Source organism: Paenarthrobacter sp. 2TAF44, assembly GCF_052114885.1.
Classification (GTDB): Bacteria; Actinomycetota; Actinomycetes; order Actinomycetales; family Micrococcaceae; genus Arthrobacter.
On the sequence record NZ_JBFRFP010000023.1, the window covers coordinates 1 to 57,123 of the forward strand.

Below are 57,123 nucleotides of genomic sequence, written 5' to 3' on the forward strand. Positions count from 1 at the left end.
CAGCCCTGCCCTCATCGCCGAGGAACGGGACCACCGCGACAACACCTCAAAGTCGCCATCACGAATATCCAAAGCAGGAGCGGGAGGATGAGCCATGCCCAATTCTCCCAAACACCAACCATAAAACTACTTTAGACACGCGGCACTAGCGGCGGTTTTCGACCGTCCTGCCAGTCCATTGCGAAATGAGGTGGTTATGTTGACCAAGCTGTGGAGCCGGGCGTGGTGGCACGGACCCTGTTAGACGCAAGGGGGACGCCAGGGTAGCGAATCCGTCTTCCTCCAGAGCCACCAGACCGCGTTCCTGTGCGTGCTCATTGGTAAGGGCATCCCTAACGGAACGCACCTGCGCAACGGGAACCTGATGGTGCTCCAACAGGGCCACGGCTTTCTCTGTTGCCATGGCGCCAAGGGCATCTTCCAACTCAATGCGGAACTCGGCTGAATGTCTGTTCCTCGCGGTCTGCTGGCTGAATCTCGTATCGGACAGCCACCTGTTTCGATCGAGAGCCACCGCTAACCTGGGAAACAGTCGGTCGCCTGCAATGGCTATGGCGATTGAGCCGTCCATCGTCTTATAGGTGCTGAATGGCGTGGACATGGCGTGGTCGTTGCCGCAGGCTGTAGGTTCTTCTCCGTGCAGGGCGCGCATGCCTACTGATTCCAAAATGGAAACCAGGCTGTCCAGCATTGCCAAGTCGATGTGTTGGCCTTTTCCGGTGGTATGGCGTTCCTGAAGAGCGGCCAGTGCGGCAGTAGCCCCATAAATTCCAGGAATGAGGTCACCGAGGCTGACTCCTACTCGCGTCGGCTCGCCGTCAGGCCAGCCGGTGACCGACATGAGACCGCTCATGGCCTGGGCGATCAAGTCATAAGCGGGGGCGTTGCGAAGCTTGCTGGTTTGCCCGAATCCACTGATGCTCACCACGATGAGACGCGGATTGATCTGCCGTAGTTTTTCTGCACTGATGCCGAGGCGTTCCATGACTCCGGGACGGAAGTTCTCAACCAGGATGTCCGCTGTTTTGGCAAGGTCGACGAGAGTGCTGGAATCTTCGTCGTCCTTCAAGTTAAGGGTGATGCCGTATTTGCTTCGGTTGAACAGCCGGTAATAGCCCGATTGACCGTTGACACTTGGGCCGAAGTGGCGCGAGTCGTCTCCCTCGGGACTCTCAACCTTGATGACCTCGGCGCCGAGGTCGGCAAGGATCATTGCACAGAAGGGGCCAGCGAGAACGCGGGAAAGATCCAGGACCCGGATACCGTGGAGTGCGCCTTGAGATCGCGAAGCTGTGGCATCTTCCGGCTGTCCATCGTGCACGGGCAGAAGGCCGGAAGAGACTCTTTGCGTGATGGTCATTTGTGTTCCTTACATTGGCAGGTCTTCTTGGTTGCATCTCAACAGGACGCCCTTTTGGAATGAAGTGAAGGGCCTCCAAGTTGTCCGACATACCGGACGATACGAGGAGTATGCTTCGGACATGAACGGAGCTTTGCCGAGATCGAAAGCGCCCGCTGCCGCGCAGGTACTTGCCGTGCTGAGGTACGTTGCCGGTCAAGCGGGACCAGTGAGCGCTTCAGCAATTGCGAGGGACGTAGGGCTGCCTCGGTCCACTACTTATCAACTGATCTCTGCGTTGATTGATGATGGATTCCTGCTGCATCTTCCCGAGGAGAGAAAATATGCGCTTGGAGTTACGGCCCACGAGCTGGGGACCGGCTATTCGCGTCAGGCTCCTCTTCAGCGCATAGCGCGCTTTCCATTGGAGCGGCTGGTCGCCCGAACGAGGCGGACAGCACACCTCGCGGTGATGCATGGGAGGGACGTCGTTTATGTCATTGAGGAACGTGCTCCCCGGCAGCGTCCCCTGGTGACGGATACCGGGGTAAGGCTGCCCGCTCATTTGACCGCGAGCGGAAGGGCAATGATGTCGCAGATGGACCGTGCCCAAGTCTCGGCGCTCTTTCCTGGCCCGGAAGCCTTTTCGGCCCGGAACAGCAATGGTCCTCAATCAGTGCCCGCACTGGAGGATCTCTTGGCAAGAGCGCGTACCCTCGGTTACGCCTGGGAGCAGGACGAGATTACTGAGGGCTTTTCCTCCGTGGCCGTTGCTGTACTGGATAGGCAACGATATCCCGTAGCAAGCGTGACGTTGACTGTTTCTAACCGGGCATTCCTACCGAGCGAGAGGCGTCTTAGAAACGACGACGAGTCGGCTGAGGAGAGGGCATTAAGGATCGAAGACGTTGCCCGGACCTGGATCCCAGAGGTTAATCGGTGTGCCCGGGAGATCTCACGGAGGCTTGGAACCCACAACTGACGAAAACGAGCAGCTGGGCGCCTTGAGGGGCGCCCAACTGCTCGTTTTGCATCTCCTCGCCGCGCTTTGTTGGGCGAGCTGACGCTTTAGTGGTTTAGGGCTGTGCCCACTCCGGCAGGGACAGCATCGACGGGATAGATCATTTCGCTCGGGGCGGTCGAATTCCGCTTAGCCAAGGGGAAATACAGGGCTGCTGTCACAACCAGTCCGACCAACCAGGAGATGTCGGCTCCGCCCAGCAGCTCAGTCATCGGACCGGTGTACAGGGCTTGGGCCAGGAATGGTATCTGGACGAGAATACCCGCAGCGTAGGACAGCAACGCAGTCTTGTTCCACCGCCCGTACCGTCCGTTCAAGTCGTAGAGTGCCGGGATATCCACCTTTTCCTTGGAAACCAGGTAGTAATCAACAAGATTGATGGAACTCCACGGGATGAAGACCATCAGCAAGAGCAGCACGAAGTTCTTGAAGTTTGCTATGAAATCCGGTGAGGCGACAACAGCAATGACTACGGACAATCCAATGAAGCCCACCACGTACGCGAAGCGGGTCCACGTTGCCACCTTGGTCTTCCTGGTAAACGCTGTAACGGACGTGAGCATCGTCATGTATCCGCCGTAGGCGTTGAGAGTGTTGACTGTCAGTTTGCCGATGACGATGACCAAGTAAATTACGAGTGCTATGGCACCTCCACCGCTGAGCCCTCCAAGGAATGCAACCTGTCCGTCCAGGAACCTCGAACCCTTCGGCAAGGCAAGGGAGGCGAAGAGCGCGCCGAGAGTCATGGACCATTGAGAGCCGATAACCGTGCCCAGGTAGCAAGCCCAGAAGGTCTGGCGTACCGGCGTTTTCGATGGGAGATAGCGGGAGTAATCGGCAACGTAAGGGCCGTATGTCAACTGCCACCCAGCGCTGAGGGAAACGGCCAACAGGAATGTGGGGAACTGGAACTCAGCGGATCCGAGGAGCGCACCCACATCATGGCTGGTAAACAAACGAATGCCCAAATACCCAAAGCCCAGGACGCCGGCAACCGTCGCGATGCGCCCCATGAGGTGGATGTACCGGTAACCCAATGTTGCTACATGGATTGTTAGGGCCCCGAAAATCACCATACCCACAGCGGGTGTGCCCGTCTGCAGGATCTGATCCACTGCCTGGCCGGCAAGCACAGTTCCAGTGGCGGCAAAGCCGAGATACATGATGACAACCAAAATCAGGGGAATTACTGCACCCAGGATGCCGAACTGTGCTCGGCTGGAAATCATCTGTGGCAGTCCCAGACGCGGTCCTTGGGCGGCGTGCAGCGCCATCACTGCAGCACCCAGAAGATTGCCGATTAAGAGGCCGATAATGGCCCATAGCGCGTCTGCTCCGAAAAGTACCGCCAAGGCGCCATCAACGATCGCAGTGATCTGCATGTTGGCCCCAAACCACAAAGTAAATTGCTGGGCTGGTGAACCATGGCGTTCGTTTTCGGGAACGAAGTCGATGGAACGCCGCTCGACCCGTGTCCCGCCTGCCCCAGTATTTGTTGCTGTCTGCATGGTGTTCCTTAATTATTTGAACGGAGAGTCCAGGTCCCCCTACCTGCGATCCATCTGAGCACGATCGGTGTTTTACATCACGAAAAACAAGTCACGTTCCGTCCGGTATTTCGGACGATGTCTCGAAAACTGTGACCTGAGCCATTTCGCGGTCCTCCGACGTATACCTTCAGAAAAGACTGCCGAACGCTGAAGCTTCCCGAGACGCTCCCTTCTGGCCGTTCATTGAAACCACCTTCCCGTACACGCCTTCAATGGAGGACCGCATGACTACACAATCTGTTGCCAAGGTAGATCTCCCCTATTCCGATGGGGACTTCTTCCACTTTGAATCGATGCTTCCCGCCAACGAATCTTGCCGTCTGGATGAGATAAGGAGCTGGCTTGAGGCGGAGGTCCGCCCAGTAGCAGCTGACCACTGGAACCGTAGCGAGTTTCCCCAACACCTGATTCCCAAGGTTGCGGAACTCGACATCATCAGTCCTGTCCGCCGACAGGGGCATTCCCACCTTTTTGCCGGCATGTTGACGGCGGCAATCCACAGGGTTGACGCGTCCTTCGGGACATTCTTCAGTGGCCACGACGGCTTGTTCACGGGTTCCATTGAGCTGCTGGGTTCCGAGGAGCAGAAGGCTGACTGGCTACCGGATTTCTACTCCCTCAAAAAGACTGGCGTCTTTGCCATTACTGAACCGTTGGCTGGTTCCGATGTTGCCGGAGGGACTCGGACCACGGCGCGTCGGGATGGGGACAACTGGATCCTCAACGGCGAAAAGCGATGGATCGGCAATTCGACGTTTTCGGACTATGTGATTGTCTGGGCCAAGGACACCCATGATGAGCAAGTTAAGGGCTTCCTCGTAGACACGTCAACGCCAGGGTTCAAGGCGACGCTTATTCCGAACCGAATAGCATTGCGCGCGGTGCAGAACGCCGACATCGTTCTGGAAGACGTGATCGTCTCCAACGGTATGAAGCTCGCGGGAGCGAACAGCTTCCGTGACACCAACAAGGTCCTGAAGAGCACACGTGCCACTGTCGGTTGGCAAGCCGTGGGACTTCAAATGGCCGCCTTTGATGTGGCACGCAAATATGCAGTAGAACGCCACCAATTCGGCAAGCCCATCGCGAGCTTTCAGCTGATCCAAGAACAACTTGTCACCATGCTGTCCAACGCCCAAAGTTCCATGGGCATGATGGTCAGGCTGGCCCAGCTCGAGGACGAAGGCAGGTCCAAGAACGAGCATTCGGCGATGGCAAAGGCATTCGTCACAAAACGGATGCGCGAGTCGGTCGCCATCGGCCGCAGTGTCCTCGGTGGCAACGGGGTGGCCGTTGACTACGAGATGGCAAAGATCTTCTGCGATGCGGAGGCCATCTATACATACGAAGGGACGTATGAAATCAACACCTTGGTGGCCGGCCGGGCGATCACGGGACTTGCGGCGTTCGTTTAGCACCCCCTGCCATCCCAAAGCGATGAGTGCTTCATCATCCCTTCCATCGTCCGGTACTTCGGACAGGATGCTCGCTTTTTCCTCCCTCAACCTAGGAAAATCCGGCCTACTTAGATCAGTAGCTCGTGGGCATAAAGAGACTCAGATATGAAGCTCCCTGTGCTTGGAGACAAACCATGGATCAAACGTTCCATGGATATTTCACGAAGGAGTCATCATGGCACCCGCCGATTTCACTACTGGTGCCCGTCCGGTTAAGGCCGCGCGGGGTACTGAGCTTACTGCCAAGTCGTGGCAGACCGAGGCGCCGTTGCGTATGTTGATGAACAACCTGGATCCGGAGGTTGCTGAGCGTCCGGATGATTTGGTGGTTTACGGTGGCACGGGCCGTGCTGTGCGGTCCTGGGCTGCGTTTGATGCGATCACCCGGACCCTGGAGACCATGGAGAAGGACGAGACCCTGCTGGTGCAGTCCGGGAAGCCGGTGGGTGTGTTCCGCACCCACGAGTGGGCTCCGCGCGTCCTGTTGGCCAACTCCAACTTGGTGGGCGACTGGGCGACGTGGCCGGAGTTCCGCCGTCTGGAGGCCGAGGGCCTGATGATGTACGGGCAGATGACGGCCGGGTCCTGGATTTACATCGGCACGCAGGGCATCCTGCAGGGCACGTATGAAACGTTCGCCGCGGTGGGCAATAAGCTCGCGGCGGAGGGCCGCCACCCGGCACCGGCTGCGGAAGACTCCACCGAGGGACCTCTGGCGGGGACCCTGACGTTGACTGGTGGGTGTGGTGGGATGGGGGGTGCCCAGCCGCTGGCCGTGACCCTGAATGATGGTGCGTGCTTGATCGTGGACGTGGACGAGACCCGTCTGCGCCGCCGCGCCGGGAAGCGGTACCTGGATGAGGTCGAAACGGATCTGGATGCTGCGATCGCGAAGGTCCAGGCCGCCAAGGCCGAGCGCCGTGGCTGGTCGGTGGGGTATGTGGGCAACGCCGCCGAGGTGTTCCCTGAACTGCTGCGCCGTCACAAGGCCGGGGAAGTGACCTTTGATGTGGTCACCGACCAGACCAGTGCCCATGACCCGTTGTCGTACTTGCCGGAGGGCATTACCGTGGCGGAGTGGCACACGGAGGCTGCCGCGGATCCGGAAGGGTTCACGAAGAAGGCCCAGGCGTCCATGGCCCGGCAGGTGCAGGCGATGGTGGAGTTCCAGGACGCCGGGGCCGAGGTCTTTGATTACGGGAACTCGATCCGTGATGAGGCACGCAAGGGCGGGTATGACCGGGCGTTTGAGTTCCCCGGCTTCGTCCCGGCGTATATCCGTCCGTTGTTCTGCGAGGGCCTGGGCCCGTTCCGCTGGGTTGCCCTGTCGGGGGATCCGGAAGACATCGCCGTGACGGACAAGGCCATCAAGGAGCTCTTCCCGGAGAACACGCACCTGCACAAGTGGCTTGACGCTGCGGCGGACCGGGTGGAATTCGAGGGCCTGCCGGCACGTATTTGCTGGCTCGGGTACGGTGAACGCGCCAAGGCCGGGTTGTTGTTCAACCAGCTGGTGAAGGAGGGCAAGGTCAAGGCCCCGATCGTGATCGGCCGTGACCACCTGGACTCCGGTTCCGTGGCGTCCCCGTACCGGGAGACTGAGGCCATGGCCGACGGGTCCGACGCGATTGCTGACTGGCCGTTGCTGAACGCCCTGCTGAACACCTCCTCGGGCGCTACGTGGGTCTCGATCCATCACGGCGGCGGTGTCGGGATTGGCCGGTCGCTGCACGCCGGGCAGGTTTCCGTCGCCGACGGAACCGACCTCGCTGCGGAGAAACTCGAACGGCTCCTGACCAACGACCCCGGCATGGGCGTCATCCGCCACGTCGACGCCGGCTACGACCGCGCCGTCGAAGTCGCCAACGAACGCGGCGTCCGCATCCCCATGAACGAAAGCAAGTAGGCAAGAACCACAAAAGGAATGGCAGGTGGTCCACGGACTACCTGCCATTCCCCTGTCGAACGACTGAACCGTCTAAAAGTCCAGCAGTTCCTCAGGACTTAGTGGGCCGGGACAGATTCCTTGGCTGCTGCCTTCGGGTCCATGAGCTTCTTGTTAGGCAACGCAAAGCTGATGAGGAAGGCGACGAGCATCAGACCAGCCGCCGTGAGCATCACAGTGTCAATTGACTGCGCGAAACCCTCAGTGATGGGCCGAGTGAGAGTGCTGTTGGCTGCGTGAAGCCAGCTGGTGTCGTTCAGGGAATCGTTGTTGGCGCCATTCTTGAAGAAATCGAAGAGCTTGGCATTCGCGGGATCTGCCGCCACGGCCGGATCCTTCATCACCGCTTGGTAGTCCGGGCTGGAAGCAGCGGTCTTCATGCCATCGGCGATCTTGTCCGCGGCCAGGCTGAACAGCATGGAGATGAACACAGCCGTGCCCACGGCTCCACCCATGGAGCGGAAGAATGCCGCCGTGGAGGTTCCGACGCCCATGTCCTTCGGGGGCACCGATACCTGCATGGCGAGTGTCAGCGGCTGCATGCAGAAGCCCAGGCCGACACCGAAGAACACGGCAATGAGTCCGGGAACCCAGAGACCCGTGTCCACGCCGAGCACCAGGCCCATGACGAGTGCGGCTCCAGTCAGGGTTGCCGTACCCAGGATGGGGAAGATCCGGTAAACGCCCGACGACGAGATGGTGCGCCCGGCGCTGATCGAACCGAAGAGGATGCCCACGGTGAACGTGATCATCATGAGGCCCGCTTCGGTGGGGGTGAGGCCCTTCACCAGCTGCAAGTACATGGGCAGCATGGCGATGGCGCCGAACATGCCGATGCCGATGATGAAGTTCAGCAGGGATGACAAACCGAAGGTTGCGTTCTTAAACAGACGCAAGGGGATCAGCGCATAGTCCCCGGCGCGCATCTCTGCGAACAAGAAGGCCACGATGCCAACGACGCCAAGGCCGTAGCAGAGCCAGGATGAACCCGATGCCCAGCCCCAGGACCGGCCCTGCTCTGCGACAAGAAGGAGCGGAACGATTGCCAGGGTGATGGCTGCCGCGCCCCAATAGTCGATCTTTTGTTTCACGTGCCGTGCAGGCAGGTGAAGGAACATGAAGACCACGGTGAGTGCGGCCAGGCCAATGGGAAGGTTGATGAAGAATACCCAGCGCCAGCCGTCAAAGCCCAGGATGGTCGATGTTCCCGCAAAAGCTCCGCCGATGACGGGGCCAAGGACGGAGGAGATGCCGAATACGGACATGAAGTAGCCCTGGTACTTGGCCCTGTCCTTCAAAGCAACGATGTCGCCGATGATGGTCAGTGCCAGCGCCAAAAGGCCACCTGCGCCAAGGCCCTGAACGCCACGGGCGATCGCAAGCTCCGTCATGGAATGGACAGACCCGGCATAGAGGGATCCGGCCAGGAAGATCAGGATGGCCGCCAAGTACAGCGGACGGCGCCCGAAGATGTCGCTGAGCTTGCCGTAGAGAGGCGTGCTCACAGTAGAAGTGATGAGATACGCGGTAGTGGCCCATGCCTGGAGTGACAAGCCGTCGAGGTCATTGGCGATGGTGTAGATGGACGTCGACACAATGGTCTGGTCCAGTGAGGACAGGAACATGCCGAGCATGAGTCCCACCATGACGGTGAGCGTCTGACGATGCGTCAGGACCTCGCCGGCGGCCCGGACGGGCGCAGATTTGGACATATCTTCTCCAGAGGTGGCAGAAAAGTGGATTCTAAGCAGGATAGTTGCTTCCAGTAACTATCCTAATGCCTGTTTGATTCCCGGAAGAAGAATGTTTCTTGAACAACCTTCGTAAGTCGGCCAGTCTCCGGGGTCAGCGCTCCACGAGAATGCCATCCGGATCGCTGTAGATCATTACACCGGGTTGGATCCTCACGCGGTCAATCACCAGCTGGACATCAACCTCACCTACACCCGTCTTTGCGCTCTTCTTCGGGTTGCTGCCCAGCGCCTTGATGCCCAGGGGCAGGCGCGCAAGGGCTTCTCGATCCCGGACGGCTCCGTTAATAATCACGCCAGCCCAGCCATTGGCCACAGCACTTTCAGCGATCATGTCTCCCATGAGGGCAGTCCTCAATGATCCCTGACCATCAACCACCAGAACGGCTCCTTCGCCGGGCGTCCCAAGGACTGTCTTAACCAGGGCGTTGTCCTCGAAGCACCTGATGGTACGTACCTGTCCGCTGAAGTGCGTGTGACCGCCCAGGTTCTGGAACTGGACTGCAACCGATTCCAATTCCTCGCCTCGATCGTCATAGAGATCAGCCGTATTAATCTGCTCGCTCATGTCCTTCTCCTCCATACGTTTGAGGCCACACTAACGCGTGCGCCACGTGAGGGGCACGGGCACGTCGTGGACTATGTGGATAACTGAGGTGAACTTCGGTTCCATGCCCTTCACCCGCGCTAATCTGAATCCAGACGTTCAATCTAGGGGGAACCTGCCATGAGCCTGTCCGACCTGCCCGGTCCTGTACCGGACCCCGCCATAGTCCGGGGCGGCACGGCCACAGCTCTCGCCGAACCAGTGGACCGGGTCCGCACCCTGTGGATTACTGGCGTCGTGCTCATCAACGTGGGCATCAATGCGGCATTCTTCGGCCCCATCCAGGTACTCCTTGGGCAGCAGGCGGCGCACTTTGACGAAGCCCAAAAAGAAGCGATCCTCGCTCTGGTCACGGGCTGCGGCGCGGCCGTCTCTTTGGTGGCCAACCCCTTGTTCGGCGCTTTCAGTGACAGGACTGTGTCCCGCTTCGGACGCCGCGTTCCGTGGGTCCTCGTGGGAGCGATCCTAGGGGCGGTGGCACTCGTAGGACTGGCGGGAGCGCCGAACGTCGCAGTCATGACAGCGCTGTGGTGCTTGGTGCAGGCCGGGTGCAACGGCGCTTACGCTGCCATCACGGCGGCGATTCCAGACCGCGTTCCGGTGCCCCAACGCGGCACTGTTGGTGGTTTGGCAGCCATGGGACAAACAGTTGGCATCCTGGCAGGCGCGGTGATTGCCGCCGTCGTGGCTGGAAACTTTGCCGCAGGCTACTTGGTGTGTGCAGCGGCGCTGCTGGCCGGCGTCGTGCTTTATCTGTTCAAGAATGACGACCAGCCGCTTCCAGCACAGGCGCGTCCACCGTTCAGTCTTTTGCGTTTTTTCCAAGGCTTCTGGGTCTCCCCGAAACGCTACCCAGATTTCGCCTGGGCATGGCTCACGCGCTTGCTGGTGAATATTGGCAACCACATGGTCACGCTCTATCTGCTGTTCTTCCTCAGCGATGCCGTGCACGTGAAGGAAACCGAGGGCATCGAACCTGCATTCGGAGTGCTTATCCTGACCGGTCTGTATGCGGTCATGGTGATTATCACCAGCGTGATCGGCGGAACATTGAGCGACCGGATGGGCAAGCGGAAGCCTTTGGTCATCGCGTCGTCCGTGATCATCGCTATAGCGTCATTGATCCTCGGGTTTGCGCCGACGTGGGCCGGCGCCATTACGGGCGCCATTGTCCTGGGCATCGGTTTTGGCGCCTATCTGGCCGTGGACTTCGCCCTGATCACCCAGGTCCTGCCGACTGCATTGGACCGTGGCCGGGACCTGGGTGTGATCAATGTGGCGAACTCGCTGCCGCAGGTGGTTGCCCCGCTGATTGCTTTCCCGTTTGTCACGTACTGGGGCGGCTACGTCTCGCTGTACGTAGCCGCCGCAGTCATCGGATTGCTGGGCGCCGTGTTCGTGGTGAAGATTAAGAGCGTTGTCTAGAAGACGGCGGTGAAGTTGCCCCAGCCCCAACCGACGACGGAGGACCCACTCCATCCACCCGCGCCGTTTCCGTAGTACATGTGCATTCGACCGGAATAGTCGATCCCATAAACATCCTGATGACCGTCTGCGTTGAAATCGCCGGCCGCTCCAACTCTGGCCATCACCTGCCACCCAACCCCTATGACCTGGCGTTGATCGATGGTGGAGCCGTCGACTTGGTAGCTATAGAGCAGCCCGGAGGGAGTTCGGCCCATCAAGTCCTCGACGCCGTCGCCGTTGAAGTCGCCGGCTGGGAAGACCGTGTTGAACATGTTCCAACCAGTTCCGATCGGGTATCCACCGTAGGTCAGGCCACCACCGCTGTAGCTGGCGAATTGCCACAAGGTTCCGTTGGCGTCGCGGCCGTAAATGGCGCTATGGCCACCGTCGATGTTCGTACTGGTTGCTGAAAAGATGGTGTTGAAGACATTCCAGCCTGTGCCGATTTGCCGCGGTTGGAGCCATCCGCCTTGGCCGTCTCCCGGATAGAGGAAGAGGCGGCCCTCGGTATCCCGGGCCACGACATCGTTCTTGGCATCGCGGTCAAGATCGCCTGTCTTGAAGATGGACGTCATCCCAGACCATCCCTGCCCGACAGCGCGGGGCGCCTGCCACCCGCCCTGTGTTGACGTGGGATACATGCTAAGGATGCCGGACCGGTCGCGGGCCAGGAAATCCGTTGTTCCATCGCCATCGAATCCACTGGACCAGTGGGAATCCTTGATATTTTCCTTCCATTCGCTGGTCACAACCCGCAAAGTGTCCCAGCCGGACGAAACGGTGACCTCAGCCGCGACAAAGTGCTCGGAGTAGGCATGAGCCTGGTCCTGCGGAGTCGGACGATAGGTCGCACCGCTCGGTCGCTCCGCATAGGGAGGTCCGACCCAGCGGTACTTGACAATTGGGCTTGCCCCGGGCGGAATGGATACCTCGGAAAGGCTGAAGTCAGTTCGCAGAATGGAGCCAACAGCTCCTTCACCCAATACCTTGGGGCGACGAGGCTGAATAACGGGGCCTGCCGATTTCGAGACGACCATCGTGGGCAGAAATCCAGGTGAATAGACCTTCGCTCTGAAGGAAACCATCGAGCCTACGGCAAAAGAGGACAGGTAATAGTCATAGGACTTGTACTCGAGGTCCACCCCGTCAAGCATCCACTGGTAGTCAGCATGGGATACTCCGCCTTTCCACGTTCCAAGGTTGGCTTTCGCCCAAATCCCGGTTTCAGGCGGCCCCTCAATGTAGGCAGGCGTCAGGTTAACGTTTGGCTGAAGTTTTATAGCCGGGTTACTGACGCTGAACGTAGCCTGCGGAAAGTCATCCGTCACAGACGAAGCCCCGCTGTATTTTCGGGGGTCTATTGTCGCGGATGAACCGTCAGCAAAGCGAACGCTGGCCTGTCTGAGTGTGTATTTTCCGGTTGCCTCGCTTGCCTGCACGGTGCGAACTGCTGTCCCGTTAAGTTGTGGCTGGGCATCAGGAGAGAGTTTCCAGAACATGAAGCTCTCCGTTGCCCCGGATTCATCCAGCATTACAAAATCCACCGAGGTTGCAGGTCGTGCAACCGTGAAGTTCAATCGGAGCTCACCACCCACGGGAACGGTTGCCGTGCTTGCTGCGCTGATGCTCAAGAACGCCGGATCCGGCGGCCATACGTAGGACTTCACGGCTGACGAACGAGCGCCTGTTGGCGCTGCCTCAGCAGTTGGGGTGTGCAGAAGAAGACTCGCCAGCATGACCGTTGACACTAGTGCCAGGATACGCAGATGGCGGCCTGAGAATCGGGTCGAACAATTCGTCATGTCCAAGTCTCCTAAAGAGAAGCTGCTGCCAAAGGGCGGAAGAATGCGAGCCTAGAAAACAGCGGTGAAGTTGCCCCAGCCCCAGCCGACTACAGGGGAACCCTTCCACCGATAGCCGTAGATGCCGGAGTGGCGTATGCCCGAGGTATCGCCCAGATACATTGTCAGGCGGCCCACGCTGTCGATTCCGTAGACATCGGAGTCTCCGTCCCCGTTGAAGTCACCGGCTACGCCGATGCGTGCCACTGATTCCCAGCCCCACCCGATGGAGCCAGCAAAACCACCAGGCAGGCCATATTCTTCAAACCACCCGTTTCGTTGTGTGGTTCGCACTTCCAGGTTTCCCCAGAAAGGGCGGGTGAGAACAACAAGGTCCGAAGTGCCAAGGAAATGTCCGGCACCGACGACATAGTAGCTTTCCCACCCCGGCCCAATCTTGTATGGGGAGAGCCATCCACCCCGACCGTTCCCCGGATAGAGGAAAAGATTGCCCGAGTTGTCTTTCGCCAGGATGTCGTTTGTGCCGTCTCCGTTGAAGTCGCCGGGCGCCACAAGGTCCTTGAATCCCTGCCACCCCTGGCCGACCTGGAAAGCCTTCTTCCACCCTCCAGAACCATTTCCTTGGTAGAGGAAGAGCCGTCCCTGGGCGTCCCGGGCCATGACGTCGACCGTGCCATCGCCGTCGAAATCACCGGGAGAGACCAACAGGTCGAAGTTGTTCCAACCCCAACCGATCACTTGGGTTGCCTGCCAATTGCCGTGTCCGTCCGTGGGGTAGAGCAACAAACGGCCGGAGGAGTCACGGGCGAAGATATCAAGTGTGCCGTCCCCCCTGAATCCGCGGGCGCGCACCGCTGCTGCAACCCGCAACGGGTTGGCTGCTTGGACCGTGAGCTGTGAGTCGGCGTCGTAGACGACGGTAACGTTCGCAGCTATTACGCGTCCCAAGTCAGCTGATGTTGCGCGATACGTTAGGCCACTTGCGCCCGGAATCTCCACTCCGTCCCTGGTCCAGGAGTAAGAAACGGACGGAGCTCCTCCCTCAGGTGAAACATGGGCAAACGTCTGCGAGATGTCCACCTTCAGCAAACCGCCGACGGTTGGATCGCCGCCCAGTTGGGGTGTGCCGTTGATATATACCAAGCGGGAAGGCACTCCACGCGCCGGTACGGAACCATGTGCAGGCAGGGCCGGAGCCACAAGAAGACCCGCCACCAGGGACGCGGTCAGGATTGACAGTAAACGGCGCAGCCGTGGCGCGACGCTGGGCGAAGGAGTACAGGGCTCCAAGAAATCCTCCAAGAGATGGGTTGGTGAGATCCAACCGGCGGTAGTAAGGGTCATGCAGTGCTAAAGAAGGGACCCCGCCCAATCAATCCGGTCGGGGCCCCTTCCAACGAGATAAAGCCCTAGAAGACAGCGTTGAAGCCGCCCCAGCCCCAGCCAACTACAGCGGAGCCCTTCCAGCCGCCTGAGCCGTTGCCGTAGTACATGCGCATCTGACCCGAAGTGTCGATGCCCCAGACGTCGTTGGCGCCATCGCCGTCGAAGTCCCCAGCGCCGCCGAGCTTCGTGATGGCGTTCCAGCCCTGGCCGATCACACGGCTGGTGGTCCAGCCGCCATGGCCATTGCCACCGTAGAAGACCAGGTTTCCGGCGCCGTCGCGGGCCAGCACATCAGGCTTGTGGTCGCCGTCGAAATCACCCGGGGAGAACACCGAAGTCATGCCGCCCCATCCCCAGCCAATCGTCGAAGCAGCCAGGAATCCGCCTTGGCCGTTGCCCGGGTACAGCACGAGCTCACCGGAAGACTTGCGGGCAAGGAGGTCGTTGTTGCCGTCTCCACTAAAGTCGCCCGCCGCGAAGATGGTGCTGAAGATTCCCCAGCCCCAACCGATCTGTTGTCTCGGGTACCAACCGCCGTGCCAGCCGGCTGGATAGAGGAAGAGCGAGCCGGCGCTGTCACGGGCGATCACGTCATTCTCGCCGTCGTTGTTGAAGTCGCCGGCAGCGAACATCGTGTTGAAGATATTCCACCCCGAGCCGACTTCATATGCCTGCTGCCACGTGCCATTTCCACCGGTGGGGAACAAGCCGAGGCGGCCCCAGGAGTCCCGGACGAACAGGCTCATCGTGTACGAATCCCAATACTCGGCGCGGTAGAAGCCAGACGTGTGGGGACGATCGATGTCTACGGGAGTCACGTAGTTGAAGTCCAAGGCATCCAAGGCCACAGCCGCAGTTCCGGAGGCGGGGAGGTTGCCGGGGTTGTGGATCAAGGAACCGTCGCGCCAGTAGCCAACTTCCTGACCAGCGGCGGTTTGAATCTGCATGTACTGGGCAAGGTAGGTTCCCGGCGGGGTCCCCTGTGCAAAGAAGACGTCGAACGAGTACGTCGAATCAGCGGAGCTGTAAGAGCCTTGCGTCATCGTCGTGTGGAGCTTACCCGTTGCTGTATTTCGGAACAGGACGTACACGTCGGTAATCGGACCGGATGCCTGGAAGGTAACGTGTGAAGTTGCCTGCCCGCCAGCGCTGATCGCGTCTGGCGTCGTGGAGACCGCTACAGGTACCGGTGCGAACGTGTCATCGGCATGGGCTGCGGGTGCCAAACCCAGCCCGCCGACCAAAATAACGCTGCCCATAAATGCGGCCAGCCAGCTGCGCACGCGGCGCAGAGGAGTGCTCCCCATGGTTCCCCCAAATCAGGCCGGTCGCAGATGGCCGGCGCGTGTAAGTGACTTGAGAGTACATGGAGACACCGACAGTCTGGGAATTTGCTGGCAAAAATACAAGCAAAAGACAAGTCAAGCCGAAAACGCAACCAATATCGGCTTAGAAAACCGCCGTGAACCCGCCCCAGCCCCAGCCAACAACGCCGGCGCCTTTCCATCCTCCGATGCCGCTGCCGTAGTACATGTTCAGTTGGCCTGCGGCGTCGATTGCCCAGACATCGTTGAAGCCGTCGCCGTTGAAGTCGCCAGCTCCACCAATGCGGGACATGACGTTCCAGCCTGTGCCTATGGAGCGGGCAGTCGTCCATCCGCCGTTGCCGTTGCCGCCGTAGAGCCGCAGGTTTCCGGCGCTGTCGCGGCCCAGGACATCGGGGTTGCCGTCGCCGTCGAAGTCGCCGGGCGAGAAGACCTGGCTGAGGGCGTCCCACCCTTGGCCCACGGCGCCGGGGGCTTTGAAGCCGCCCGTCCCGTTGCCTGGGTAGAGCACCAAGGCGCCTAGCGGCGTGCGGGCGAGGACATCGTTGTTGCCATCGCCCGAGAAGTCGCCTGCGGCGATGATCGAATCGAAGACGTCCCAGCCCCAGCCGATCTGCTTGCGCGGAAGCCAGCCGCCAGCCCCATTGCCGGGGTACAGGAACAGGGCCCCGTCGTGGTCCCTGGCGATGACGTCATTGAAACCGTCTCCGTCAAAGTCGCCCGCGTTGAAGACGATATCGAACACGCCCCAACCAAAGCCGATAGTCCGGGGAGTTTGCCAGTGGCCAGCGCCGTCAGTGGGGTACAGGAGCAGGTTCGCCGCAGCATTCCGCGCGAACAGGTCCATGGAGGCCCCGGCGTCGAAACCTGCCGTGTGCGGCTTGTTCCGGACCACGGTGCGGCCGAAAACCGTAAACGGGCGGGTGGCCGCCACTGGATTACCCGCCTGGACTACTGCCCGGAAACCAACGACGGCGCCACGATCCGCTGCCTGTAGCGTGTAAGTCTTCGTCGTCGCACCGCTGATCAACGTACCGTTGCGCACCCATTCATACCTGACGCTGACGGGCCCGCCGGCTGTCCCACTGGAAACACTGCCTTCGTTGAAGACGCCCGTGAGCTTCTCGCCCACGATCAGCTTGCCTTGGAGTGCAGGAGCGGTTGCTGTGATGGGTGACGTGGGAGTCAGTGGGAGCGAGGATGCCGACACAGCCCGGTAGCCTGCCCGCGTGGCCGTGACCCGTACTGACAGCGTCTGATCCAGGTCTGCTTCTGCGATGCGGTAAGTGTTGAGCGTGGCTCCAGGGATCGGCTGGCCGTTGCGCAGCCACTGGTAGGCGAAGCCGGTGGGCGTTTGGGTCCAAGAGCCGTTGTCCGTGGTCAGCACTTGGTCGTAGCGCGCCACTCCTGTGATGGTTGGCGGCTTGGTATTTGGATTGTCCACCAGCGGGAAGTTGGGATTGTTGACGGCGAAGTCGACGCCGTCCAAGGCCCCCGGCCGTTGGGTTGGTGCTTCCAGCCCCTGCGAGAGGAAGAGGATGTTGCCGTCGCGGCCGTAGCGGACAACCCCATGGCCCAAGGGGAGCATGATGTTGACGCTGAGGAGTTTGTAGCGCCCGGTTCGCTGGAAGGCGCTCCCGTCCACGGGCACTTTGGCTTGCGCGCTGTAGGGCCCGGACAGCTGGCTGGTAGGTCCGTAGAGGGTGGCCTGCTCCAAGGTGTCCTCATTGACGTAGGTGAAACCTACTTCCTTCGCGGGACCGCTCAGGGTGAAGGACAAAGAGATAACACTCCCGGGACCCACCGTGGCTGGCGAAGTACGGGTGACCACTGTGGGAAGAGGCACGTTTGGTCCCGCAGCCGTAGCGCTGGGAGGCGGGACTGCAATTGCCAGCGCAGAGCACAGGAGGATGGCTAGAAGGATGTGAAAACCCGTCCGTACTGAATGCACAAAAGCTGAATGCACAAAAGCCCCTGGCCGCACAGATGAAAAAGTCGTCATGGTATCCCCCAATCCCTAGAACAAGGCGTTAAACCCGCCCCAACCCCAGCCAATGGTTTGGGCGCCGTTCCAGCCGCCGTCGCCGTCGCCGTAGTAGGCCAGCAGCTGGCCGGATCCGTCCACTGCATAGACGTCTACATTGCCGTTACCGTCGATGTCACCGGCGGCGCCAATGGCCGCCATGCCGTTCCAACCTTGCCCGATCACGGCCATGCCTGCCCAACCGCCAGCTCCGTTGCCCTTGTACAGGCGCAGGGCACCTGAGGTGTCGCGAGCCAGGATGTCCACGTTGTGGTCGCCGTCAAAGTCGCCGGGCGTGACGATCTTGTTGACCACGTTCCAGCCGCTGCCAACAAGAGATCGGCTGAGCCAGCCGCCGTCGCCGTTTCCGGGGTAGAGGTAGAGCAGGCCGCCGGAGTCGCGGGCGAGGATGTCGTTGTTGCCGTCCCCATTGAAGTCGCCAGGGGAGACTATCGAGTTAAAGCCATTCCATCCCGAGCCTATTTGGCGGCCTGCGGAGAACCGGCCATCTCCGGTTCCTGCGTAGAGGAAGAGGTTCCCGGCCGAGTCCTTGGCGAGAATGTCGTTGTTGCCGTCCCCAGTGAAGTCGCCGGGGGAGAGGACGGTCCCGAAACCATTCCAGCCCGGACCCACGGTTCGGGCGGATTCCCAGGCGCCGCCAACGCGGGGATACAGCATGAGGGTGCCGTCTGCGCGGCGGGCAAGCAATTCGAAGGTGCCACGCCCGGTAAAGCCGTTGGCCCGGTTGGAGGCGGAGATCTCTACAGTCTCGGCGCTGCCAACTTCCATGGGGTCACAAGGATAGTTCGAGGCGACGTAAGCGGCGATGGTCTTGCCGCGGTCCTCTTCGGTGAGCCTGTAGTTCCACCACTCCGTGTGGTCGTCAGCGTGCTCGCCGTCACGGGTCCAGTAGATGTGGTAGTCGGGGCCGGCGGCCGCGCCGCAGCCCCGGTAGGAAGCAGGATCGATCTCCACGCTGAGCGTGGAGCCAACAAACGGCGCACCGTGAACCACGGGATCTGTGGGGTCCATGGTTGCCATGGCAGGTGCCGGGGCGAAAGCGACGGCGGCAATAAGCGCGGCCGCAATCCCGGCTACCGCTCGGCGCACGCCTGATGCACGGCATGATAGAGCGTTCATTGTGTCCTCCCCAGACTTATGCGGCTAATCTTACCGCGGCTGGGACTCAGCTAGAAGATTGCTGTGAAGCCGCCCCAGCCGTTACCCACCACTTGGGATGTACGCCATCCGGTCCGGCCATCGCTGTAATAGATCACCAGTCGGCCCTGCTGGTCCACGCCGTAAACGTCCGGGAAGCCATCCTTGTCGAAATCACCGGCGGCGCCAGCGGCTTTGAGGACGTTCCAGCCGACGCCAACCAGCCACGACCGCGTCCAGCCACCCGCCCCATTGCCGCCGTAGAAATACAGGTAGCCACTGCGGTCGCGCGCCAACACGTCCACCTTGCCGTCGCCGTTAAAATCGCCAGGCGTCAGCAGGGTGTCCATCACCTGCCAGCCCTGCCCGACGGCGGTCCTCGCCAGCCAGCCTCCGGAACCATTGCCCGGGTACAAATAGAGGGCGCCGCCGGGTTCCCTGGCCAGGATGTCGTTGTTGCCGTCCCCATTGAAGTCGCCGGGACTGACGATTGAGTCGAAAATGTTCCAGCCCTTGCCGATGGTCTGGGCCGGCTTCCAACCCCCGGTTCCGTCACCGGCATAGAGATAAAGAGTGCCTGCTGAATCCCGTGCGATCACGTCGCCCTTGCCGTCACCGTTGAAGTCTCCGGGGGAAAGGACAAGGTTGAAGACGTTCCACCCCCAGCCCACGGTGCGGGCGGCATCCCACGCGGCGCCCGTCCTCCCGTACAGCATCAACGAGCCGTCGCTTCCACGCGTCAGGAGTTCGAAGCTGCGGCCCGTGAATCCGTTGGCCCGGTTGGGTGCAGCGACGGGTCCGGTCTCGTCGCTGTGGAGGGTTTCGCCTCCGCAGGCGGTTTTGCTGGCGGTCAGGTGCACGGCCATCCGCGCGCCCGTGTCATCCTGCTGCAGGAGGTAGCTGCGCCCGGTTTCGCCCGCCACAAGGAAGCCGTCCCTTGTCCAGTAAACGGTGAAGTCCGGGCCCTTTCCGCCGCCGCAGCCATAGAAGGTGTACGGGCCGATTTCCGTTGTTAGCGTCTTTCCAACAAACGCATCGCCGATGACTACGGGGTCCGGTCCGTTGCTGGATGCGCCCGACGCCGGCAGGGGGCTCAGTGCCACCGCCGCCACAGCGGCGGTCAGCAGCGCTGCTGCCATCCGACGTCGAAAATTCCCCATAGTGGTCTTCCTCCCGTATGCGCAGCCAAATCTTCCTGCAGTGTATGTGTGGCACCCGCCCTTTCCCGGGAGCGGCATGGGATGGGTTCAAAGCGGGGCGCTCTCAGGAAACGGTCATTTTGCTCACGTATCATTGATGCGATCGGCCTGCCGCGGGTCCTGTGACCCAAGCCGGCCGTTTCCTTGCCAGCCTGCCAAGAGATCGCCGGAAATGCCCGAACCGTTTTCCCTGGAACCGTACTCCCTTGATCTGACGACGGGGTTGCCCCGTATGGCTGCCGCACCGACCACGCCGCGGCAGCAGCTGCGCTATGCCCGCATCCTGAAGACAGCGGCGGGCTTTGCCCAACGTCAGTTCGACACCTTGAGTTTGTCGGACGTTGCCGCCAAAGCGGACGTCCCGCTGGGCACGCTTTACCGCTACTTCCCCTCCACCGCGCATCTTATGTTGGCCGTCTACCGGCAGCAGTTGCGCGAGCTTCGCGACGGCGTGCGCCAGAGGAAGGGCAAGGGCCATGCTTTATCAGGTCTGATGATGGAGATCTTCCACCTGAGGGTCATGCAGCCCGGCGTGGAGCACTGCCTCATCCGGCCTGCCGGGAAAGATAGCGATACCGCCCAGCTGCTGCGGGAGATTGACCTCCTGTCCGAAGAAGTTGTGGGTTCCTTGAGCAAAGAGCCCGGAAATGACGCCCCGAAGGCCAGGATTCTGTTGCATCTGGTCAGTGGTCTGGTCCAGGCCGTCCGGTGTCGTCGCTTGTCGCTCTTTGAAGCCGAAAAGGACCTCAAGAAGGCGTGCAGCCTGCTGACCGGAGAATGACGATATAGGTCTTCCGGTCTAGACCACCGGCTCTCAAGAATGCGTTTTTTCGCGTGAGCTGGATCACTTTTGAATCTGCCCAAACGTTTTACTCTCGAATCGTCTCTCTTGGTATTGAATCTTGTACCCTCCATGCTTCCCTACGCTGGAAGTACCGAAGCGGCTAGCAGCCCATACCTGCAGATGCACCTTCCGGGCCAGCCACCCTTGGTCCGAACCAGCAGTTCTGTTCCTGCCCGAATCATGCCGTGGGTCCACGGCTAGCCTGAGGAGACAAAGACGTGTCCATTGAGACAATCGCTACTGACAATGACGCCTTGGTACTGAGCGAAGAAGAGATCTTCGCAGCACACGAGGGCGGCAAGCTGACGATTTCCAGCACCGTTCCCCTGAACAACAAGCGTGACCTTTCCATCGCGTACACCCCGGGCGTCGCCCAGGTCAGCCGCGCAATCCACGCCAACCCCGAGCTCGCCCGCACCCACACCTGGGCTGAGCGCCTGGTTGTTGTTGTCAGCGACGGCACCGCCGTCCTGGGCCTGGGCAACATCGGCCCCAGCGCTTCCCTCCCGGTCATGGAAGGAAAGTCTGCCCTCTTCAAGTCCTTCGGCGACCTTGACTCCATCCCGCTGGTTCTCAACACCACCAACGTGGACGAGATCATCGAGACCTTGGTCCGCCTCCGCCCGAGCTTCGGTGCAGTGAACCTTGAGGACATCTCCGCTCCGCGTTGCTTCGAACTCGAAGAGCGCCTCATCGAAGCACTCGACTGCCCCGTCATGCACGACGACCAGCACGGCACCGCCGTCGTGGTTCTCGCTGCCCTGACCAACGCTGCCAAGGTGACCAAGCGCGAACTCGCCGGCCTGAAGGTTGTTGTCTCCGGCGCAGGTGCCGCCGGCATTGCGATTGCCGAGATTCTTCTTGCCGTTGGCATCAAGGACGTCATCCTGCTCGACTCCAAGGGCGTAGTCAACGCTGAGCGTGCCGATCTTGTGGCCGATCCTGACAGCGTCAAGGCCCGTATGGCCCAGCGCACCAACCCCCGCGGCATCACAGGTGGTCCGGGCGAGGGCCTGACCGGCGCCGACGTGTTCGTAGGCGTTTCCTCCTCCAAGCTGGATGAAGAACACCTGAAGCTCATGAACGACCAGTCGATCGTGTTCGCCCTGTCCAACCCGGACCCGGAAGTTCTCCCCGAGGTTGCCCAGAAGTACGCGGCCGTAGTTGCAACGGGCCGCAGCGACTTCCCGAACCAGATCAACAACGTGCTGGCCTTCCCGGGCATCTTCCGTGGCGCACTGGACGCCAAGGCCCGCCGCATCACGCCCGCCATGAAGATTGCCGCTGCACGCGCCATCGCTGAGCTGGCCGAGGAAGACCTCTCCGCCGACTACATCGTGCCGAGCCCGCTGGACGCCCGCGTGGCACCGGCTGTCACCGCGGCCGTTGCCGCAGCAGTGACCGAATAGCGCTTACCGACCAAACACCGACGACGGCGACGCCTCCCTTGCTGGGGAGCGTCGCCGTCGTGGCTTTTTAACAAGCAACGCGGGGTCACTTGTGGCCCATGTTGGCCTCCCAAAGGGGCAAGAAGTGACCCCGCGTTGCTGGCCCATAGACTTGGGGCCATGAATGCCGAACTCGTCGTGACTATCCTGTGCGGCCTAGCCATTGCGGTTGGGGTTGCCGGGACCATCATCCCTGTCCTTCCGGGAAGCATCCTCATTGGTGCGAGCCTCCTCGCGTGGGCAATTTGGGGCGGCGCCGGAACGCTCGGCTGGGTGATCTTCGCCATCGGCATGCTGTTCGTAGTGGCCGGGATGGCCGCCAGTGCAGTGCTCACAGGGCGAAAGCTGAAACAGCATGGGATTCCCAACAGGTCCGTTGTGATTGGGATAGTTCTCGGCGTGGTGGGAATGTTCGTGATTCCGGTGGTCGGATTGCTGGTGGGATTCGCCGTCGGGCTCCTGCTGAGCGAGGTCCAGCGGACGCGTGACTTCCGCACGGCTGTCCGTACGAGCGGCGCCGCGCTCAAGGCGACCGGCATCGGGATCCTCGTGGAGTTCGGTCTTGCATGTGCCGCTGCGAGTACGTGGATCATCGGAGTTTGGATCATTGCTGTAAGCGCTTAAGGACCTTCGCCGAGATGGCAGCAGACCCCCATGTGCAGCCAGAACATGGGGGCGTGCTGCCATCTCGGCGAGGAGTTACTGAAGGGTGGGTATCCGCACCTGGGCCGGGCGGAATGAAGCACCGGCTCCCGGGAACAAGGGGACGTCGATCCGGGCGTGGGTGTGGATTTCCTGAACCGTATCCTTCGTGTGCTGTGCGATCTCGGCAAGAGTGGTGACCCACATACCGTCGAGGCCCTTGACCCGTTCGACCAGCTGCTCCAATGCGACAGCCCTGGATGGCCGGCCGGAGATGAACGGGTGGTTGGTCAGGACGAAGCAGCTGCCCTGGGCATGGTGCGCCTGGGCCTCAAGAGTCCACATTTCCAAAGCCTTGGCCGGGCTTTCGATGACCCCGCTGCCCGTGATGCCGGGGTAGAAGGCGTACTGCTCCCAATCATCCAAGGCCCAGTCAACAGGAATCTCGACGATGTCCCGGGGATCGTCCTCGGCCACTGACATGCGGTAGGGAGCATCGCCGTCGAGCAGGCTTGAGTCGTAAAGGAAGCCTCGGTCCGCGAGCAGCGCGGGCGACTGCCAGTTCAACTCCCACCAAGGAGCCCGGTAGCCCACGGGCCGAACACCGGCGACGCTGGCAAGTGCTTCCAAACCCCGGTCCAGGTAACTGGCCTCGGTTGCGGCATCGATGCCCTGCATTGGCTCGTGAAGGTAGCCGTGGTGGGCGATTTCGTGCCCACCGTCAGCGATCCTGCGCACCACATCCGGGTAGCTCTCCGCAGTGAAGCCAGGGATGAAGAACGTTCCCTTGATGTCCTGGCGATCCAGGATCTGGAGGAGCCGCGGGACGGCGATTTTTGGACCATACGACTGGTGGCTCATGAGGGACATGCGCCGGGTGCTGGAGGGGTCGTGGGCGATGGTGCAGGACTCGGCGTCGACGTCGAAGGTGAAGGACGCTGCGGCTTTGAAGCCCTCTGGCCAGGTGATCGGGTGGAGGGAGTCCGCGAAGGCGGGCTGGCTCATACTGTGGTCCTTTCGGAGGCTACGGGAACTGCGGGAGCTTCGGGAGCGCCCGGAGCGTCCGGAGCAGCTTGGGTGACGGAGACGTGGTTCGAACCGGCAAGGACAAACTTTCGGTGTGCCCGCGGCCCGAGGATTGCGTAGGCTGCCGCGCTGGTAAGTCCGCCGGCCAACCATGAGAGATCCCAGCCGCCAAGTGCCACCGCGATGGGGCCTTGCATCACTGGTATCAGCCCGTACATGAACAGCCAGGTGCAGAAGATGCCAACCAGCAGGGAGACGATTCCGGCCCAGTTGATCACAGGGAGACGCTTGGTCTCGACGCCGTCGAAGAGCCGTTCAACCTTTCCGGGCCAACGCTTCTCCAGCCAGAAGTAGTGCACCAACATGACGCCGCCCCATGCAGCTACCCACGCAACCAGGCCGATCAGCCAGGCGTCGAGCACCGAGGCGAAGTCCTCCTGGAAGATGAAGAACACGACGGCGAGGAGCGAGAAGACGCCGACGAACAGGTTGAGCTTGCGACGATTGATATTGATGTCCAGGGCCTGTGTGGCCACTGAGAAGGTGTAGATGTTCAAGATGTTGGTGGCGATGGGGCCGTGCAACACCATGAGGAGGACAGGAAGGGCAAGGACTCCGAAGTTCTGAACGATTAGTTTGCCGGGGTCGATCTCGCCGCTGTTGGTCGCAAGGCTCGCGCCGAGGACGCCGAGCCAAACCACGGGAATGAATTGGCCAAGGACCGAAGCCAGGTAGACCTTGCGCTTGGGAACCGAGGTGCTGACGAAGCGCGAGTAGTCCGCGGCGTACGTGAACCAGGTGATACCCCAGCCGATGCCAATGGCGGTCATTACGGCGCTCATTGCAGCGATCCGCTCGGATCCCTCAAGGATGTGGCCAGCTGGACCTGCGTAACCCCAATCGATCTTCATGCCGATCCATGCGACGGCGGACATGACGGCCAGGATGATGATGGTGGGCGGAACAGTCCACTTTTCGAAAGCGGCGATCGCCTTGTAGCCGAACCAGGCAATGGCAACCTGGGCGGCCATGATGACGGTGGCGACGCCGATCTTCCAGACGTAGTTCTTTGCGGTGGGATCCACCCAGCCCAGCGTTCCGAAGAGAGCCATGACAAGGTCCAGGATGATCCACGTATTGACCGCGCACCATCCGATGACCAGGAGTGCCTGGATTGCGGCGGGGAGGTAGTTGCCGCGCCGGCCGAAGGCGGCCCGAGCCAGGACCATGCCTGTGGCGCCGGTCTTTTGGCCAAGGAGGACGAAGCAGCCAAACAGCAGCATGCCGATCAGGTTGCCCAGGACGAGCACAAAGACGGTGTCGGCAAAGCCGAGGCCGAGGTGGATTCCGAGTGCGCCCAGCACCCAGTTGATAGGAGCGAGGTTTGCGCCGGCCCATATCCAGAATTGACCTGAGACCTTGCGCGTACGGTCTGACTCGGGGATGGGCTGCAGCCAGGCTTCGCTGTCATGGGCCGGCGCCGTTGCCGGACCTGACTGCGCTGAGCCTGGCCGCGCTGAAGCAGGCTGCTGTGAGGCAGGCTGCGATGACGCAGGGGAGAGGTTGTCTTGCATGAGGGAGATCCTCCGTGTGTGAAAGGGACTCCATCAGCGTATGTGCCACAGATCACAGCAACAAGATACGATGTGTCTAAAGAAACTGTATTCAACCTTACGGAGTGTCATGTCTATCCTTCTAGGCCAAGCCTTGGAGCGTGAAAGCCTCAAAGCCGCCGAGCCCCGTCTCCTTAACTCGGTGGCGGACGCCCTGACCCGCCCCGTCCGTTGGGTGCACTCCAGCGAGGTTTTGGACATCGCTCCGCTCCTCAGCGGTGGCGAACTGCTCCTCAGCGGCGGCCAGGCGCTTGCCCTTGAGAGCTCCGAACGGCAAGCCCAATACGTCCGGGAGCTAGCGGCCCGCGGAATAGCTGCACTGGCACTGGAAACCGGATCGACACTGCCCGAAGTTCCCGGTCCCATGCTGGAAGCTGCCGAAGCCGCGGGCCTGCCCGTTATTGAATTGCGTCACGTTGTTCCTTTCGTTGCCGTCATGCAGGAGATCAACTCGCTCCTGGTCAGCGAGTCCGTCGAACAGCTTCAACGCGGCGATCAAACCAGCCACGCGATGGCCGCCGAACTCGCCCATGGCGGCGGACTTGACCAACTTCTGGCTGTCTTGGCAGAACGGACAGGTGCCAGCGCGCGGTTGGTATCGCCGTCGGGCCTCACCCTAGGTTCCGCGGCGAGCTCGGCAGTAGGCTCGGCAGCGGGTCCAGCGGCCGGCTCGGATTCGCTGGCGGAGGACAGTGGGCTCATCACGGTTGATGTGCCGGTGCGTGGCGTCCTCGCCGCCCGCTTGGAGCTGCACGTGCCCGACGACGGCGATAGTGGCCTCGCGCGCGTGGCGGGAGAGCGGTCCGTGGACATCCTTGGCTTGGCCCTGTTGCAGCGGATGCCGCCAGGATTGAAGGAGTTGGCGGGCATTGAACTGATGCGTGCCATCAATTCCGGCAGCCAATCGTGGCAGCTCCAGCAGCTCGGACCGGCGTCGGGCTTTCCCGCCAATGGCCCGGTTGCTGCGCTGGTGATCCGCTCCACCGGTGCAGGGCATCTTCGCTCGGCCCTTGATGCACTGCTGCGTATGCACGTGCCGCACAGTGCCAGCTATGCGGATAATGCGGAGCTGATCGCGCTCGCTTCCCTTGGGGATGGCGCAGCAACCCGGGCAGCTCTGATGGATGGGCTCCGGGCATTGGAGACGCCAGCCGGATCTGCGATAGCGCTTGGCCCGGCAGGCAAAGGGATCGATGAGGCTCCGTGGTCGCTGGCGGAGGCACGCCGGACGCTGGACCTGGATCTGGTGGGAGGAGGCGTGGTGGATGCTGAGGCCTTCGCCGTGGAACGCCTCGCCGAGGAACATCTGGACCCGGTCACCCGCGAAGGGTTCGTGCAGCGGCAGTTGGGTGCCGTCGTCGAGCATGACCGGCTGCGGCGATCCCAGCTTCTGCGGACGCTGACCGTCTGGCTGGACACAGGCTGCAACACAGCCCAGGCCGCACGCGAACTGCACTTGGAACGGCAGTCCATGCATCAACGGCTGCAGCGAATCTTCGAGCTGTGTGGTGGAGATCCCCGGGGAACGGGAAGGCTGGCTGCCCTGCACCTGGCGGCGCGGCTGGCGCGGCTGGCTCGTAAAACCCCTTAAACGCCAATTCGATGGTTCCCTGCACACACCGCCGTTCGCAACAGCGTCTGTGCAGGGAACCATCGAAATGGGGCGCGCAAGGCCTTACTTCAGCACAATCGTCCTGTTCCCATTCAGGATGATCCGCCCCTCGCAGTGCCAACGAACGGCGTTGCTGAGGGCCTTGCACTCCGTGTCCCGACCGGCGGCTACGAGATCGTCCGGTCCGAACGTGTGATCCACCTCAACCACCTGCTGGGAGATGATCGGGCCCTCGTCCAGCTCGCCGTTGACGTAGTGGGCGGTGGCACCCACGGTCTTCACTCCGCGGGCGTAGGCCTGGTGATACGGCTTGGCACCCTTGAAGCTGGGCAGGAATGAGTGGTGGATGTTGATGGCGCGCCCGTCGAGCTTGCGGGCGAGATCGTCGCTGAGCACCTGCATGTACCGGGCCAGCACAATGAGTTCCACGTCCAGTTCGTCGATGATGTCCAGCAAACGTGCTTCCGCCGCAGGCTTGGTGGCAGCCGTAACGGGGACGTGGAAGAAGGGAATCCCGTGCCACTCAGCCAAGCCCTGGTGATCGGTGTGGTTGGACACGACGCCCACCACATCGATCGGAAGCTCACCGATCCGCGCACGGAACAGCAGGTCGTTCAGGCAGTGCCCAAACTTCGACACCATGATCAACACGCGACGCTTGGACCCTTGGCGTTCCAGCTGCCAGTTCATCGCGTACTTCTCGCCCACAGGGGAAAACGCAGCACGCAAAGCATCCACAGTGGTCTCGTCACCGGAGGACGCGAAGTGAACCCGCATGAAGAAGTGGCCCTCGGCGCGGTCACCGTACTGCTTGTTGTCGATGATGTCGCAGCCATGCTCCAGCAGGAAGCCGGACACAGCGTGCACGATTCCGGGACCTTCAGGGCAGTCCAAGGTAAGGACGTGCTCCACGGTGGTCCCGGTGGAGGAATCGGTAGAAGATTCGGTTTGGATGGCAGTCATGGCTAGCACTCCACTACGTTGACGGCGAGTCCTCCGCGGGAGGTCTCCTTGTATTTGGATTTCATGTCGGCGCCTGTTTCGCGCATGGTCTTGATGGCCTTGTCCAGGGACACTTTGTGGCTGCCATCTCCGTGCAGGGCAAGGCGGGCAGCGTTGATCGCCTTGACGCTGGCGATGGCATTGCGTTCGATGCACGGGATCTGCACCAGTCCGCCCACGGGATCGCAGGTGAGGCCCAGGTTGTGCTCGATGCCCACCTCGGCGGCGTTCTCCACCTGCTCCGGCGTTCCGCCCAGGACTTCGCAAAGGCCTGCAGCGGCCATGGAGCAAGCGGAACCCACCTCGCCCTGGCAGCCCACTTCGGCACCTGAAATGGAGGCGTTGATCTTGAAGAGAATCCCGACGGCGGCCGCCGCGAGCAGGAACCGCACGACGCCGTCGTCGTTGGCTCCTGGAACAAACTTTGTGTAATAGTGCAGCACTGCAGGGACAATTCCCGCGGCACCATTGGTCGGTGCAGTGACGATCCTGCCGCCAGCCGCGTTCTCCTCGTTGACCGCCAACGCGAACAGGTTCACCCATTCCATGGCGAGCAAGGGGTCCGCTGACGATTCGCCCTTCAACTCGGCGTCGGTCTCGGAAAGCTTCTTAAACAACGACGGCGCCCGTCGCCTGACTTTCAAACCTCCAGGGAGGATTCCCTCGGCCGAGCAGCCGTTGTCCACGCATTCACGCATGACAGCCCAGATGCCCAGAAGGCGCTCGCGGAGCTCCTCCTCAGACCGCCAGACGAGTTCGTTGGCCAACATGACATCGGAAATCGACATGCCCTCGCGCGAACAAATGGCAAGCAACTCGTCAGCGGTTGTGAACGGGTAGGGCAGCACGGTGTCATCGGCTACTACTTTGTCCGTGCCCGTGGCATCCCCATCCACCACAAAACCGCCACCGATCGAGTAGTAGCTGCGCTCACGCAGTACAGCCCCGGTGTGGTCAAGCGCCCGGAAGGTCATGCCGTTGGGGTGTGCCGGAAGGGACTTGCGGCGGTGGAGGATCACGTCCTCGTCCCAATTGAAGTCCACCCGGTGGTCGCCGCCCAAGCGCAGTTCGGCGTCGAGGGCTGCTGATGCCACTTGGTCGTCAGCGGTTTTGGTGTCGACGGTTTCGGGTGAGTGGCCCTGCAGCCCCAGCACCACGGCTTTGTCGGAGCCGTGGCCCCGGCCGGTGGCGCCCAGGGAGCCGAAGAGCTCAGCCTGGACGCGCACCGTAGCCGGAAGCTGGCCGGACGATTCAAGACCGTCCGTGAACTGCTTTGCCGCCCGCATCGGGCCGACCGTGTGTGAAGACGACGGCCCGATGCCAACAGAAAACAGATCAAGCACACTCAGTGCCATTAGGGGACCTCGGGGGAGGCGTACTCCCGCATGGCATCGAGGAGCCAGCGTCCCAGGAAGTCGGCAAACGAGGCCCGGGGAAAGATCCGGTAGTTCTCGTCCGAGGTCTTCCACAGCATTACGGGGATGTGTGCGAGCTCCGTTGACACGGCTGTGCCGGCCTTGAAGACGCGGGGGTGAAGGTCCAACGAGCACGTCTTTTCGAGCACAGCGCGGGCGTGGCTGCCGGAGAGCTCGAACGTGGTGCGGTTGGCGGACAGGTCCACTACCTGGCCTTCATGGCTGCCCAGTGCCGTGGTCAGGTCGCTGACCAAGGAGCCGCCCAGCGAGTCGTGGGACTCCTCCGGAGCGACCACCAGGAACTCGGTGGGGCCAAGCCAGAGTACGTTGACGGAGTCCGATCCCGTCACTTCACCACAAGTGGCAGGCAAACCGCCGGTGATGGACGCAACGCGGGTTCCGGCGTCGGACGTTCGCTCAACCCGGATACCCACCATGGCCTGGTACGGGATTTCCTTGAGCGTCACCGTGCCCGGCACTGAGCCGGAGGTGAAGGCGTCAGCCAGGTGCTCGGCCGGGCTGCGGCGGGCACCCCGTACGCGGTCGACGTGTGCGGTTTCTGCTGGTGTTGCTGTTTCAGCCATCTTTGCGGGTCCCTTCAGCATCGAAAAGTACGGTTTCGCCGACAACCACGTCCACCAATTGGTCTCCCACCGAGGCCACGAGGGTCTCGCCGATGCGGTTGCGGCCGTTTTGGATCAGGGCCAGGCCGAAGGAACGGCCCAATGCGGCACTGTGGTAGCTCGAAGTCACGAAGCCTTCCATGGGGACGGGTCCGTACGCCGGGTTGACGGGGATGCCCTTCTCCACAAGCTGCGTGCCTTCCGGCAGCCTCAGCGAGTGATCCACGGGAAGGACGCTCACCAGGTGCTTGCGGTCCTCGCGGCTTGCGTCCTTGCGGAGGTAGGAGCGCTTGCCGATGAAGTCCTTGGCCTTGGAAACAATCCAGTCCATGCCGGCGTCCTGCGGGGTGACCGTGCCATCGGTGTCCTGCCCGACGATCGGGTAACCCTTCTCAGCCCGGAGCACGTGCATGGTCTCCGTGCCGTAGGGGGTGATGTTGAACTCGGCACCCGCAGCAGCAACGGCTTCCCAGGCGTTGAGCCCGTACCACGACGGGATGTTGATTTCGTAGGCCAGTTCACCGGAGAAGGAGATACGGCAAACACGAGCCTGCACTCCAGAAGCCAGGGTGGTCTCGCGGAACGTCATGAACGGGAAGGCTTCTGCGTCCAGGCCACCGTTTTCGGCGAGCTGGGGAGCAACCTTGGCGATCACTGCACGGGACTTGGGACCGACGACGGCAATGGTGCTCCACTGCTCGGTGACGGATGTGAAGACCACGTCGAGTTCCGGCCACTCCGTCTGGTGCCACTCTTCCAACCAGTCCAGCACCTTGGCTGCGCCACCGGTGGTGGTGGTCATGAAGAAGCGGTCGTCGTCCAGGCGGAGGGTCACGCCGTCGTCGAAGATCATGCCGTCCGGGGTGCACATGACGCCGTAGCGGGCGGATCCCGGTGCGAGCTTCTTGAACGCGTTGGTGTACACGCGGTTCAGGAATTCGCCGGCGTCCTTGCCCCGGATCTCGATCTTGCCGAGCGTGGTTGCGTCCATGAAGCCCACGGAATCGCGGACCGCTGCGCACTCACGCAGGACTGCCGTGTCCATGTCCTCGCCGGACTGCGGGTAGTACCAAGGGCGCTTCCACTGTCCAACGTCTTCGAACAGAGCACCCTGGGCAACGTGCCACGGGTGGATGGAGGTCACTCGGGCGGGATCGAACAGCTCACCGCGCTGGCGACCAGCCAAAGCGGCGAATGCGACCGGGGTGAACGGTGCGCGGTAGGCGGTGGTGCCGATCTCGCCGACGCCCGGAACGCTTTCCGCGCCGCCGAACTTCAACGCAGCGGCGATGACACCGATCGCGTTGACGCCGGAGGTCTTGCCTTGATCGTTGGCGGTGCTGATGGAGGTGTACCGCTTCACGTGTTCCACCGAGCGCATGCCGGCGCCGGTGGAGCGGAGGACGTCAGCGACGGACTGGTCGCGCTGGAAGTCAACGAAGTGGTGGTGCCACTCGCCCGGCTCACCGGTCTGACCGGGAACAAGCCACAGCTGACGGGTCGGGGCACTCGCCACGGGTGCCTGCAGGTCCACCGGGGTGGTTGCGGACTCAAAGCCAGCAGCGATGGATGCTGCCGCTCCGGCGGAGACGCCCTCTGCCAGGCAGTCCTGGAGTTCGTAGCTGCCGCGGCCTGCGCCAACAACCTGCTGGTCCCGAACCACCGTGGAAGGAACAAAAGCGGCGAGTTCATCGTCCCAGCGCAGCTTGCCCTGGCGCTGGCTGTGGAGGTGCACCACAGGGCTCCAGCCGCCGGAAACGGCAAGCAGATCGGCGGCGATGTGCTCGACGCCCGAGGTGAGTTCGCCGTCGTCGTTAATGCTGCGGACGGTGACGCCATTCAGGCGGCCCGCGTCATCGGCGCTCGTGTCAGCAACCGCGCTGCCAATGAGGACCCGGACACCGGACTCGACGGCGGCGGCGGCCTTCGCGCTGATCTGCGGACGGGCATCGACGACGGCGGCAATCGCCACGCCTGCTGCCTTCAGGTCCGCGGCGAGCAAGTAAGCGGAGTCGTTGGTGGTGCTGATGACGACGCGTGAACCGGCGGCGACCGCGTAGCGGTTGAGATACGTGCGGACTGCCGAGGCGAGCATGATGCCCGGGCGGTCGTTGTTCTCAAAGACCAGCGGACGCTCGTGGGCACCCGGTGCCAGCACAACCTGCTGTGCGCGGATGTGCCAGATACGCTGGCGCGAAACGCCCGAAGCGGCCGGAACGGTCAAATGATCCGTACGGTTCTGGGCTGCGATGAAGTAGTTGGAATCGTAGGAACCGAAGGCGGTGGTGCGGTTCAGCACGGTGCATTCTTCGGCGGAGACCAACTCGGCTTCCACATCCGCAACCCATTCCAGAGCCGGCTTGCCCTCGATGGTTTCCTGCAGGCCTTCGGCCGTTGAACCGGAGAGGAGCGAACCGCCCAGTTCGGGCTGGTCGTCGATCAGGATGACGCGGGCGCCGGTGCGGACTGCTTCGCGGGCGGCTGCAAGGCCTGCAACACCGCCGCCGACCACCAGGACGTCCGTGTGAACGTACTTCTTGTCGTACTCAGCCTTGTCCTCTGCCGGGTCAAGCTTGCCCAAACCGGAGAGCAGCTCAACGTTCATGCCGTCCACGAGTGAGACTGCGGTGGCAGGAAGCATCGATTCCGCGACGTGGCCGGGGAAGCGGGGAGCGATCTTGACCAGGGCGTTGGACTCTTCCACGCCGGCGGCCATGATGCCGCGGGGGCGGTCCTCGTAAAGGGAGTTGCCTGCGTTGATGTGGCCATTGGCCAGCAGAGCCGAGGCGATGGTGTCGCCGGGGTGACCGGTGAATTCCTGGCCGTCCACGGTGAAGCGCCAAGCGATGCTGCGGTCAATGCGTCCGCCGGTGGCGAGGCGTGCGTTCTTGCTGGTCACTTCTAGACTCCTTCCGAGGAGGTGGGGGCTGTGGCGCCTGTTGTTGCGGCGCCGGGAGCGAGGCCCGCTTGCGTATCGGGCTTGGCTCCGCCATCCGGGCGGGGCTGGCCATCGGGGCGGGGCTGGCCCATCGCGTAGATGGACTGGATGTCGTAGGTCACGGTGTCCCGCAGCATGTTGAACCACTGGCGGCAACCCGTGCTGTGGACCCAGCGTTCAGCGAAAGAACCCTTGGTGTTCTCGCGGTAGAAGAGGTATTCAGCCCACTCGCGGTCGGTGAGGTCGTTCGGGTTCTCCGGGTAGGCAACGTGTGCCTGGCCGCCGTAGTGGAATTCGGTTTCGTCGCGTGGCCCGCAGTTGGGGCATGAAATGAGTAGCATGTCTTTCCCGTCCTTCCTAGTGGGCCACGGCTGCGGCGCCGTGTTCGTCGATCAGGGCGCCGGTCTCGAAGCGTTCCAGGGCGAAAGGCTTGTTGAGCTTGTGCGGGGTACCGGTTGCGATGGTGTGCGCGAAGGTCAGACCAGCCGCAGGAGTGCCCTTGAAGCCACCCGTTCCCCAACCGCAGTTGACGAACATGTTCTCTACGGGGGTGAGGCCAACAATCGGCGAGGCGTCCAGCGTGGTGTCTACGATGCCGCCCCAAGTCCGGAGCACGTGTGCCCGGGCGAAGATCGGGAAGAGCTCCACGGCGGCTGCCATCTGCTCTTCGATCACGTGGAACGATCCGCGCTGGCCGTAGCCGTTGTAGGAGTCCACGCCAGCGCCCATCACCAGTTCACCCTTGTGTGCCTGGGACACATAAACGTGGACGTGGTTGGACATGACCACCGTGGGGTGGACCGGCTCGTGCAGTTCAGACACGAGCGCCTGGAGCGGGTGGGACTGGATCGGGAGGCGGAAGCCGGCCATCTCTGCGAGGACCGAGCTGTGGCCCGCGGCGCAAAGGCCCACCTTTTCGGTGTTGATGTTGCCACGGCTTGTCTTGACACCGGTAACCCGGTTTCCGTCCTTGATGAAGCCGGTAACTTCGCAGTTCTGGATGATATCCACGCCGAGTTCATCGCACTTGCGAGCGAAGGCCCAGGCCACGTGGTCGTGCTTGGCGATGCCGGCACGTGGCTGGTAGGTGGCGCCCATGACCGGGTAACGGATGTTGTCGCTGGTGTTCAGGATGGGGCAAAGTTCCTTGACCTGGTCAGGGTCCAGCCACTCGGCGTCCACGCCATTGAGGCGGTTGGCGCCCACGCGGCGCATGCTTTCCCGGACGTCGCCTAGGGTGTGGGCGAGGTTCATCACGCCGCGCTGGCTGAACAGGAAGTCGTACTCCAGCTCTTCCGGCAGGATTTCCCACAGTTTGAGGGCGTGCTCGTAAATCGCAGCACTCTCGTCCCAGAGGTAGTTGGACCGGATGATGGTGGTGTTGCGGGCCATGTTGCCACCGGCCAGCCAGCCCTTTTCGAGGATGGCGATGTTGGTCATGCCGTGGTTCTTGGCCAGGAAGTAGGCCGTTGCCAGGCCGTGCCCGCCGCCGCCAACAATAACGGCGTCGTAGCTCTTCTTTGGGTCCGGGTTGCGCCAGAGGAAGTCGGGGTGTTCGGGGAGGTGGTCCGCGCTCACTGGGCTGCTCCAATCATTTCTTCGAGTTCAGTTGCGGCGTCGTTGCCGTTACTGAGGTGTGGGTAAAGCGGGAATTTGTCGGCCAGGGCGGTTACGCGGCGGCGGAGTTCGACGGCGGTGGCTTCGTCCAAAGTGACGTCACCTTCGGTGCCGCTTTCGGTGCTGCCTGCTTGGGTGCCGCTGTTGGCTGCGGCGATCAACGCCGTCGCAATGATGTCCGAGACTTCCATGAAGTCCTCAGCGCCGAAGCCGCGGGCGGCGAGGGCGGGGGTGCCGATGCGCAGGCCCGAGGAAACCATCGGCGGGCGGGGGTCGAACGGGACGGCGTTGCGGTTGACCGTGATGCCAATGCGGTGCAGCGTGTCCTCGGCCTGCTGGCCGTTAAGGACGGAGTGGCGGAGATCGGCGAGCACAAGGTGAACGTCGGTCCCACCGCTGACCACGGAAATGCCGGCTGCGGCTACGTCGTCCTGGAGGAGGCGATCGGCCAGGATCTTGGAACCCTCGAGTACGCGGACCTGGCGTTCCTGGAACTCCGGCTCGGCAGCCATCTTGAAGGCCACGGCCTTGGCAGCAATGACGTGCTCCAGTGGACCGCCCTGCTGGCCAGGGAATACGGCGGAGTTAACCTTCTTGGCGATGTCGGCGTCGTTCGTCAGGATGACGCCACCGCGGGGACCGCCCAGGGTCTTGTGCGTGGTGCTGGTGACAATGTGGGCGTGCGGGACCGGGCTCGGGTGCAGTCCAGCTGCGACCAGGCCAGCGAAGTGAGCCATGTCCACCATCAAGTAGGCGCCCACCAGGTCCGCGATGCGGCGGAACTCCGCGAAGTCCAACTGGCGGGAGTAAGCGGACCAGCCGGCGACGATGAGCTGCGGCTTGCTCTCGAGGGCGAGGCGCTCAACTTCAGCCATGTCTACGGTGTGGGTGTCCTCGCGGACGCCGTACGGCACAACCTTGTACAGCTTGCCGGAGAAGTTGATGCGCATACCGTGGGTCAGGTGGCCGCCGTGGGCCAGGTTCAGGCCCATGATGGTGTCGCCAGGGGTGATCAGTGCGTGCATGGCCGAGGCGTTTGCCTGGGCACCGGAGTGCGGCTGGACGTTGGCGAATTCTGCGCCAAACAGGGACTTCAGGCGGTCGATGGCCAGCTGCTCGATCACATCAACGTGTTCGCAGCCGCCGTAGTAGCGCTTGCCTGGGTAGCCTTCGGCGTACTTGTTGGTAAGGACCGAGCCCTGTGCTTCCATGACGGCCGTGGGGGCGAAGTTCTCAGAGGCGATCATTTCCAGCGTGGACTGCTGGCGGATGAGTTCCAGGGCGATCGCCTGATCGACCTCCGGGTCCGCCTGTGCGAGCGGGCGGATCAGCGGTGCAACCATGGTGTTCTCCTTCAAAAGCTTGTCTAGTGGCCGACTGTTAGGCAACTGATATATTAGAACTATTGCCATAGTATGTTGAAGATCACATGGTCGTCAACAGGACTGCGGTAACTCATCCAGCAGACTGAAGTACGAGCAACGGGAGAGAGCAATGAGCGCCGCATTGGAAGCACTGGAATCAACTCCGCAGGGTTCGTCCCTGGCGGAGAACGCCTATCTGCTCCTGCGCGACAGGCTCATCATGCTGGACATCAAACCCGGCGACCCCATCAACGATGGCCAGATAGCTGCGGAACTCGGGATTGGGCGCACGCCCGTCCGCGAGGCCATCAAGCGCCTCGAAAGCGACCACCTGGTTGTCTCCTATCCACGCCGTGGGACATTCGCCACCGGCGTGGACATCACTCAGCTGGCCGAGGTCTCCGAGATCCGCGAACTGCTGGAGCCACTCGCCTCCAGGAAGGCTGCCCGCATGGCCAGCCCCGCCATGCGTTCAGAGCTCCGCGCCGTCGCTGGTGCAATTCGTGATCTTGAAGGCCAGGACAATTCCTCCCAGGAACTCATGCGCTACGACATCCAGGTTCACCGCCTGATCTACAAGGCCTCGGCGAACGCACACCTGGAAGACGTCCTGATCCGGTACGACAACCTCGCCACCCGCATCTGGTGCTACATGCTGGAACGGATGCCCTCCGTCTCAGGCCACATCTCCGAGCACGCGGAACTGCTGACCGCCATAGCCGACGGTGACGAAGACCGCGCCGCCGAGCTCGCCCTGCACCACGTGGTCAGCTTCGAAGAGACAATCCGCAAGGTCCTCTAGGCCCCGCCCTTCCGGACAACCCTGCCCCCTCCCGATGTTCGCTCACGTCCTGCGGTCTTTTGGCGGTCCTTCTCTCATGTCCAACGGCCTTTGGGCGATCCTTCTCTCATGTCCAATGGCCTTCTGGCGGTCCTTCTCTCATGTCTTGCGGCGGCGGCTGAATAGCCGTCACGTGCTAAAGCCCGACGTCGGCACCCCTGGCTGCCCCGACGTCGGGCCTTCTTCGTGGAAGTGACAGAACGTTCCCGAAATCGGCTGCAGGATGTGAGAGAACATCTGGGGAGCGGCTGTGTGTCAGAGGTGATCAGTGGGGTCCTCCAGGTCTCCGCTCCTTCGTCGCTTAGACGCGCGCTGCCCGATACCCCCGCGCCCTGCCCGATACCCCCCGATGCTCTCTCACGTCCTGCCGTCTTGTGGCGTTCCTTCTCTCACGTCCTGCGCCGGCGGTTGAATAGCTGTCACGCGCTAAAGCCCGACGTCGGTGCTCACCTGGGGTGCCCGGCGTCGGGCTTTCTTCGTGGAAGTGAGAGAACGTTCCGAAATCGGCTGCACGATGTGAGAGAACATCGGGGGTTTGGGGCGACTGATGCAACATGGTCTTCCTCACTGCAACAATGATGGGATCCGGCTCTCCGTCGCTGGATACGTCTGGAGCGGCCCGGTGAGCCTTCGATGACTTTTGGAAACACTCTTGACCGTGACGCGGCCCACACGTAGTCTGGTGCAACAGCGTTGCTTCTACTGCAACCCCAAAATATTCTTGGTGGAACACATGAGTAATGAACTTTCCTCTGTGGCAGCCGCTCCGGGAGATCGGTCCAATGGCGGACATGGCACTTCTCCCCAGCCCGGCCCCAATCACACAGTCAGCAATCACACAGTCAGCAAGGACACCCGCCGACGCGTCGTCACTGCGAGCTTCATCGGCAACTTCGTTGAGTGGTTCGACTACGCCGTCTACGGATACCTGGCCGGCATAATCTCGACCGTTTTCTTCCCGGAATCCGATCGCCAAACAGCCTTGCTCGCGACATTCGGCGTCTTTGCGGTCAGCTTCTTCGTAAGACCGCTTGGCGGATTCATCTGGGGCCACATCGGAGACAGGCTGGGCCGGAAACAGGCGTTGTCGCTCTCGATCGTCCTGATGTCGGTGGCCACGTTCTGCATCGCCCTGATCCCCGGGTACGCCACTATCGGCGTGATGGCCCCCATCCTGCTGCTGCTCGTCAGGGTGGTCCAGGGCTTCTCCGCTGCCGGTGAGTACGCCGGCGCGTCCGCCTTCCTGGTGGAGTACGCGCCGTCGAATCGCCGCGGACTCTACGCCGCCGTCGTGCCTGCCAGTACCGCAGCGGGTCTTCTGCTGGGTTCCTTGCTGGCCGCTCTGCTGAGTTCAGTCCTCACGGCAGAACAGCTGAACGACTGGGGTTGGCGCCTGCCGTTCCTGTTGGCTGCGCCAATGGGCTTGATCGGCAGGTACATCCGCACCAAGCTCGAGGACACGCCCGCGTTCCGTGAGCTGTCCGAGAAGGAGCCCACAGTCAAGGCTCCCGCCCTGGCGATGTTCAAGACGTACCGTAAGCAACTCATCATCGCCACGGGCGCAGTGCTGCTGAACGCCGTCGGCTTCTACGTGATCCTCAGCTACATGCCCACATACCTGTCAGTGGAACTGGGCTTCGGAGCGGCGGAATCGTTCCTGGCTACCACGATCGCCCTGGCCAGTTACATCGGCTTCATCTTCCTGACCGGCATCGCGTCGGACAAGTTCGGCCGTAAACGGATGCTCATCACCGCGTCTGTCCTGTTCGTGGTGCTGACCGTCCCTGCGTTCATGCTCCTGGATACCCGCAACTTCCTGGTGATCGTGCTGGTCCAGATCCTGCTGGGCGGAATGCTCACCCTCAACGACGGCACACTACCCAGCTTCCTGGCCGAACTCTTCCCGACGAAGGTCCGCTACACCGGCTTCGCTGTCAGTTTCAACCTCTCCAACGCGTTGTTCGGCGGCACTGCGCCGTTCATGGCAACGCTCCCCATCGGCATGACCCACAATCAGCTGGCCCCCGGCTGGTACCTCGTGGCTGCCGCCCTTGTTTCCCTCATCGCAGTCCTGTTCGCCGCCGAGACTTCCAAGAAGCCACTGCAGCAGGTCTGAAACCAACAACCCCATTGAAAGGAACCACCATGACCATCACCGAGAACGAGGCCATCAACGATGTGGCCAAGCTCGATCGACTCAAGGTCCTCAACAACGGCGAGAAGGTCTCCCTGACTTTCTCCGATGCAGAGTTTGAGCGTCGCCTGACCGGCCTTCGCAGCATCATGGCCGAGAAGGACCTCGACGCCGTCATCCTCACCAGCTACCACTCCATCAAGTACTACTCCGATTTCCTCTTCACCTATTTCGGCCGCTCCTACGGCATGGTGGTCACCAAGGATGACACGGTCACCATTACGGCAAATATCGACGCCGGTATGCCTTGGCGCCGCAGCTACGGCGACAACCTGGTGTACACGGACTGGCGCCGGGACAACTACATCCACGCTATCCAGGAAGTCCTGCGCACCCGCGGCATCAACCCCCGCCGCATCGGCGTCGAAGACGACTCCCTGCCGCTGGACAACCGCAACAAGATCCAGGCCGCATTCTCGGGAGCCACGCTGGTGGATGTTGCCCAGGCTGCGATGCGCCAGCGCATGATCAAGTCGGACGAGGAAATCGCAGTCATCAAGCACGGCGCCCGCATCGGCGATCTTGGCGGAGAGGCCATCCGCAGCGCGATCACCGCTGGAATCACTGAGTACGAGGTCGCCTTGATCGGCACCGAGGCCATGGTCCACGAAATCGCCCGCACCTTCCCGGACTCCGAAATCCGTGACACGTGGGTCTGGTTCCAGTCCGGAATCAACACCGACGGCGCGCACAACTGGGCAACCACCCGCAAGATTCAGGAACACGACATCTTGTCGCTGAACTGCTTCCCGATGACCAGCGGTTACTACACGGCTCTGGAACGCACCCTGTTCTACGGCGAACCGGACGCGCGCTCCTTGGAACTGTGGAACATCAACGTGGAGGTTCACAAGCGCGGCCTGGAACTCATCAAGCCCGGCGCAGTCTGCAAGGACATCGCCGCCGAACTCAACGAGATCTACGTCGGTCACGGGCTCCTGGCCAACCGCACGTTCGGCTATGGCCATTCGTTCGGCGTCTTGAGCCACTACTACGGCCGCGAAGCAGGCCTTGAACTTCGCGAAGACATCGACACCGTGCTGGAACCGGGCATGGTGGTTTCCATGGAACCGATGATTACAGTCCTGGACGGCCAACCGGGTGCCGGCGGCTACCGCGAGCACGACATCCTCGTGGTGGGCGAAGACGGTGCGGAGAACATCACCAAGTTCCCGTTCGGCCCCGAGTACAACATCATCGGAGCCTAGTGACCCGGCCGGTGGGCGCAGTGCACGGCGTCCACCGGCCCAGCCCGGTCACAGTCCGCCAGCCTCAGCCAAATATAGTGAACCCATGACTCCCACGGAATCCAACGACGTTTCAGGCAACGGCGAAGCCAAAGGTACCTCGGTCATTGTCAACGCCATCGCGGTCCTGCGGAGTTTCAGTGCAGAAGAGCCGCTATTGGGGGTCACTGAAATCGCAGGGCGCATTGGCCTGCACAAGAGCACAGTTTCCCGCATCCTGGCGACCTTGGAGCAAGAGCATTTGGTGGAGCGCGACGTCGATACGCGCAGGTTCCGCTTGGGGTTGGGAATGATCGCCATGGCGGGCCCACTCCTGGCGGAACTCGAAGAGCGGCGCGTGGCGTATCCGGTACTACGGGAACTGACCGAGCGCACGGGGGAGACCAGCGCGCTCATGGTCTGGAACGGCACCGAATCCATGAGTGTGGAGCAGATCCCCAGCCGGCACCAGGTCAAGCACCTGGCCCCTTTGGGAGTCCGTTACAACGAGGCACTCAGCTCATCCGTTCAGGTCTTCCTTGCCGCGGAGGACAAGGATCGTGTCCGTAATCTCCTCCGAAGTGGTGCGATCACTCTTCCTGGCCTCGATGAGGAAGCCATGGAGGCGTACTTGCAGCGGCTGGAGGATTCCACGAAGCGCGGCTGGGCAGTGAACTTTGGCGAGACGTCCATCGAAGAAGTGGGGGTGGCCTCTCCTGTCTATGACCACAGGGGAAACATCGTGGCGTCCGTACTCATTCCCGCACCCAAGTTCAGGGTCTCGCAGGACACACTTACCAGCCTTGGCGAAGCTTGTGCCGACGCCGCGGCCAAGGTCACCACACGCCTTGGTGGCCGAGCTCCGCGCTGAGCTGCAGGACGCGCAAGCCACAAGAAGCCGCTGGCCCAGAGGATGAATCTTCTGGCCCGCAGGTGGAGATCGGCTGCTGGATACGTCATTTGGCCCAGAACCGTGTTCCAGCGTGGATAGTCTGGCTGGCATGGAAAGAACACTGAAGGTATTCCGGCGTTGGGGCGCCCCTGCGGCGGCCGTGATCTTCTTCGTGCTGTGGTGCGTGGGGGAAGCCGGCCGGATGGGGCCGTGGCCGGGCTTTTATTGGCCAGGTGCTGTCCCGCTGGTCCTGATGACTCTGAGCATCGCCCTCGCGGGCAGGAAACCCTTCGTTTCTCTAGGGCTAACCGGTGGTCTGCTGCTCGGACAACTTGTGCACGTCTTACCGGCGATGGCCGCGAACCATTGGGCCATCTACCTCGGATCGTCCATTTCCTTGGCCTTCATTATGTGGACGGGCACCAAGAAGCAGAGAATTTGGTCGGCTGCGGTCAATGTCCTCTTTGCAGCAGTCATGACTTTCATGATGATTTCCTGGCGGTACGGCGGCGGCGTGGGATGGTTCATGCCGCTCTATTCAGGCGATGCTTCTGCACTGCGGATCTACGGTTGGCAATTGCTCAGCACCCTGATGCTCATAGCGGCAGCCTGCGGCACGTTGGGCATTCTGGTGGCCCTGTATGAGGACCGGCGAACCCTGTCCCAAGCCCAGGCCGTGGCCGAAGCGAGCCTGAAAGAGACGGAAATCGAACTCATCGTGGAGCAGGAGCGCAGCAGGATCGCGCGGGACCTCCACGATGTGTTGGCTCATTCCTTAGCGGTTATTACTGCCCAAGCTGATGGGACGCGTTACCTCAGCCAAAACCAACCCAAGGTGGTACTTGAAGCACTGGAAAACATTGCTGGATCGGCAAGACACGCCTTGGTGGACGCGCAGCGGGTTATAGAAGGAGTAAGGGGAGATGGCCTGGTTGCCCCTCAACCGCGACTGGATGACTTGGCGGCATTGATCGATCAGATGCGTCGCGGCAGCTTGAAGATCCAGCTTAGCGAATCGGGCCAGACCGTGGAACTTGGTGCTGGGCAGGAACTTGCTGTCTTCCGGATCATTCAGGAATGCCTCACGAACGCGCTCAAGCATGCCGGTAGCGGGGCAGCGGTTCGTCTGCATCTGGATTGGAGCGGGCCGGGCTTGACCCTGCACGCTGCTTCCCTGCTCACGGCGTCCGCTCCATTGGGGGGAGCGGACGCCGGAGATCAGGTTGAGCGAGTCGGTCGCGGCATCCCGGGGATGCGTGAGCGCGCCCATCTCGCTGGCGGTTGGCTGACGGCAGGACCCGATGGCGAACATTTCCGAGTCACTGCTTTCATCCCTTACGGGACACGCCATGGAATCTCGGCGCAGGAAGCGTCAGAGACGGAATCCGACATCAAAGTTCTCGAACCCGCAGGCGTCCTTGCTGTTCCGGAGGCCGCTGAGCGTGGCTGACTCGTCCGCACTTATTACCGTCGCCTTGGTGGACGACCAACCCCTCTTTCGCGCTGGAATCCGAATGCTGGTGGAGAGCCAACCCGACATGACGTTGGCTTGGGAAGCGTCTGATGGCAAACAAGCCGTGGAATGCGCAGCCGAACAGCCGCCGGACGCCATCCTCATGGACCTGCGGATGCCGGAAATGGACGGCGTCACCGCAACCCGCCTGATCATCGAGTTGGCGCAGCAGCGGGGTTCCGACCAACCCAAGATCATTGCGTTGACCACCTTTAACCGTGATCACGCTGTCGTGGAGGCCGTTCAGGCAGGCGCAAGTGGGTACCTGCTCAAGAGCGCTGAGCCGGAGTTTCTGTTGGCCGCCATTCGCACAGTCCATTCCGGCTATTCCGTGATCGCTCCCGGCTCTGTCCACGATCTCTTCCAGCATGCCGCCCGGACGGTGCAGGTTGCGGGCCCCAATCTCTCTGTTTTGGAACCATTATCGGCTCGGGAGAGGGATGTTTTCCTGCTCGCGGCAAAGGGTTTGGGCAATGGCGAGATGGCGGAGAGCTTGTTTGTCTCCGAAGCTACTGTGAAGAGCCATCTGCGAAGCGTGCTGACGAAGCTTGGTGCCCGGACGCGTCTCCAGTTAGTGGCGTTCGCCTATGAAAACAGGTTGCTCGGCTAACATGCGCGAGGATCACCGAGATGGCACTTAAGACCAATCGCAGGCCCAAACATTGGGGTCAAATGCCAACTCGGCGCGGAAAGGCGGGACAAAAATAACGGCGACCGTCCCCACTAAGGGGCCGACCGCCGTCGTTCGTTGAGCCGACGTCCGCGACGTTACATCCTCCGCCGTGCCGTCATTGTCTCGTCCATGGCATCCCTGCCCAGCCAAGCACCCAGACCGATCATGGCCACGCCAAGAACAAAGTGCAGCCAGTTGTCAGCGGTGTTGAACGGAACAAAGTTGGCGCCCGTTTCCTGGTTGATGATCAGGCCGTAGATCCAAAGAACGAGATATACGGCGCCGCCACCAATGAGGAAGAGGCGAGCCATGCGTCCTGTCCTGGCCATGGCCAAACCGGCCACGCCAAACAGCAGGTGGACGATGTTGTGGAGAATGGATACTTGGAACACTCCAAGCAGCATGGCGCCGGATTCATGTCCCGCGAAGGTCATGGCGCCGTAATTGGTGGTGATACCCGGGATAAAGCCCAGGACGCCTACCAGCAGAAAAACAATGCCAACGCCCATGGCGGTGTTGTGAAGCGACAACCCCATCGCATGATGGTGTTCGGTGGGGTGCGAAGCGGTGGTCATGAAGTCCTCCCTTTCACGCTGTTACACGGCTCTTCTCATGGAGAACCGTCCCGCGGCAAGGGGTGTCGGAAAACCTTGCCGACGCCGCCATAATACTCCTGAAATGCCTCCGATAGCAGGGGAATGGCCACTTGGTGCCAGTTAGCATGGGTTCATGAGCCAGGCTCCCAACGGCGACTTCCAATCGGTCTTCCATGACACCCGGGATCTCACTCCCTTCCGCGAAGGATACGTGCGCACAACGGTCCGCGGATTGGCCGACGGCGTAGGTGAGGTGCTCTCCGGTGTCCTGAGTGGCCGCGATCCTGCCCGACTTTCTGTGCTGGGCGATGTCCCACGGTTGAAGCGCCTGTCCACCAAGCAGGCCAAGGCAATGCATGAGGCAGTTTTCACCTCAACTGAGCCTGAGCGGCTTATCTCCTTGGGCCGGCTCTACCCGGGGTGGGCAGGCTTGTGCTACGTAATGGCGGGACTATTGGCGTACAAGCATGGCGGCTATCTGCGGGCATCGGAGTTGTTGCGGCGCGGCTTAACAACAAGGATCGACGACGACGCGAGCCAGTTCTCGGCTATCTACCTGGGGCAGGTGGTCACCAGGGTTGAGGTGGCCGAACGCATTGAAGTCCCGGTTTTGTTCAGCGAGGAGTCTGTGTTCCTGGCGCTGGCACATTGCCTTCGGGAAATGGGAATGGTCGAGTCGGCGTTGGAAGCAGTAGTGGGTTTGCCGCCTTCGTTGCCTTCAGCCCTGGCGCGCTGCACCGCAGCGTTTGCGCTGGGCCGGCACCGCGACGTGGTGATGTGCACAGAGGGTTTGTTGAATACGGATGACCTCTCGGCAGCCTTGCTTCTGATCCGGGCTCGATCGCAACGGGCGCGTGGCGATTTTGAATCGGCCCAGGCAGCGCTGAAAGAGGTCCTTCGCAGGAGGAAGACCAGCCTGGCATTGCGCAATGATGCCCTCACGGATCGTGCCCTTCTAGCCCTGGACCAGGGCCGACGGACGCTGACTCCCCGTTCCAAGCGACCCGCCCCGCCGGCAGAGCTGGAGACCCTGGAAGTGATCCGCAAGGATGCAGAGATGCGTCGTTTGTGGGAGAACGACTTCAGGGAGCTCAGCGGGGAATAGGGCATGTGCAGGCGCCGATGCAAGCGTAATCTTGTAATCAACCAAGTGATTGATAAAGCATTTGGCTGACAAAGGAAAGGTCGCGCAGGGTTATGGATCCCGATGCTTTGGACAAGGCGTTCATGGCCCTTGCTGATCCCGTCAGACGGGGAATCGTTGCCCGGCTGGCACGGGGAGAGGCAACTGTCAATGAACTGGCAGAGCCCTTCGCGATCACCAAGCAGGCAGTTTCAAAACACATCCAGGTCCTCGAGCATGCAGGATTGGTGACCCGCTCCCGCGATGCCCAACGCAGGCCAGTGCACCTGGACGCAGCCGCCCTCGAAGAGCTGACGGCATGGATAGACCAATATCGACTGATCGCCGAGCGTCGCTTCCGGCAACTCGACGAACTCCTGGCCGAATCCGGCCCCGGGATCCCCCAGGGGTCACAACAAAAACAAGAAGAGGAATTGAAATGAGCAATCCAACGGCAATCACTGCTGATGACGGCGTTCCGTTCGTCGATACCGTCCGCGAATTCGATGCGCCGGTCAGCGCAGTGTTCAAGGCACATGTGGACCCGGATCTCCTGGCTAAGTGGCTTGGTCCACGGGACGCCAAGCTCAATGTCACCGAATACAACGCCACCACCGGCGGCAGCTGGCGCTATGAAAGTGGCGACGATAACGGGATGTTCGGATTCCGCGGGGTCTTCCACACCGTGGACACCGACGAGCTGATCATCATGACCTTCGAATTCGACGGCGCCCCGGGCCAGGTGGGCATCAGCACCACTAGGTTCGAGGAAACGGACGGGCGCACCAGAATCGTCGTCCGCGAGGTCTACCCTTCGGTGGAAGCGCGTGACATGGCGCTTGCCACAGGCATGAATTATGGCGTAATCGAAGGGTACGAGCGCCTGGATGAGGTTCTTGCCGCTTAGCCGCGCACCACGATGGGAAGGATCTGCTCCGTCAACAGCACTGCTCCCAGCCCAACCATGATGATCCCGCTGGCCAGCGTCACCACGCGCGCGGCGCCCGGACGTGAAGCGAGCAGCTTCCGCGAGGTCAATGCCACCCCGGTGTACACCAGGCCGGCGAGGATCACGAACGTTAGCCCTAGCAACCCGGACTGAACAGCGACAGGAAGCGCGGCTTCAGGGCTGACGAACTGCGGTACCAGCGCCACAAAGAACAGCAGGCCTTTGGGGTTGATCCCGCTGGTGCCCATGCCTTGGAAGAACGTACGGAGCTGGTTTCCGGACTGCACGACGGCGCCTTCCGCACTAAAGCTGGCCCCTCGCCATGAGCGGATGGTCACGAAGCCGAGCCACAACAGGTAGGCGGCGCCGGCAATCGTGAGCCAGCCAAGCAGGCCCGGGACTCCCGCCAACAAGGCTGCCAGTCCTGCCGTCATCAGCACGGTGTGAATCACATAGCCGCTGCACAATCCCGCGACAGCAGGCACGAAGCTGCGCTGACGAAGTCCGGCTGAAATCGAGTAAGCCCAATCGACGCCGGGTGTGCAGGCCAAAGAGACTGCAACGAGCATGAAGGCGAGGAACAGCTGTGGGTTCACGATCTCTCCAGGGATGTAGTGGGTAGGAAAACTCTAGGGAAAATCGCCCCATAAGTGTTCCCCGATTTATCCCTGAAACCGCCTATTTGGGTAAGATTATTGCGTGATTGACCATATTGATAAGAATATTTTGCGCCACCTCCAAGAGGACGGTCGAATGACAGCCACTGCCTTGGCGTCGAAGGTGGGATTGACGGTGGCCCCGTGTCATCGAAGACTCCGGGATCTGGAGTCCTCCGGGGTTATTCGGGGCTACCGCGCGGACATCGATCCAGCAGCAGTGGGGCTCGGATTTGAGGCGATAGTGTTCGTCACCCTTCGCCAGGTGGAGCGCACCATCATGGCGGAGTTCGAGGAACGTGTGACCGCGAGCCCGAACATCGTTGAGGCGCAGCGACTCTTCGGCTCTCCCGACTATTTGTTGAAGGTCATCGCGGCTGACCTACCTGCCTATCAGCGCTTCTATGACGACGTACTCGCAGCCCTTCCGGCTGTTGAGCGTCTCACGTCGACTTTGGTGATGAAGAACCTGAAGACCAACATTGGGCCGCCGGTTTAAGCAGCATTCCTTCTAGGGCGCTATTCCTTCAGCAGCCCGGTAGTCCGGTAGGGAATCACTTCGCGTAGGAACATGCTGGTGGACGTGCGCACGATTCCCGGGCACAGCCTGATTTCCTCCGAGACGCGGTAGAGGTCGTCCGGGCTCTTGGCTACCACCCTGATGATGAGGTCGGTATCGCCGGCAGGAGCGTGGCATTCGAGTACCTCAGGGATCTCGCGGAGCGCGGCGATGGCTTCATTGAGGTGGCTTTGGTCGAGTTCGGCGCTCACAGCAGCCGCGACACCCCGCCCAAGTGCCGAGGGCAGCACGCGGCTGCTGTTGGGGCGCAATGCTCCCGACGCCGTCATCCGCTCCAGGCGCGACTGGACCGTGCCGCGCGCCAGGTGCAGTTTCTGGGCAAGGACCATGATGGGGACGCGGGGATCCTCATCAAGGGCGGCGATGATCCTGCGGTCCGTCGTGTCGAGTTCCTGCAAAATGACCACTTCCTGTCTGCAATTTCAACTCTGATTAGTCAGATCGACCACTCAATGCCACGTCTGTTGCACCAACTGTATGCGTACTGCTGAAATGGTGACAACGAAGCAGGGCGAGGCTACCGCCGGATCCCGCAGGCAGCAGGCACCTGGAACACCACCCGGACCCCTGTACAGGTTTCCCGCAAGGAAGCAGCCGCTGATTGACTCTTGTTCACAGCATTGTCATTCTGCACCCGCCCGTCCTGACGGGCAGCACAGCAAGAGCCCCTGAGCCACCGGATCGTTGCGGTAGCTGAGGGGCTCTTGTGTTGTGTGCCGACGCATAGGCTTGGACCATGACGTCTGCAGGCCGCTTCGCCCCGAGCCCTTCCGGGGAATTGCATGTAGGCAATCTCCGCACGGCGATCCTCGCTTGGCTCTTCGCTAAATCGACTGGCCGCGACTTCCTGCTGCGTGTTGAGGACCTGGACCGGGCGCGGTCCGGCGCGGAAGCGGAGCAGCCCCGCGACCTGGAGGCCATCGGCGTCAGCTGGGACGCCGCCGTCGTACGTCAGACTGAACGCGGAGCGCTGTATGAGGAAGCGATCAGCCGCCTGACTGCCGAGGGCCGCACCTACGAGTGCTTCTGCACCCGCCGCGAAATCCAGGAGGCGCCCTCGGCCCCGCACTCTCCACAAGGCGCCTATCCAGGTACGTGCCGGAGGCTGTCCGAGGCCGAGCGCGAGATCCGCCGGGCGTCGCGTCCGGCATCAATCCGCCTCCGATCGGACCCCGCTGAGTGGGCTGTTGAGGACCAGTTGCACGGCCCCTACGTGGGTGTGGTGGACGACTTTGTGCTGCGGCGCAACGATGGCGTCACGGCCTACAACCTGGCCGTTGTAGTAGACGATGCCGCCCAGGGAATCGACCAGGTGGTCCGCGGTGACGACCTCCTTCCGTCCACTCCTCGGCAGGCGTACTTGGCCACCCTGTTGGGCTTGCCAGTCCCGGAATATGCCCACGTTCCGCTGGTGGTAAACCACGACGGCGTGAGGCTGGCAAAGCGCGACGGTGCAGTAACGCTGGGCGACCTCGCCGCCGTCGGAGTTTCAGCGGAGCGTGTACGCGACTTCCTCCTTGAATCGTTGGGATTACCGGCAGGACCCTTGCAGGATGCAGTGTCGGAATTCGACCCTAGAAGGCTGCCGAGGGAGCCTTGGGTGTGGAAAACTCCGAGGGGGTGAGTGCGGGCCAAGTAGGCTGTCTGGATGCATTCACAGGTGATCGCCCCAGGTTTCGAATCCGTAGCCGAGCTGTTCAGTAGGTTCCTCGAACGAGACCCTGAATATTCCGCCCAAGTGGCGGCGTACCATCGGGGCGTCAAAGTGCTGGATCTCAGCGGCGGGCCTCACATCCGTCCTGATTCAGTCACGGGTGTTTTCTCGTGCTCCAAGGGCATGGCCGGCCTTGTCATAGCTCTGCTGGTTCAAGACGGCGAACTGGATCTCGACGCGGAAGTGGTCAAATATTGGCCGGAGTTCGGTGCCGAAGGAAAGGCCTCCATCACTGTTTCCCAACTCCTTTCGCACCAGGCCGGACTGTTGGGCGTCGAGGGAGGCGTGAGCCTTGAGGAAGTCAACAATTCCGAACTCGCGGCCGCGAAGCTCGCCAAACTTCCCCCGCTGTGGAAGCCGGGTGCGGCGTTCGGTTATCACGCCCTGACGATCGGCATTTTCATGGAGGAGCTGTGCCGGCGAGTCACGGGTTCCACGGTCCAGGAGGTCTTCGAACATCGCATCCGATCCGTGACGGGTGCCCACTTCTACCTTGGCCTACCGGATGCTGAGGAAGAACGCTTCGCGCCTTTCCGCTGGGCGGCAGATCCCACGTGGCCCTGGGTGGACCCCGCCAGCCATTTCGGCTTGTCGGCCAACGCTGCAGAGGGCGACATCCTCGATCTTCCGAACATCCGCGAGGTCCGCGCCGCCGGTATGAGCTCGGTAGCGGGCGTTTCCAGCGCTGAGGGCATGGCCAGGATCTACGCTGCAGCGGCGACAGGGTTGGCGACCGGCGGCCAGGCCGCCGTCGCACCCCTCCTGACGGAGGAGACCATCCGCAGGGTTTCCGCTGAGCAGGTGTTTGGGATCGATCGCGTCTTCGGCGAGACCGGCTGCTTTGGCACGGTTTTCATGAAGTCGCACAGCCGGATGCCGTTCGGCAGCTACCGCGCGTTCGGGCACGACGGCGCCAGCGCGTCTTTGGGGTTCGCGGACCCGGTGTATGAACTTGGCTTTGGATACGTTCCGCAACAGGCCGAGCCCGGAGGAATTGGTTGCCACAATCTCCTGCTCAGTTCAGCCGTGCGAGAGGCGGTTGCAGGGCTCTCGGCGTAGTCCCGCGAGTGCCTTGGCTTCTGGTTAGGAGTCCGCTGTCTGTGAGAGCTGCGCGGCTGGAACTCCCGCTGCCATGCCCGCCCACAGGGTGTCAGTGGTGGCAGCAACGACGTCCTCAACACTGTTGCCGTCCAACTGCTTGCCTGCCGCCAGGAGCGCGGCGCCATGCAAGCTCACGAAGCACACCATGGCCAGGGTTTCTGTGTCGCCCGGGGCCAAGGCTCCGTCATCCTGTGCCTCTGCAATGAGGGCGCGGGCCACGTGGATCCCTTGCTCGCCGATGTTCCGCAACTCCGTGCTGGACCCGGGGTGATGCTTGGTGGAGTACATGACGGTCAAAAGCGCCGGGTGGGAGACCGCGAAGTCCACATAGGCGGTGGCCACGCTGGCAAAGCGCTGACGAAGGTCATCTCCGGCATGGGCAGCCGCGAGTATGCGCTGGTTCATCAGCTCAAAGCCAGCCAACGCCAAGGCGTCGATGAGGGCTTGCTTGTCGCGGAAATGTTTGGCCGGCGCACCGTGGCTGACATTAAGGTCCCGGGCCAATTGCCTCAGGGAGAGTCCGTCGACGCCGGCTTGCTCAATGGTTTCCATAGCGCGCTCCAGTAGAGCCTCTCGCAGCTTGCCATGGTGATAGGGCTGGTCCGTCATACCTCAAGTCTAACTGAAAGTAGTCATTGACAACAATGTAGACAGTGCCTACGATGTTGGCATTGACTACATCGAGTCGACGGGATTCATCCGGCGTCGGCGTTTACAGATTGGAATTGCCATGACCATGACCTATTCGGGTACTACTGCATTGATCACAGGCGCAAGCTCCGGGCTTGGCGCTGAATTCGCAAGCCGCTTCGCCGCCCGAGGTTCCAACTTGATCCTCGTGGCCCGCCGCGCAGATCGCCTTGAAGAACTGGCCGGGAAATTGCGCGCCGAGCACGGCGTAGCCGTCACCGTGCTTCCCATGGACTTGGGCCGTCCTGGTGTTGGCAAGGAACTCGTGGACGAAATGACCAAGCGCGGAATCACCGTGGACACCCTCATCAACAATGCAGGCTTCGGAACCCGCGCCGCCTTGGTGGAGGAAGACCCTGAGGTCATCGCTTCCGAGATCGCACTCAATGTAGCTGCCTTGGTGGATATCACCCGGGCCTTCCTGCCGGGCATGCTCTCCTCGGGCAAGGGTGCGCTGGTGAATGTCGCCAGCACCGCCGCGTTCCAGCCGATCCCTGGCATGGCCGTCTACGGGGCCACCAAGGCGTTCGTCCTCAGCTTCACCGAGGCCGTTGCCCACGAAGCCAAGAGCTCGGGACTGCGTGTGCTTGCCCTCTGCCCGGGCGCCACCCGCACCGAGTTTTTCGATGTCCTCGGCAGCGAATCCGCGGCAGTCGGGCGGATGCAAACCTCAGCGCAGGTTGTGCAAACAGCGCTCAAGGCGCTGGACCGGTCCGGAACGCCGGCAAGTGTTGTGTCCGGCTGGGCCAACCGCATCGCCGCCGGTCTCGCGCAGCGAGTGCCGAGGGCGCTCGCTGTGGGCATCGCCGCCCGTGCTGTTCAGGAGTAGTCGCTGTTCAGGAGTTGAGTAGTACCAGGGCAGGAATAGCGCCTGTGCAGGAGTGGTTACGGTGCCCGGATAGGCGGCGCGCACGACTTTGCGGCTAGCCTGAAGAAAGGTCCGATCCCTGTTCGGTGCCTACATCAATCCGGAGGCCAGCATGACCGAACCACGCTTCACCGTCGAGACGGCGAAGATACTCGCCGAGGTGGCCCACAACCGCCAAAAGGACAAGCTCAAGCGCCCTTATCGGGAGCATGTCCTGGCGGTGGGGGACGCGCTCGCCGACTTTGACGAGGACATCCAGATTGCGGGCTACCTTCACGACATCGCCGAGGACACTCCCATCACGAGGCAAGCCTTGTTGGATATGGGGGTATCCGAGCGCGCCCTTGCCATCATCGAACGTGTCACGCGCCGCTTCCACGACGACCCCGACGACTACGAGGCAGGGATCAGGTTTGTGGCCGAAGACCACGACGCCACCTTGGTCAAAATCGCCGATAATGCCCACAATTCCTTGCCGGAACGCGTACAGGCGCTGGCGGAGAAATGGCCCGACAAGCCGCCCATGACCCGCTACGCCGACGCCCGACCAGTGCTTTACAACGCCGTGCCGCGAGAAGAAGTGGAGTTGATCCTGCAGAGGGTAAACCCGTATCTACTTCCGGAGCTCGACGACATCGTTCCTGACTAAGCCTGCCCTGAGTAGCCACGACGGGTCAGCCCTCCAGTAGGCGCCGACGATGTTTGAGCTCCTTGATCCATTCCTTGGTTTGCCTTGCCGCGAACGGTGAGGCGCCGCCGTCGAGGTCGCTGATCAAGGAGCCAGTTGACTTGAGGGCGATGTCCACTGAATGGTGGGCCGCCCGTTCAGTCAGCCCAAGCTTCGCGGCCCAGGCGAGGAAGTGCTTGCGTGAGATGCCGGTCTTCTTCCCGCCGACGGCCAAAGCCAGCGTCTTGTCGCCGTAGACCACTGTGGAGGGAATGTCGTAGACCGGGGCGATGGTGAATTCGCGGACGCCAAGAACTCCAGGCGCCTCCACCATGGAAACGTTCTTGGCGTGCAGGTCCCCGTTCCCCGTCAGCCAGGCAAACGCGAGTTGGATGACCAGATTGCGCACTGCTGGAAGGCGTGCAGGGCAATGCCCGGCCAGCGCTGAACAGACTTCGCTGAACGGAACGCTGTATTTGTCCGCCGGGTACAGCCCAAGGATCTGGGCGCCGTCCTCCACAGCCAGACGCAGAGGCGAGCCGTCGGGGGCGGTGACCCGGTCAAAACGCTCCACCAGAAGCCCCGCCCGGCCGCCGACGTCGTGCACCAACTGCACGTTGCTCACCGGAATCCGCAGCCGTCGCGCATAACGGAACATCAGGAACTCGTTTTCCACAACTGATGGGAACTCCGGAGCGTTGAGCTTAAGGATGTAGCGCTTGCCCGCCTGCGCCACGGGGAGGGAAATCATTCCGGCAGATAACTTGTCCTGCACACCCGCCAACGCTACGGGATCGATCAATCCGGAATCGCCCAGCAACGCATCAAAGTCCAGGGGTAGTTTTGAGTCAAGCACGACGGCGGTGCCCCCTTCCGCCAGAGCCTCGCCGTGCGGGACCGTCTGGACATCGCCCACTGCATCGCCGCCCGCCGCCATGAGGAGGGCGAGTTCGTCGTCCGCGCTCGCCTTGACGCTGCGTCGTAGCGAGTTGAGCCGCCGGCCCTCAGGCAGCAGGCCGGTGAAGTAGGGCGGCACTGCACCGCTGGGCGTGAAAACGGGCTCGGGACTCACGGGGAGTGTCGTTGCCACGGCGGGTAGGCCGGCGTCGAGGTACCGCTGGAGGTAGCTGAACTTGGTGCCGCCCTCTTGGCGTTCGAGGCGCGCCGCCAGGATGCCCTGCTTGTAGACGTCGGCGATGCGGTGGAAGGTCATGGTGCTGACTCAGAAGCTATCTCAGAAGCCGCGGGCAGGCCAGCTTGACGGAGGGAAAGTTCCAGGCCGAGGGTGTCGAGTACGGCCAAAAGTGGCTCAAGCTGGACTGTGCTCTTGCCTGTTTCCACGAATCGGACGAACCGCTCCGAGACACCTGCGAGATCGGCGAGGTCCTGTTGGCTCAGGCTCAACGAGGCACGGCGGGCTCGCACTTCAGAACCCAAAGTTGCCATGAGGCCGTTGACTGGCATGAGGTCCTCCCGCTTGCGGTGAATCGGCACGAACGTACCGATTCCCCTAGTTTGCCCTGCGAGAATGGAGCAAATCAAGGCATTTCGTTGAACAACCGGCACGAACGTACCGGCCTAGAAAGCGAGCTTAGCCCGCCGCCGCCTCCAGTCGACGCAACGCTGCTGCCCGGCCCTTGTGTCCTTGGCGTTCATCGAAAACGATCGAGAGGCCGAGCACCAGCATCATTTCCAGCATGCAGACAGGCACGGATGCGCCCGCGGCCGCCATGGCGATACTCGCGGCGAGGCCAAGCACTACCGAGGTAGTGCCCCAAAGGTGGCTGCGCTCCAGCCCAAGCATGATGCCGTAAAGGGTGCTGAGCGAGACCTTGAACAGGATGACCGGAATGGCGATCGAGGCAACTGCGGCGGCCGCCGGGATGTGGGCTTCATCATCAATGAAGTAGGCGGCAACGTGAAGTCCGGCGCCGGTGGCGGCGATGGCTGCGAAAAGGGGGAGGTGCCCGTATCCGAATATCCATGAGCGGTGCCGTTGCACGTGGAGGGCCGGGCCCGAGGGCAGGATGAAGTAAATCCACCACAGGGCAAAGGCCAGCCCTGTCCCGCTCAAACCAACCAGCGCAGCATCCAACGTCCAGCCGTGGAGGGCAACGATCGCGCGCAGCGTTTCAATCGCGCCGATCAAACATTCGCCCAACGCAATGATGGCCAGGAGCCCGTAGCGTTCTGCGATGTGATGGGCGTGCCACGGGGTGCGGATGTTCCGTTCCGCGAAGTACGGCGCCGCCATCTCCAGGATGAACAACGGGGCTGCCATGAGGAAGGTGGTGGCCACGCTCGCATCGATCAAAAGGACCCCCACCCAGCCGACTTGCACCACTGCAACGTACTTTGCATACCGCAAGCACGTTTCACGGCGTGCAGGGTCCTGGCGGGCAGCGCGCAGCCACTGGAAGATCAGCGCCACTCGCATGATGATGTAGCCGAGCACCATGGCCACGTTGTCAACGTGCTTGCCTTCGATGATCGAGTGGAACAACGGCTCTATGCCCATGGCCAGGATGAGCACTCCCACCATTTGGACCATGGTGACCACGCGGAACACCCAGTCGTCGGTGTCATAGGCGCTGGCGAACCACGTGAAATTGATCCACGCCCAAATAGTTGCGAACATGGCGAACGCGAATGCCAGGAGCCCCGGCCAGAAATGTGCCTCCGCCACAGCATGGGCGAATTGGCTACCGGCGACCCCGAAGGCAATGACAAACGTCAGGTCGAAGAACAGCTCCAGCGGAGTGGCCGTGCGATGCTTCTCGTGAGGATCGCGGCCGCCCATCCGGGACAGCGCGTGGCGCAGGGGATTTGTGGACATGGGTCAAAGATTACCGGTGCACCTGTTCCCGCGGATGGAACCCTTACACGCGGCCCAGCACATCGATGTCTTCGAGGAACTCCTGGTACACCTCGTCACTCACGGTCGTGCGGGTATCGGCGATGGCGTCGAGGTAGTCCTGTGTGACCGGGCCCTTCCGTCCGTTCGACGAAACTGTGGACGACGCTCCCGAAGTAGCGGCGTCGTCGTACACTGCTTTTTCCAAGGCACGCTGTGAGGCGCTGCGTGCCGCGAACTCGATGTCCGCCGGCGAGAAGCCCTGGGTGCGCTCCACCAACTGAGCGATGTCGACGTCGTCCACCACGGTGGCGGGGATGAACCGCTGCCACATTGCCTCTCGGGCGTGGACGTCCGGCAGGCCGATGGGGATGACGTAATCGAACCGGCCGTGGCGCAGGAAGGCTGTGTCCAGGGCGCGGATGAAGTTGGTGGCGCAGACCAGGAGACGGCCGGGCTGTTCGCGGAATGCCGGGATGATCTTGAGGAGTTCGTTGGTGACGCCCTGCAACGGCGACGGCGGATCGCCCGCGCGCTGCGAGGCGATCTCCTCCACTTCGTCGATGAACACCACGGCGTGTTCCAGCTCGGCGATTTCCAGGAATGTCTCCCGCAGCGCCCCGGCCAGGCCCTTGGGGTCTGACGCCAGGCGGGACGGGAACACCTCCACGAACGGCCACTCGAGCCGCGACGCTATGGCCTTGGCGAACGTGGTCTTCCCCGTGCCCGGAGGACCAAAAAGCACGACGGCGCGCGGCGGCACCACACCGTACTCGTCGGCGAGGTCGGCCTCAGCCAGCGGGAGAACCAGACGGCGTTCCAACAGTTCCTTCTCGCGCTTCATGCCCGCCACGTTTTCCCACAGGTCACGGGCCAGGATCCGGCCACCCAGCAAGCTAAGGGGTTCCAGTTCCTGGCGTTGCACGGGGATGGTCCGCTCGAAGTAGCGCAGGTTCTTCTTCACCACAAAGCCGCGGCCAAGGAACGCTTCCACGCGCGTCTCGGTTTCCGGCATGAGCGCAGAGAGCTTGTTGAGTCCGTGCGGAGCCATGCGATTCTCGACGGCGGACAGCAGAGAAGTGCCAATGCCCCTGCCGCGGAACTCCGTCAGTGTCGCGAGGAAAACGACCCAGCCTTGGTCATGGGCCGCACGCCCAACGGCGGCGCCAACTACTTGGTCGCCCTGGACCGCCACCACTGCGTGGTCCTTTTCGCACGAGGCAAGGACCTCAGAGAGTGCGTACACGGGCTCTACACCATCAGCCTTGAGTGACTCCCAGAGGTGCAGGATGCCGTCAAGATCGGACGAATGGAAGTCCCTGATACGCCAGTTGGTCATGGGGTTTCTCCTGGGTGTGCTTGGTGGATCGCCGTTGATTCCTTGGAGTTGAGCATAGGCGAACCACCCGCCCGGAACGTTGCGGGCCCGTTGCGTTACGGAGCAACCCACGACGGCGGCCTGTCGGCACCCGCTTTCGTCCCGGCGTCGGGCGTGCCACCTAGGATGGGCGCAACAGACCAGTGTGGCGCGCGTTGCGAGGGAGAATCGTGGGCTTGTTTTTTGGGAGATCATTCTTGAAAGGCGGCGCGGCCGGCGTGCTGGCTGCCTTGCTTATCGGCACGTCCTTGGCGCCAGCGGCGAACGCTGTCGATGCCGACGACCTTGTCATTTATGGCCCCAACATTGTGGGTGCGGCGCTCTCCGTCGAGCGAGCCTACGACTACTTCATTGCATGCGATCCAAACCCGCAGGTGAACTACACCGTCCAGTGGCTGCGGGACGGTAAGCCGGTGGGGCCCAGTCCTGGGTAT

Annotated in this window: 50 protein-coding genes (1 of these 50 only partly in view); 23 read left to right on the plus strand and 27 right to left on the minus strand. The window is 61.8% G+C overall.

The features are described 5' to 3' along the window. Nucleotides 1–145: 145 nt before the first annotated feature. A complete protein-coding gene (locus AB4Z15_RS19390) occupies nt 146–1,360 on the minus strand; it encodes a CaiB/BaiF CoA transferase family protein (RefSeq protein ID WP_442018566.1) in 1,215 nt (404 codons plus the stop codon). Nucleotides 1,361–1,481: 121 nt separating this feature from the next. Here AB4Z15_RS19390 and AB4Z15_RS19395 point away from each other — a divergent pair, with 121 nt between their 5' ends. Further along, nucleotides 1,482–2,321: an IclR family transcriptional regulator gene (locus tag AB4Z15_RS19395; protein ID WP_442018567.1), complete on the plus strand. Its 840-nt coding sequence runs from the start codon at nt 1,482–1,484 to the stop codon at nt 2,319–2,321. An 86-nt stretch (nt 2,322–2,407) separates the two neighbouring features. Here AB4Z15_RS19395 and AB4Z15_RS19400 read toward each other — a convergent pair whose 3' ends face one another. Continuing rightward, on the minus strand, nt 2,408–3,868 hold the full coding sequence (locus tag AB4Z15_RS19400; protein ID WP_442018568.1) for a purine-cytosine permease family protein: 1,461 nt from the start codon (nt 3,866–3,868) through the stop codon (nt 2,408–2,410). Between the two features lie 266 nt (nt 3,869–4,134). Between AB4Z15_RS19400 and AB4Z15_RS19405 the strand changes: the two genes are divergently transcribed. Next, on the plus strand, nt 4,135–5,325 hold the full coding sequence (locus tag AB4Z15_RS19405; protein ID WP_442018569.1) for an acyl-CoA dehydrogenase family protein: 1,191 nt from the start codon (nt 4,135–4,137) through the stop codon (nt 5,323–5,325). A 217-nt stretch (nt 5,326–5,542) separates the two neighbouring features. Then, nucleotides 5,543–7,273 (plus strand): urocanate hydratase, encoded by a 1,731-nt coding sequence (locus AB4Z15_RS19410; RefSeq protein ID WP_442018570.1) that lies wholly within the window; start codon nt 5,543–5,545, stop codon nt 7,271–7,273. A 98-nt stretch (nt 7,274–7,371) separates the two neighbouring features. On the opposite strand, the gene AB4Z15_RS19415 is transcribed toward AB4Z15_RS19410, so the two are convergent. Continuing rightward, a complete protein-coding gene (locus tag AB4Z15_RS19415) occupies nt 7,372–9,024 on the minus strand; it encodes an MDR family MFS transporter (RefSeq protein WP_442018571.1) in 1,653 nt (550 codons plus the stop codon). Between the two features lie 133 nt (nt 9,025–9,157). Further along, complete coding sequence (gene rraA / locus AB4Z15_RS19420) at nt 9,158–9,631, minus strand: ribonuclease E activity regulator RraA (RefSeq protein ID WP_216926304.1); 474 nt, start codon at nt 9,629–9,631, stop codon at nt 9,158–9,160. A 159-nt stretch (nt 9,632–9,790) separates the two neighbouring features. Between rraA and AB4Z15_RS19425 the strand changes: the two genes are divergently transcribed. Continuing rightward, complete coding sequence (locus tag AB4Z15_RS19425) at nt 9,791–11,095, plus strand: MFS transporter (protein WP_442018572.1); 1,305 nt, start codon at nt 9,791–9,793, stop codon at nt 11,093–11,095. Here AB4Z15_RS19425 and AB4Z15_RS19430 read toward each other — a convergent pair. The 6 genes from AB4Z15_RS19430 to AB4Z15_RS19455 all read right to left on the minus strand — a co-directional run bounded on the left by AB4Z15_RS19430 (nt 11,092) and on the right by AB4Z15_RS19455 (nt 19,991). After that, nucleotides 11,092–12,939 carry an FG-GAP repeat domain-containing protein gene (locus tag AB4Z15_RS19430; protein ID WP_442018573.1) on the minus strand — a complete coding sequence of 616 codons (1,848 nt, stop codon included), beginning with the start codon at nt 12,937–12,939 and terminating at the stop codon, nt 11,092–11,094. The two genes, AB4Z15_RS19425 and AB4Z15_RS19430, sit on opposite strands and share 4 nt — an antisense overlap. Nucleotides 12,940–12,990: 51 nt before the next feature. After that, nucleotides 12,991–14,283: an FG-GAP-like repeat-containing protein gene (locus AB4Z15_RS19435; protein WP_442018574.1), complete on the minus strand. Its 1,293-nt coding sequence runs from the start codon at nt 14,281–14,283 to the stop codon at nt 12,991–12,993. Between the two features lie 65 nt (nt 14,284–14,348). After that, a complete protein-coding gene (locus AB4Z15_RS19440; RefSeq protein ID WP_442018575.1) occupies nt 14,349–15,632 on the minus strand; it encodes an FG-GAP repeat domain-containing protein in 1,284 nt (427 codons plus the stop codon). A 142-nt stretch (nt 15,633–15,774) separates the two neighbouring features. After that, complete coding sequence (locus tag AB4Z15_RS19445) at nt 15,775–17,496, minus strand: FG-GAP-like repeat-containing protein (protein WP_442018576.1); 1,722 nt, start codon at nt 17,494–17,496, stop codon at nt 15,775–15,777. 171 nt (nt 17,497–17,667) lie between these two features. Beyond that, the gene (locus AB4Z15_RS19450) at nt 17,668–18,813 is read right to left on the minus strand and encodes an FG-GAP repeat domain-containing protein (RefSeq protein ID WP_442018577.1); all 1,146 of its coding nucleotides are present in this window, start codon (nt 18,811–18,813) and stop codon (nt 17,668–17,670) included. 50 nt (nt 18,814–18,863) lie between these two features. Beyond that, nucleotides 18,864–19,991 (minus strand): FG-GAP repeat domain-containing protein, encoded by a 1,128-nt coding sequence (locus AB4Z15_RS19455; protein WP_442018578.1) that lies wholly within the window; start codon nt 19,989–19,991, stop codon nt 18,864–18,866. A 211-nt stretch (nt 19,992–20,202) separates the two neighbouring features. Between AB4Z15_RS19455 and AB4Z15_RS19460 the strand changes: the two genes are divergently transcribed. From AB4Z15_RS19460 to AB4Z15_RS19470, 3 genes are all read left to right on the plus strand, one after another. Continuing rightward, entirely contained in the window at nt 20,203–20,811 is a 609-nt protein-coding gene (locus AB4Z15_RS19460) for a TetR/AcrR family transcriptional regulator (RefSeq protein ID WP_442004505.1), read from the plus strand. A gap of 281 nt (nt 20,812–21,092) precedes the next feature. Next, nucleotides 21,093–22,283 carry an NAD(P)-dependent malic enzyme gene (locus AB4Z15_RS19465; protein ID WP_442018579.1) on the plus strand — a complete coding sequence of 397 codons (1,191 nt, stop codon included), beginning with the start codon at nt 21,093–21,095 and terminating at the stop codon, nt 22,281–22,283. Nucleotides 22,284–22,442: 159 nt separating this feature from the next. Then, complete coding sequence (locus AB4Z15_RS19470; protein ID WP_442018580.1) at nt 22,443–22,946, plus strand: DUF456 domain-containing protein; 504 nt, start codon at nt 22,443–22,445, stop codon at nt 22,944–22,946. A gap of 75 nt (nt 22,947–23,021) precedes the next feature. Here the strand turns inward: AB4Z15_RS19470 and AB4Z15_RS19475 are convergent, their stop codons facing one another. Together AB4Z15_RS19475 and AB4Z15_RS19480 are read right to left on the minus strand one after the other, a co-directional pair. Then, nucleotides 23,022–23,969: a polysaccharide deacetylase family protein gene (locus AB4Z15_RS19475; protein ID WP_442018581.1), complete on the minus strand. Its 948-nt coding sequence runs from the start codon at nt 23,967–23,969 to the stop codon at nt 23,022–23,024. Continuing rightward, nucleotides 23,966–25,564, minus strand: coding sequence for a purine-cytosine permease family protein (locus AB4Z15_RS19480; protein ID WP_442018582.1), 1,599 nt, complete (start codon nt 25,562–25,564; stop codon nt 23,966–23,968). Before AB4Z15_RS19480 ends, AB4Z15_RS19475 begins: the two co-directional genes overlap by 4 nt. Nucleotides 25,565–25,673: 109 nt before the next feature. On the opposite strand from AB4Z15_RS19480, the gene AB4Z15_RS19485 reads away from it, so the two are divergent. After that, complete coding sequence (locus tag AB4Z15_RS19485) at nt 25,674–27,194, plus strand: PucR family transcriptional regulator (RefSeq protein ID WP_442018583.1); 1,521 nt, start codon at nt 25,674–25,676, stop codon at nt 27,192–27,194. A gap of 84 nt (nt 27,195–27,278) precedes the next feature. Here AB4Z15_RS19485 and purU read toward each other — a convergent pair whose 3' ends face one another. From purU to glyA, 7 genes are read right to left on the minus strand one after another with little or no spacing between them, the layout of a single operon-like run. After that, nucleotides 27,279–28,178, minus strand: a complete 900-nt coding sequence (purU, locus tag AB4Z15_RS19490) for a formyltetrahydrofolate deformylase (RefSeq protein ID WP_442018584.1) — start codon at nt 28,176–28,178, stop codon at nt 27,279–27,281. A gap of 2 nt (nt 28,179–28,180) precedes the next feature. Further along, on the minus strand, nt 28,181–29,572 hold the full coding sequence (locus AB4Z15_RS19495; RefSeq protein WP_442018585.1) for an L-serine ammonia-lyase: 1,392 nt from the start codon (nt 29,570–29,572) through the stop codon (nt 28,181–28,183). After that, nucleotides 29,572–30,216 (minus strand): sarcosine oxidase subunit gamma, encoded by a 645-nt coding sequence (locus AB4Z15_RS19500; protein WP_442018586.1) that lies wholly within the window; start codon nt 30,214–30,216, stop codon nt 29,572–29,574. The genes AB4Z15_RS19495 and AB4Z15_RS19500 overlap by 1 nt, the downstream gene beginning before the upstream one ends. Beyond that, nucleotides 30,209–33,154: a 2Fe-2S iron-sulfur cluster-binding protein gene (locus tag AB4Z15_RS19505; protein ID WP_442018587.1), complete on the minus strand. Its 2,946-nt coding sequence runs from the start codon at nt 33,152–33,154 to the stop codon at nt 30,209–30,211. Before AB4Z15_RS19505 ends, AB4Z15_RS19500 begins: the two co-directional genes overlap by 8 nt. 2 nt (nt 33,155–33,156) lie before the next feature. Beyond that, nucleotides 33,157–33,534, minus strand: a complete 378-nt coding sequence (locus AB4Z15_RS19510; RefSeq protein ID WP_442018588.1) for a sarcosine oxidase subunit delta — start codon at nt 33,532–33,534, stop codon at nt 33,157–33,159. A 16-nt stretch (nt 33,535–33,550) separates the two neighbouring features. After that, nucleotides 33,551–34,771, minus strand: a complete 1,221-nt coding sequence (locus tag AB4Z15_RS19515) for a sarcosine oxidase subunit beta family protein (RefSeq protein ID WP_442018589.1) — start codon at nt 34,769–34,771, stop codon at nt 33,551–33,553. After that, nucleotides 34,768–36,153 (minus strand): serine hydroxymethyltransferase, encoded by a 1,386-nt coding sequence (gene glyA, locus AB4Z15_RS19520; RefSeq protein ID WP_442018590.1) that lies wholly within the window; start codon nt 36,151–36,153, stop codon nt 34,768–34,770. Before glyA ends, AB4Z15_RS19515 begins: the two co-directional genes overlap by 4 nt. 151 nt (nt 36,154–36,304) lie before the next feature. Between glyA and AB4Z15_RS19525 the strand changes: the two genes are divergently transcribed. From AB4Z15_RS19525 to AB4Z15_RS19550, 6 genes are all read left to right on the plus strand, one after another. Then, nucleotides 36,305–36,976: a GntR family transcriptional regulator gene (locus AB4Z15_RS19525; protein ID WP_442004517.1), complete on the plus strand. Its 672-nt coding sequence runs from the start codon at nt 36,305–36,307 to the stop codon at nt 36,974–36,976. 772 nt (nt 36,977–37,748) lie between these two features. Beyond that, nucleotides 37,749–39,131 carry an MFS transporter gene (locus AB4Z15_RS19530; protein ID WP_442018591.1) on the plus strand — a complete coding sequence of 461 codons (1,383 nt, stop codon included), beginning with the start codon at nt 37,749–37,751 and terminating at the stop codon, nt 39,129–39,131. Between the two features lie 29 nt (nt 39,132–39,160). Beyond that, on the plus strand, nt 39,161–40,417 hold the full coding sequence (locus tag AB4Z15_RS19535; protein ID WP_442006829.1) for an aminopeptidase P family protein: 1,257 nt from the start codon (nt 39,161–39,163) through the stop codon (nt 40,415–40,417). 85 nt (nt 40,418–40,502) lie between these two features. Continuing rightward, the gene (locus AB4Z15_RS19540; protein WP_442018592.1) at nt 40,503–41,306 is read left to right on the plus strand and encodes an IclR family transcriptional regulator; all 804 of its coding nucleotides are present in this window, start codon (nt 40,503–40,505) and stop codon (nt 41,304–41,306) included. A gap of 130 nt (nt 41,307–41,436) precedes the next feature. Beyond that, a complete protein-coding gene (locus AB4Z15_RS19545) occupies nt 41,437–42,777 on the plus strand; it encodes a sensor histidine kinase (RefSeq protein WP_442018593.1) in 1,341 nt (446 codons plus the stop codon). Continuing rightward, the gene (locus tag AB4Z15_RS19550) at nt 42,770–43,450 is read left to right on the plus strand and encodes a response regulator (RefSeq protein WP_442018594.1); all 681 of its coding nucleotides are present in this window, start codon (nt 42,770–42,772) and stop codon (nt 43,448–43,450) included. Before AB4Z15_RS19545 ends, AB4Z15_RS19550 begins: the two co-directional genes overlap by 8 nt. A gap of 158 nt (nt 43,451–43,608) precedes the next feature. Here the strand turns inward: AB4Z15_RS19550 and AB4Z15_RS19555 are convergent, their stop codons facing one another. Further along, a complete protein-coding gene (locus AB4Z15_RS19555) occupies nt 43,609–44,088 on the minus strand; it encodes a DUF4383 domain-containing protein (RefSeq protein ID WP_442018595.1) in 480 nt (159 codons plus the stop codon). 154 nt (nt 44,089–44,242) lie between these two features. Here AB4Z15_RS19555 and AB4Z15_RS19560 point away from each other — a divergent pair, with 154 nt between their 5' ends. The 3 genes from AB4Z15_RS19560 (at nt 44,243) to AB4Z15_RS19570 (ending at nt 46,139) form a co-directional block, all read left to right on the plus strand. Then, nucleotides 44,243–45,214, plus strand: coding sequence for a hypothetical protein (locus tag AB4Z15_RS19560; RefSeq protein ID WP_442018596.1), 972 nt, complete (start codon nt 44,243–44,245; stop codon nt 45,212–45,214). A gap of 92 nt (nt 45,215–45,306) precedes the next feature. After that, nucleotides 45,307–45,675: an ArsR/SmtB family transcription factor gene (locus tag AB4Z15_RS19565; protein WP_442018597.1), complete on the plus strand. Its 369-nt coding sequence runs from the start codon at nt 45,307–45,309 to the stop codon at nt 45,673–45,675. Then, a complete protein-coding gene (locus tag AB4Z15_RS19570; protein ID WP_442018598.1) occupies nt 45,672–46,139 on the plus strand; it encodes an SRPBCC family protein in 468 nt (155 codons plus the stop codon). The genes AB4Z15_RS19565 and AB4Z15_RS19570 overlap by 4 nt, the downstream gene beginning before the upstream one ends. Here the strand turns inward: AB4Z15_RS19570 and AB4Z15_RS19575 are convergent. Continuing rightward, on the minus strand, nt 46,136–46,777 hold the full coding sequence (locus AB4Z15_RS19575) for a LysE family translocator (RefSeq protein ID WP_442006822.1): 642 nt from the start codon (nt 46,775–46,777) through the stop codon (nt 46,136–46,138). The two genes, AB4Z15_RS19570 and AB4Z15_RS19575, sit on opposite strands and share 4 nt — an antisense overlap. A gap of 103 nt (nt 46,778–46,880) precedes the next feature. Here AB4Z15_RS19575 and AB4Z15_RS19580 point away from each other — a divergent pair, with 103 nt between their 5' ends. Then, nucleotides 46,881–47,336, plus strand: coding sequence for an Lrp/AsnC family transcriptional regulator (locus AB4Z15_RS19580; RefSeq protein ID WP_442006821.1), 456 nt, complete (start codon nt 46,881–46,883; stop codon nt 47,334–47,336). 20 nt (nt 47,337–47,356) lie between these two features. Here AB4Z15_RS19580 and AB4Z15_RS19585 read toward each other — a convergent pair whose 3' ends face one another. After that, nucleotides 47,357–47,815, minus strand: coding sequence for an Lrp/AsnC family transcriptional regulator (locus tag AB4Z15_RS19585; protein WP_442018628.1), 459 nt, complete (start codon nt 47,813–47,815; stop codon nt 47,357–47,359). A 338-nt stretch (nt 47,816–48,153) separates the two neighbouring features. Here AB4Z15_RS19585 and gluQRS point away from each other — a divergent pair, with 338 nt between their 5' ends. Together gluQRS and AB4Z15_RS19595 are read left to right on the plus strand one after the other, a co-directional pair. After that, on the plus strand, nt 48,154–49,041 hold the full coding sequence (gene gluQRS / locus AB4Z15_RS19590; protein WP_442018599.1) for a tRNA glutamyl-Q(34) synthetase GluQRS: 888 nt from the start codon (nt 48,154–48,156) through the stop codon (nt 49,039–49,041). Nucleotides 49,042–49,065: 24 nt separating this feature from the next. After that, complete coding sequence (locus AB4Z15_RS19595) at nt 49,066–50,190, plus strand: serine hydrolase domain-containing protein (protein ID WP_442018600.1); 1,125 nt, start codon at nt 49,066–49,068, stop codon at nt 50,188–50,190. 24 nt (nt 50,191–50,214) lie between these two features. On the opposite strand, the gene AB4Z15_RS19600 is transcribed toward AB4Z15_RS19595, so the two are convergent. After that, nucleotides 50,215–50,841: a TetR/AcrR family transcriptional regulator gene (locus AB4Z15_RS19600; protein ID WP_442018601.1), complete on the minus strand. Its 627-nt coding sequence runs from the start codon at nt 50,839–50,841 to the stop codon at nt 50,215–50,217. Between the two features lie 121 nt (nt 50,842–50,962). Between AB4Z15_RS19600 and AB4Z15_RS19605 the strand changes: the two genes are divergently transcribed. Together AB4Z15_RS19605 and AB4Z15_RS19610 are read left to right on the plus strand one after the other, a co-directional pair. Then, nucleotides 50,963–51,751 carry an SDR family NAD(P)-dependent oxidoreductase gene (locus AB4Z15_RS19605; RefSeq protein ID WP_442018602.1) on the plus strand — a complete coding sequence of 263 codons (789 nt, stop codon included), beginning with the start codon at nt 50,963–50,965 and terminating at the stop codon, nt 51,749–51,751. Between the two features lie 151 nt (nt 51,752–51,902). Beyond that, nucleotides 51,903–52,439 (plus strand): HD domain-containing protein, encoded by a 537-nt coding sequence (locus tag AB4Z15_RS19610; protein WP_442018603.1) that lies wholly within the window; start codon nt 51,903–51,905, stop codon nt 52,437–52,439. Between the two features lie 25 nt (nt 52,440–52,464). On the opposite strand, the gene AB4Z15_RS19615 is transcribed toward AB4Z15_RS19610, so the two are convergent. The 4 genes from AB4Z15_RS19615 to AB4Z15_RS19630 all read right to left on the minus strand — a co-directional run bounded on the left by AB4Z15_RS19615 (nt 52,465) and on the right by AB4Z15_RS19630 (nt 56,650). Next, nucleotides 52,465–53,670 (minus strand): type II toxin-antitoxin system HipA family toxin, encoded by a 1,206-nt coding sequence (locus tag AB4Z15_RS19615; RefSeq protein WP_442018604.1) that lies wholly within the window; start codon nt 53,668–53,670, stop codon nt 52,465–52,467. Continuing rightward, nucleotides 53,667–53,921: a helix-turn-helix transcriptional regulator gene (locus AB4Z15_RS19620; RefSeq protein ID WP_442018605.1), complete on the minus strand. Its 255-nt coding sequence runs from the start codon at nt 53,919–53,921 to the stop codon at nt 53,667–53,669. Before AB4Z15_RS19620 ends, AB4Z15_RS19615 begins: the two co-directional genes overlap by 4 nt. Before the next feature lie 127 nt (nt 53,922–54,048). Further along, nucleotides 54,049–55,293, minus strand: coding sequence for a low temperature requirement protein A (locus AB4Z15_RS19625; RefSeq protein WP_442018606.1), 1,245 nt, complete (start codon nt 55,291–55,293; stop codon nt 54,049–54,051). Between the two features lie 43 nt (nt 55,294–55,336). Further along, nucleotides 55,337–56,650: an ATP-binding protein gene (locus AB4Z15_RS19630; RefSeq protein WP_442006812.1), complete on the minus strand. Its 1,314-nt coding sequence runs from the start codon at nt 56,648–56,650 to the stop codon at nt 55,337–55,339. Nucleotides 56,651–56,886: 236 nt separating this feature from the next. On the opposite strand from AB4Z15_RS19630, the gene AB4Z15_RS19635 reads away from it, so the two are divergent. After that, nucleotides 56,887–57,123, plus strand: the 5' portion of a protein-coding gene (locus AB4Z15_RS19635) for an FG-GAP repeat domain-containing protein (RefSeq protein ID WP_442018607.1). Its footprint extends 888 nt past the window's final position; only the first 237 of its 1,125 coding nucleotides appear in the window; it begins with the start codon at nt 56,887–56,889; its stop codon lies off the right edge, out of view.

Bases quoted from the DNA above. Each gene is read 5' to 3' on its own strand.
- AB4Z15_RS19390 (WP_442018566.1), bottom strand. From the start codon at position 1,360: ATGACCATCACGCAAAGAGTCTCTTCCGGCCTTCTGCCCGTGCACGAT.
- AB4Z15_RS19395 (WP_442018567.1), top strand. From the start codon at position 1,482: ATGAACGGAGCTTTGCCGAGATCGAAAGCGCCCGCTGCCGCGCAGGTA.
- AB4Z15_RS19400 (WP_442018568.1), bottom strand. From the start codon at position 3,868: ATGCAGACAGCAACAAATACTGGGGCAGGCGGGACACGGGTCGAGCGG.
- AB4Z15_RS19405 (WP_442018569.1), top strand. From the start codon at position 4,135: ATGACTACACAATCTGTTGCCAAGGTAGATCTCCCCTATTCCGATGGG.
- AB4Z15_RS19410 (WP_442018570.1), top strand. From the start codon at position 5,543: ATGGCACCCGCCGATTTCACTACTGGTGCCCGTCCGGTTAAGGCCGCG.
- AB4Z15_RS19415 (WP_442018571.1), bottom strand. From the start codon at position 9,024: ATGTCCAAATCTGCGCCCGTCCGGGCCGCCGGCGAGGTCCTGACGCAT.
- rraA (WP_216926304.1), bottom strand. From the start codon at position 9,631: ATGAGCGAGCAGATTAATACGGCTGATCTCTATGACGATCGAGGCGAG.
- AB4Z15_RS19425 (WP_442018572.1), top strand. From the start codon at position 9,791: ATGAGCCTGTCCGACCTGCCCGGTCCTGTACCGGACCCCGCCATAGTC.
- AB4Z15_RS19430 (WP_442018573.1), bottom strand. From the start codon at position 12,939: ATGACGAATTGTTCGACCCGATTCTCAGGCCGCCATCTGCGTATCCTG.
- AB4Z15_RS19435 (WP_442018574.1), bottom strand. From the start codon at position 14,283: ATGACCCTTACTACCGCCGGTTGGATCTCACCAACCCATCTCTTGGAG.
- AB4Z15_RS19440 (WP_442018575.1), bottom strand. From the start codon at position 15,632: ATGGGGAGCACTCCTCTGCGCCGCGTGCGCAGCTGGCTGGCCGCATTT.
- AB4Z15_RS19450 (WP_442018577.1), bottom strand. From the start codon at position 18,813: ATGAACGCTCTATCATGCCGTGCATCAGGCGTGCGCCGAGCGGTAGCC.
- AB4Z15_RS19455 (WP_442018578.1), bottom strand. From the start codon at position 19,991: ATGGGGAATTTTCGACGTCGGATGGCAGCAGCGCTGCTGACCGCCGCT.
- AB4Z15_RS19460 (WP_442004505.1), top strand. From the start codon at position 20,203: ATGCCCGAACCGTTTTCCCTGGAACCGTACTCCCTTGATCTGACGACG.
- AB4Z15_RS19470 (WP_442018580.1), top strand. From the start codon at position 22,443: ATGAATGCCGAACTCGTCGTGACTATCCTGTGCGGCCTAGCCATTGCG.
- AB4Z15_RS19475 (WP_442018581.1), bottom strand. From the start codon at position 23,969: ATGAGCCAGCCCGCCTTCGCGGACTCCCTCCACCCGATCACCTGGCCA.
- AB4Z15_RS19480 (WP_442018582.1), bottom strand. From the start codon at position 25,564: ATGCAAGACAACCTCTCCCCTGCGTCATCGCAGCCTGCCTCACAGCAG.
- AB4Z15_RS19485 (WP_442018583.1), top strand. From the start codon at position 25,674: ATGTCTATCCTTCTAGGCCAAGCCTTGGAGCGTGAAAGCCTCAAAGCC.
- purU (WP_442018584.1), bottom strand. From the start codon at position 28,178: ATGACTGCCATCCAAACCGAATCTTCTACCGATTCCTCCACCGGGACC.
- AB4Z15_RS19495 (WP_442018585.1), bottom strand. From the start codon at position 29,572: ATGGCACTGAGTGTGCTTGATCTGTTTTCTGTTGGCATCGGGCCGTCG.
- AB4Z15_RS19500 (WP_442018586.1), bottom strand. From the start codon at position 30,216: ATGGCTGAAACAGCAACACCAGCAGAAACCGCACACGTCGACCGCGTA.
- AB4Z15_RS19510 (WP_442018588.1), bottom strand. From the start codon at position 33,534: ATGCTACTCATTTCATGCCCCAACTGCGGGCCACGCGACGAAACCGAA.
- glyA (WP_442018590.1), bottom strand. From the start codon at position 36,153: ATGGTTGCACCGCTGATCCGCCCGCTCGCACAGGCGGACCCGGAGGTC.
- AB4Z15_RS19525 (WP_442004517.1), top strand. From the start codon at position 36,305: ATGAGCGCCGCATTGGAAGCACTGGAATCAACTCCGCAGGGTTCGTCC.
- AB4Z15_RS19530 (WP_442018591.1), top strand. From the start codon at position 37,749: ATGAGTAATGAACTTTCCTCTGTGGCAGCCGCTCCGGGAGATCGGTCC.
- AB4Z15_RS19535 (WP_442006829.1), top strand. From the start codon at position 39,161: ATGACCATCACCGAGAACGAGGCCATCAACGATGTGGCCAAGCTCGAT.
- AB4Z15_RS19540 (WP_442018592.1), top strand. From the start codon at position 40,503: ATGACTCCCACGGAATCCAACGACGTTTCAGGCAACGGCGAAGCCAAA.
- AB4Z15_RS19545 (WP_442018593.1), top strand. From the start codon at position 41,437: ATGGAAAGAACACTGAAGGTATTCCGGCGTTGGGGCGCCCCTGCGGCG.
- AB4Z15_RS19555 (WP_442018595.1), bottom strand. From the start codon at position 44,088: ATGACCACCGCTTCGCACCCCACCGAACACCATCATGCGATGGGGTTG.
- AB4Z15_RS19560 (WP_442018596.1), top strand. From the start codon at position 44,243: ATGAGCCAGGCTCCCAACGGCGACTTCCAATCGGTCTTCCATGACACC.
- AB4Z15_RS19565 (WP_442018597.1), top strand. From the start codon at position 45,307: ATGGATCCCGATGCTTTGGACAAGGCGTTCATGGCCCTTGCTGATCCC.
- AB4Z15_RS19570 (WP_442018598.1), top strand. From the start codon at position 45,672: ATGAGCAATCCAACGGCAATCACTGCTGATGACGGCGTTCCGTTCGTC.
- gluQRS (WP_442018599.1), top strand. From the start codon at position 48,154: ATGACGTCTGCAGGCCGCTTCGCCCCGAGCCCTTCCGGGGAATTGCAT.
- AB4Z15_RS19595 (WP_442018600.1), top strand. From the start codon at position 49,066: ATGCATTCACAGGTGATCGCCCCAGGTTTCGAATCCGTAGCCGAGCTG.
- AB4Z15_RS19600 (WP_442018601.1), bottom strand. From the start codon at position 50,841: ATGACGGACCAGCCCTATCACCATGGCAAGCTGCGAGAGGCTCTACTG.
- AB4Z15_RS19605 (WP_442018602.1), top strand. From the start codon at position 50,963: ATGACCATGACCTATTCGGGTACTACTGCATTGATCACAGGCGCAAGC.
- AB4Z15_RS19610 (WP_442018603.1), top strand. From the start codon at position 51,903: ATGACCGAACCACGCTTCACCGTCGAGACGGCGAAGATACTCGCCGAG.
- AB4Z15_RS19615 (WP_442018604.1), bottom strand. From the start codon at position 53,670: ATGACCTTCCACCGCATCGCCGACGTCTACAAGCAGGGCATCCTGGCG.
- AB4Z15_RS19620 (WP_442018605.1), bottom strand. From the start codon at position 53,921: ATGCCAGTCAACGGCCTCATGGCAACTTTGGGTTCTGAAGTGCGAGCC.
- AB4Z15_RS19625 (WP_442018606.1), bottom strand. From the start codon at position 55,293: ATGTCCACAAATCCCCTGCGCCACGCGCTGTCCCGGATGGGCGGCCGC.
- AB4Z15_RS19630 (WP_442006812.1), bottom strand. From the start codon at position 56,650: ATGACCAACTGGCGTATCAGGGACTTCCATTCGTCCGATCTTGACGGC.